The sequence below is a fragment of the Planctomycetota bacterium genome (assembly GCA_016235865.1).
In the GTDB taxonomy this organism is placed as follows: domain Bacteria; phylum Planctomycetota; class MHYJ01; order JACQXL01; family JACQXL01; genus JACRIK01.
On record JACRIK010000026.1, the window covers coordinates 1 to 57,671 of the forward strand.

The window sequence follows — 57,671 nt, forward strand, 5'->3', positions numbered from 1 at the left end:
AAATAACCAGGAAAGTAGTCAGCGGAGAGAGAAAGCTGGCGATTACGACCAACTAAGTGGTTAGGCCGTAAAGTTTCTGTTAGTAAAATCACTGTTTACCGCTTAGTGCGGTTCTGTAAAAGTGTTTTTGGACATGCTCCAGACCACATATTTTGTAACCATTGATTTTGTTGGATTATAAGTCATCATGCTCTAAAATTCGGCATTGTCAAAAACAGATTTAACAAGGCCTCATTTCCTATAAGCCCTGCCCTACAAGTCAGCAAAATAGCCATAAAGAAAATATGTGGTCTGTCCCCGTCCCCTATGATTAGGGTTCAAATCAATGGTTTGTCCCGCTTACATCCGATAGGCCAAGGATATCTTTTACTTCTAGGGGTATTTGCAAATCGACATCCTTATCGTGGTCGTAAATTGTCATATTAATTTCCATAGTTCTAGACCACTTAGTTGGAGTTCCCTCTTTAGACGGAAATGTAGATTTATGCATGAGTATTCGTTGTATCTTATAAATTTGACAGTCATCTTTGCCGAGCCAGAATTTATATGTTGCCGCGATTAATTTAACTTCAATCTCTTTCCCGGGCGTTTCCGATACTGTTTCCCTTCCAACTATATCAAATACGTCATCCATATTTAAGACATCCTTAAAATTATCTTGGGAAACCACAGCTTTAACAACCCTGCATTCTACCCCGTTAACCGATTCGTTGTCTCTGAATTTGGCATTCTTCAAGAATTCTCCGAGGTCAGCCGTCCGATAAAATGGAGTAAATACATGCTCAATAATACTATTCTTTTCATCTTTATCATCAATTCCTTTTAATCCCTTATCCCATTGTTTTCCGCCGTCCTTTAACGCTATTTTATTGTTCTGACGGTATAGTTCAAATTCGTTGCCAGCTTCTTCAAACTGTGGTATCTCTTTACATTTAAAATAGCAGAAATCTGGGCCTTTCCAGACGCCATTGGCTTTACAATTAGTATACGCATGTGCGTTACCACCATAAAGATTAGAACCCAATCCAACATGAATCGGCATATCAAAGCGGTAGGTTTTGAGCTGTTCCAGTTTCTTGCACCCCAAAATAACCGCATCCTTGGCATTTATGTTATTAGGCACAGTTGCGTTCGGGTTTACGGTGCAACCATATAAAACAAGCACTGTAATTGTCACGGCAATATAATTTCTCATGAATTATCTCCTAAATCAGAGGACACAATGCTTAATGATTCTAGATTTCTTTGCTACGCTTTTGGTTTATTCTACCATTCTTCTATTTATCGGACAAGGATTTATCAGCGCATCTTTTTATTGACTTTTGGGATAGGTTTGACATAAAATAGTTAACACGAATAAGACGAATGGAACGAATCTCACGAACCCGAAGGGACCGTGCATAGCGAAGAATGCATTAATTTATTCGTGTCATTCGTATTTATTTGTGTGATTCGTGTTCGTATTTCTTATAGAAAGTGTAGTGATTTATGAAGTTTGAGACCAGGGCCATACATTCAGGCAACAAATCAGATAGCGCGACCGGCGCCATTACCACGCCCATCTACCAGACCTCGACCTTCCAGCAGGAGGCAGTGGGTAAGCACAAGGGGTTTGTCTATACGCGGACCGATAATCCGACCCGGCACGCCCTGGAGGATAATCTGGCCGCCTTGGAGAACGCCAAATACGGACTGTGTTTTGCCAGCGGGCTGGCCGCGGTCAATACCGTGATGAACCTGCTTAAGAGCGGCGACCACGTGGTCTCAGCCAATGATATTTACGGCGGGACCTACCGCATCTTTACCAAACTATTTACTAAATACGGAATGACCTTTGATTTGGTTGATGCTACTAATCTGGATAATGTCAGGCGGGTAATCAGGCCTAATACCAAGGTGCTCTGGCTGGAGACGCCCTCCAATCCCTTGCTCAAGATTACGGACCTGAAAGCCGCGATTGCACTGGCTCACAAGCACAGGATTCTGACCGTGGTGGATAACACCTTTGCCACGCCGTATCTCCAGCAGCCCTTTGATTTCGGCGCTGATATCGTGCTCCACAGCACCACCAAGTATCTGGGCGGACATTCGGACATCCTGGGCGGCGCGCTTATTACCAATAATAAAGATTTATACGAACGGCTGAAATTCTTCCAGAATGCGGTCGGCGCGGTGCCCGGACCATTTGACTGCTTCCTGACCCTGAGAGGCACTAAGACCCTGGCCTTGCGGATGGAGCGGCATTGCTCCAATGCCATGGCCATTGCCAGATTCCTGAGCCGGCATCCCAAGGTCAAGAAGGTGTTTTATCCGGGATTGCCGAATCATCCGGGCCATAAGATTGCCAAAAAGCAGATGACCCTGTCTGCGCCAAGCGGAGCGCGGCAGGCAGGCGGTTTCGGCGGGATGGTCTCGTTTGAGGTCAAGGGTAAGACCAACAGATTCGCTGCGCTCACTGCAAGGAAGATAGCCGCCTCGGCCAAACTATTCGCATTGGCCGAGAGTCTGGGCTGCGTGCGTTCCCTGATAAACCATCCGCCTTCCATGACCCACGCCTCGGTCGAGCCCGAGGTTAGGAAGAAGATAGGTATCAATGATAATCTGATTCGCCTGTCCGTGGGTATAGAAAATGTCCAGGATTTGATAGAGGATTTGAAGAGGGCACTTAGGAAATGACGAATGTCTAATGGCGAATGACGAATTTAGTATTTGGGATTTAAGCATTTTTTCGTCATTAGGATTTCGGCATTAGTCATTAAGAGGTAATTATGAGCAAACAGATTAACATCGGCTTACTCGGTTGCGGACAGGTCGGGACCGGACTGGTTAAACTCCTTAACCAACAGTCGGACTTTATCCGCAGACGCACCGGTCTGGACCTGGTCATTAGTCACACTTTAGTGCGCAACACCGGCCGTAAGCGTGCGGTCAAGGCGCCGAATCTGACCACGGACATCAACCGGATTCTGCAGGATGATAGCATTGATATTGTGGTGGAACTATTAGGCGGCCTGGAGCCGTCCCGGACTTACATCCTCAAGGCGTTGCGGGCCGGTAAGAACGTGGTCACGGCCAACAAGGCTGTTCTGGCGCATCATGGCCGGGAAATATTCGAGACGGCCCGGATGGTGAACTGTGAGGTTTATTACGAGGCCGCGGTCTGCGCCGGAATCCCCGTGATTCGTTCCATTAAAGAAGGTCTGCTGGCAAATCACATCAATCTCCTGATGGGGATTCTTAACGGCACGACTAATTATATGCTGACCCGGATGAGAGAGGATAAACTCTCGCTGGTTGATGCATTGAAACAGGCCCAGGCGCTCGGATTTGCCGAGCCGGACCCGACCATGGATGTCCAGGGACTTGATACCGCCCATAAACTGGCGATTCTGGCCGCGCTCTCATTCGGAATCAAGGTCAAGCCCAAGGATATCTATACCGAAGGTATTATGGGTATTGACCTTGAGGATATCAAGAACGCCGAGGAATTCGGCTATGTCATAAAGTTGCTGGCTATAGCCCGTGAGGTTGAGGGGAATCGGGTGGAGTTAAAGGTCCATCCGGCCATGCTGCCCAAGGTCCATCCGCTGGCCTCGGTGCGCAACGAGTTTAATGCGCTCTATCTGAATGGTAGCGCGGTAGGGGATATGATGTTCTACGGCAAGGGCGCCGGGCCTCTGCCGACCGCCAGCGCTATACTGGCTGATATTATTGAACTGGGCAACCAGCCCCAGACACCGTCTGAAGCGCCGGATATCAGCACCTATAATTGGGGCAATAAGAAGATTGTGCCGATTGACCAGACGGTCTCGGAGCACTACATCAGATTCCCGATTGCCGACAAGTCCGGCGTGATTGGCAAGATTGCCACTGTCCTGGGCCGGAATGATATCAGCATCTACGGCGCCACGGCCTCGCTCATGCCGGTAAAGAAGGCGTTGGGTAATGTCCGGGTAGTGACCAAGAAGGTCAGGGAATCTCAAATCCAGAAAGCGCTGGCCGAGGTGAACAAACTCTCCATTATGCGCGGCAAGGCAGTGGTGGTCAGGATAGTGACGTAAGAGGCCCATTTTGTCATCCCCCGCCCCGTTTGTCATTCCGTGCTTGACACGGAATCCAGTGGCCTCCAAGATGTCTGGATTCCCGCCTGCGCGGGAATGACAGGATGGAGGATAGTTCTATTTCACTCCCGGCAAATCATTGAAACCCTCCCGGCGTCTGATGAGTCGGGCTTTGTTCCCTTTGACCATTACTTCAGCCGGTTTCGGCCGCATATTATACTGCATAGCCATTGAATAGCCATATGCGCCGGCATTCTTTATTGCCGCGATATCGCCTTCCTGGAATTTGGTGATTTCACGGCCGTGCGTGAACATATCGCCGCTCTCGCAGAGATTGCCGCAGACCGCCACGAATTGTTTGGGGCCTTTCAATCGGCTGGCGTTGACTATTTCGTGGTAGGCATTATAGAATGCATGGCGGATGAGATGGTTGAATCCGGAATCCGTTCCGACAAAGGTATGCTCCGGCGTCTCCTTGATATCGGTTACCGTGGTCAGGAGCGTGCCGGCCTCACAGACCGGATAGCGGCCGGGTTCAAGCATCAGTTGCAGTGGCTGGCCGTAATGGCGGCAGAAGGCGTTGAACCGCTCCGAGACCATCCGGCCGAATTTCCTGATGTCCAGGTTCTTCTGCCCGGGGCTGTAGGCCACGCCCAGGCCGCCGCCCAGATTGATGAATTCCAGTCCCTTAAAGTTGATGGCAATCTTAAGCATTATTTCCATGGCCGTGATAAAGGTCTCGGTCTCCAGGATGCCCGAGCCGATATGGTGGTGCAGTCCGATGATTTTCATCCGGTATTTGGCGGCAATCCTGAGCGCCTGGTCCAACTGGTAAACCCAGATGCCGAATTTGGAATCCGGTCCGCCGGTAATCACGTGCTCATGGTGGCCCTCGCCCACGTCCGGGTTGATGCGCAGGGACACGTCCAGCCCGGACCTGATTTTTCCGACCTTTTCCAGCTGGGAAAGCGAGTCAGCGCTGATATGCACGCCCTGTTTGACCACATAGGCCAGTTCGTCGGTCCGGCAGTTATTGCCGGTGAAGGATATCTCGTGCGGCCTGAAGCCGTTGCGCAGGGCGCAGTATATCTCGCCGGGCGAGACCGCGTCTATGCCGAATCCCTCCTGGCGCAGGATTTTCATAATGGCCGGATTGGTATTGGACTTGCAGGAATAGAGGAGTTTGGTGTTGGGATAAGTAATGGCCTGGCGCAGGGACCCGGCCCGTTGGCGGATGATATTCTCGTCATAGACGAATAGGGGGGTGCCGAAGCGCCTGGCTAAGTTGACGGCCGATAGTTTCCCGATGAGTAGTTGGTTGTTTGGCATAAATTTATTCTTTCTTCAATGTTGTATATCCCGGCAAATACTGCCGGGATAAGAAACTGTAATTCACTTCGTTCATAACAGTTTCTAATACGCCCGAGTGGATTCGAACCACTGGCCTGCGGTTTAGGAAACCGCCGCTCTATCCAACTGAGCTACGGGCGCGTTGGCTTAACCTTAATACATCCTTCAGTAATAATTTGCTCGATAATCTTACGGCTTTTAAGCGGTTTTAACTTATATTCTATTTGTTTGGCTTCCTTAATAGTTTCATATTTCTGATAGAACGCTATAGTTAAAGGCCTGATATTACGCGTTGCCTTTACAAAGCCGTTATTGTGTCTTTCTAACCTCTTTTCTAAATCCTGGGTGCTTCCGATATAATAAGTTCCGTTACGGTTGCTTTTTAGTATATAAACATAACCGTAACATTGTTTTGCCATTAAGTTCATTCAGTATAAACTTGCGGCCTCCCCGATGTAACATCGGGGCGCTCTATCCAACTGAGCTACGGGCGCGTTGCTCGCTGTTAGCTCCCCGATTACCATCAGGGGCGTTACTGCGAGTTATCCCGGCAGTATTTGTCGGGATAAGTAATTTATACTTTCCTAATTGACCGTTAAGCAGGTCGGGGCGCTCTATCCAACCCCCGACGTTACGTCGGGATAAGAAACTGTAACGTGGCGCCTTTGTCGCCACTAACAGTTTCTAATGAGCTACGGGCGCAGGGAAAATTATAAACAACTGGATTAACAACCCCCTTTTATTCCCCCTTTGTTAAGGGGGACTGAGGGGGGTGTTACTCCGCTAAATCAGTTTAATCCTGTTGTCTATTTTCCTTGACGTGCCATCTTATATAAATTACCTTATTAGTTCAACAATTTACTATGCAGATTAGATATATGAAGTTTCCGTTGATTCTGGTAACTCTCATATGGGCCGCCGTATTTATCGTTCCGCTTCGGGCCGAGGTCCAGGGCAGTATTTCATCCTATGTCTGGTCCAATGAGGGCGAATTCAATATGGGCGGCAGCCATCCCTCGGTTCAGAACCAATGGGATATCAAGCATCCGACCGATTCCATGATGCTGGGGGGCAATGCCTATCTTTTTGAACTGAAATACGACCAGATACTTTCGTTTGACCTGAACTATAACACCGGCGCCATCAACGACCAGCGACGGTCGTTCATCGTGCATGATAGTAACGGGTATCTGACCGATCTGAGTTATGCGGATGTGGCCGGCCGGAGCCGGCTGACCAGTACCGGATTATTCTACCGCCTGATGGGGCAGGATGAATTGGCCATCTCTCGGCTGGATGTCGGCGCCGGCTATGTCGGCTACATTAATTCTGTTGGCTATAATAATGCCAGCGTTGTCCTGGACAGCGCCAATCCGGCCAATAATAACCAGACCTTTAATGAACGCTGGGAGGAATACGATATCTATTATCATGGAGTCGATGCCAGAATCAAGGGGGAGCTTTATCTGACCCCGGATATATCCGTCAATGCCACGGTCGGCTATGCGCCCAAGTTATCAGCCCGGTATAAATACACCAAATTCACGGACCGTATCGCTTCGCAACAGCAGAAACAGACCATCAAGGCGGAAGGCTACGGCTGGCATTATGAAGCGGCCCTTAATTATCATTTGACCGAGCATTTCACCGTCATGGCCGGGTATAAATACGTATTGCTTAATGCAGAGGGTAAGAGTGACGACAATTTTTATCCGTTCTGGAGCGGCGCCGAGCATAACCTCAAGAACGAGATGGGCGGGTACATCTTTGGTGTTACCTACCATTTTTAGAGTCAGTAGGAACCAAGTGACGTACTGTCTCTTATCCCGCACATAGAGTATGTATGGGGTTAATCTTACAGCACCGGAAGATACTTTTCCAATTCATAAGAGGTTACCTGGACCCGGTAACGTTCCCATTCAATCTTCTTATTCTGGATAAAGTGTTCAAAGACGTGCTGGCCCAGGGTCTTTTTGACCAGCGCGCTCTTTTCGGTCAACTGGAGCGCCTCAAGTAAACTGCCGGGCAGCGACTTGATGCCGCGCCGGGCGCGTTCCGGTTCGCTCATTTCATAAACATTGTCTTCCACCGGTTCTGGGGCGATAAGTTTTTCCTCAATTCCGGCCAGGCCGGCGGCCAGCAGGACGGAAAATGCCAGATAGGGATTAGCGGCCGGATCCGGTGAACGGAATTCAACCCGGGTGGCCTTTTCCTTGCCCGGCTTGTACATTGGCACTCGAATCAGGTCAGAGCGGTTGCGCTGGGCCCAGGACAGATAGACCGGCGCTTCATAGCCCGGCACCAGGCGCTTGTAGGAATTTATCCACTGGTTGGTGACGGCCGTAAATTCCGGCGCGTATTTCAAGAGTCCGGCGATAAAACTCTTGGCCATCTGGGAGAGATGGTATTTGTCCTTGGGTTCAAAGAAACTGTTTCGGTCGTTCTTGAAGAGCGACATATGGACGTGCATGCCGGAGCCGTTCTGACCGAAGATGGGTTTGGGCATAAAGGATGCGTAGACCCCGTTTTTCTGGGCCACTTCCTTGACAATCAGCCGGTAGGTCATAACCGTATCGGCCATGGTCATGGCATCGGTATAGCGCAGGTCGATTTCGTGCTGGGACGGCGCCACCTCGTGGTGGGCGTATTCCACCGGTATGCCCATTGATTGCAGGGCCAGGATGGTCTCGCGGCGCAGGTCAATGGCCTCGTCGCGCGGCATCAGGTCAAAATAACCGCCTTCGTCCAGCCGTTCGGTGGTCTTGTCTGATTTGAAATAGAAGAATTCAAGTTCCGGGCCGACATTAAAGACCAGGCCGAGTTTAGCGGCGCGGGCTAGATTGGTCTTGAGGATATGGCGCGGGTCGCCTTCAAAGGCCGTGCCGTTCGGGTTGATTATGTCCGCAAACATCCGGGCCGTGCCGTCGTGGCCGTTGCGCCAGCTGACAATCCTGAATGTTTTCGGGTCAGGTACGGCCACCATATCGCTTTCGTCTATCCGGCAGAATCCTTCGATGGATGAACCGTCAAAACCCATGCCTTCGCTAAACGCGTTTTCAAGCTCGTCACGGGTTATGGTGAATGATTTGAGATAACCCAGAATGTCCGAGAACCAGAGATTGATGAATTTGATATTATGCTTGTCAACCTGGGCGATGACTGATTTGACTAATCCGGCGCGTTCCTTGTCCGGGGCGGTCGGTTTCTGGCCGGTGGCGCGTGGCTTGGCAGGCAGGGACAGTGTTTTCATACAGTTTTTCCTTTTCTTGAGAGTTGAATAAGTTAATGGAGTCGTTATTTACCAGATATAGCTCATCCTGTCAATATTTTGTCAGATAATTTAACAGGATGGGAAATATAAAATTAGCTGCGAAGACTCCCGGGGGAATCCGCATAATGCGAATAGACCGAATCCCGCATTAGGGCGGTAACTTCTCGGTCCGCTGACGCTGAATAACCGGCGGATTATCAAGCGTGAATACGTTCTTTATCCGGTTCAGCAGGTCAAAGGTATCTTCTTCTGTGGTGTCAGCGTATATGATGAAGTGGTGGAACGGTTTGGCGCCGGCTACGCCGAATGAGATGGATATACTGGAATCCTCCGGCGTGGTCTTGAGATAATGAGTCACGCCTTTTTCAGGAGTGATAGCGGCGATGGTCAGTCCCTTGACTATTCTTTGGGCCAGCCAGTGGGAATCATTGCTCTGGAGGTTGCCTATCGGATTGTCGGCCGGAATATTTCCACGAGTATAGTTTGAGGATAGGTATTCTGCGCCGGAGAAAACGGACATTTTATCTTTTAAGGCGGCTACAAGGTAGGATTGCGGAACCTGATACGAATTATGGAATTCCCGAATACGGCTGTCCGTAAACACCTCGCAGATAGGCAGATTTTCATAGAAGTTAAAGACGCACCCGTCGCCTTCTTCTGAAATGGCGCAAAAACTGGTTAGGAGCGGGCCATCGGTTTGTTTTTGTAATGACAATTTGTTCCCCGGACCGGTTTGAAGGATTACTCCAAATCCAGATTTGTTACTTGTCACTAAATTAAGGTTTGAGAATAATCCTGTAGAAAAGTCTCTGATTACCCACGAATTAATAAGAGACGGTAAGGGTGTATTATTTCTGGAGTAGGGCGAATTGATGCCGATCTTGAGCCGGGTATTCTTCAGCCAGTAACCTTTCTGGTCTGTGCCTGATGTTGACAGTCCTCCATAAGGATATTTTATGTTGTATTCAGGCGCCTGGCTTTTGATCGTATCAAAATACACGTAGAAGTATTTAACGGATTTGGTTTCAATGGGCTTGCGGATTATCCAGACCAGATTGGCCTCGGCATTGAACCTTTCGTCAAAATGCCTAGTTTTACCTATCTGATAGGGAACCTCGTCAATCGGTGTGCCTTCCTTAGAGTATTCTATGACCCGGACAGATTGAAGGTCAATTTCCGTATGGACTATGTCAGATGAAGAGACGCCTGATTCCTTTAATAATTCAGTGAAGTTGAGTTTTATCTCTACCGGGTAGGCAAAGGCTTCAGAGCCGGTGGCCGGCCGGGCAACCGTGTTTTTCATAGTAACCAGGACGCGGTAATGTAAACGTCGGTCCCACCAGGTGAATGTCTTGTTCATCTCTGGGCCGGGCGGATTGGGCGCAGGAGTGATCAGGCGTTGGGGCAGTTTGGCAAGAGAGATGCCGAGTTTATCAGGTGCGGTGAACTTGGCGTTCATAATAGATTCGGACAATTTATCCTTTTTATCCTGCCAGGTGGCCTTGGCTGTTTCAAAACGTTCCATTGCCTTTATCTCAGTGGTATCATATCTCTGAGAAATAAGTTTCTGGTATTCTTCTTTCAGTGTATCAAATCCTTTAGATGTCTTATCAAAGAGTTCTTCGTAATCTTTTTTGATTGCCTGATAATCAGTTTTAATAGGGCCATATTCAAGTATATATCTTTTGTCATAAAGATTCTGATATTTGTTACTGATTTCCCTGGAAGTCAGGAAGCGTTCGGCAAATGCCAGCCACTTTTCGGCAGCATAGTGCCAGATGTCTAATGTCTCTTTAGACCGCTGTGCCTTTTTCTGTAGGGACGCTATTTTCTTTTGCGCTTCTTCCGAGATGGTTTTTATTTTCTTTAGAGAACCGTAGAAATTAGGCACATCTAAATAAATTTCGTTCTTGAAAGGATCTGGGAATAGATGTTCAGATGTGACATTGCCTCTGATTAATTTGTTACAGGATGATAAAAGATTGGTGATCTCTGCGGCCTCGCTACCATTAATGCCGAATAGGGAATGGGTCAGACTATAGCTAAACTTGTCTGCGTCTGCGCGGTCCGGGATCCATCCGCATTCAGCGGTAAAGATAGTGGGTTCAACAATGTTTTCCGGAAAGGTGATGATTTCGCCTGGGGCGCTACAGAGCATCAGACCCATTATGCGGTGGTTATTCTCCAGGTGCCTCAAGCCGGCCTGGCCGGCCGTATAGATGTTTTTATGGATGGCCTGTATGTCGGGCAGGATATTACCAGGAACAGTTAACTGCGGACAAAGTACCTGGTCTAATCCCTCATTTCGGAACAACTCGATCTGCTGAAAATAATCACTGAAAGTACGATTATTATCCTGCTCAAACGTATTCATGACAATAGTAGTTTTAGGCATCTTGGAGATGAAGAGTTGTTTCTTGAGAATTGAATCAATCCAGCCTAGCGGCTTTCTATCCAGATGCCCGCACCAGTCCTTGAGGCATATATGATGCGCATTGTTTAGCTTTATTGTTGAGATATTACCTATCAGGTTTATCTGGTATGCCGAGGCCTCTTTGGTTAATTCGGTAATCTGGTCGCCTGTCAATGAGGCGGTTTGGAGTGCCAGGATATTTATCTTGTAGTATGACAACAAATGGATGAGATTCTTGATATAGCCGGTTTTGTTGTTGCCAGGAAGGTTTATTTGCACGCCGCGGTAGTCGAATATGGGCCAGTCGTCAATCACAACCGGCGGCAGGATTATCTGGTCGGCCTTGTCCCTGGTTATCAGCTGTCTGAATGTTTGGGCGGCATAAAATAGTCCCTGGGAGGTATCGGCCAAAAGGAGTATCTTACCCGATCTTGGCCAGCCAGGCGTAATGGAAATCTTATAGCCCTGCGGATGTAAATCCCGATTAAGCGCAACTGCTTTTTTAGTGGCGATAGCATCAATCACTTTATCACGCTTGGGGACGCCCAGAATAATGGATTTTTCAGCGGCCGCCAGCGCCTTGTCATTAACCAGGGATGCTACCTTCAGCCCCCATATTTCACTGAGGTCTTTAGCGATGAGTTCGGCGGCCATGCGGGTGGTTTCGTCAGCCGTGCTTTCCACGAATATAGTCCATTCGTTATTCAGGACGCAGTGGGGAGATTTGGTATGAACAACCTGCCTGGGTTGTGGGATGACATTTATCCCAAAGGCGCCAGGCTGGTTATTATCCGCCCATTGGTAGCTAATGTAAAGGCAACACAAAATTGATATGGTTATTATGGCTGCTGTTCTAACGGTGTATCTCATCTGTGTTTATCTGAGTGTATTTGGGGTTTCGCTTTTACTGCGCCATCACGCTTATTTGGAAAATAGGCAGAAGCATGCTCAAGACGATAAAGCCCACGACCAGGCCCATAACGAGTATCAGAATCGGTTCCAGCAGAGAGAGCCCGATTTTTATGGTCTCGCCGATTTCCCGTTCGTAGAATGATGAGACCTCGAGGAGCACCTCATCCAGCCGGCCGCCTTCCTCGCCGACCCGGATCATATTAGTCATAAAAGGGAAAAAATGCGGACTGTTCTGGAGTCCCTTGGACATTGAACCGCCCAGTTTAAGGTCATTGACCACTTTAGACAGGTCATCCTTTATGATATCATTTGACAGCGTGGGGATGACGATTTCCAGCGAGGCCAGAATCGGGATACCGTTGGTGAGCAAGAGTGACAGAGAGCTGGCTAATTTGGCTGATTCGGTCTTCTTGATGAATTTACCGATGAAGGGCAGGGTGAGTTTCAGGCGGTCCAGTGCCTTACGCTCTATAAGCGTTACACCCTTAGTCAATATCATCAACAGCAAGATGCCGCCCAGATACAAATACCAATAATTAGTGATACTGCTGCTGATGGCCAGTAAAATCTTGGTCGGCAGGGGCAGGTCTACTTTTAAGGTGACGAAAACCTTCTGGATTTGCGGGATTACTGCGGTCATCAGAAAGACGATAGAGCCCAGTCCAACCAGGGTTACGATGATAGGGTAAGCTAAGGCTGAGCGGATGTGCGATTTTATCTGTTCCACTTTTTCGCGGTGTTCGGCCACCCGGCGCAGAATGGTATCCAAGGCGCCGCTGTCCTCACCGGCCTTTATCATCGCCGTGTAGAGTTGGTTAAATATTTTGGGATATTTGCTCATGGCTGACGAAAGCATATCGCCGTGCTTGACGCTTTGGGCAATGTCGGCAATGATATTCTTAAAATACTTGTTTTCGGTCTGCTCGGTGATGATAAACAATGCCGAAAGCAGGGGTAGGCCGGATTTAATCAGGGACGACAATTGATAGGTGAAAATATTAAGGTCCCGGACCGTTATTTTGCTGAACCAGGAACTTACCGTGATGGATTTATCCTTGACCTCGCCGATGAGTTCTATATTGATTGGGAAAAGGCCTTGGTTGGTCAACTTACTGGCGATTTCCTGCGGGCTCTCGCCTTCCATCACGCCGTCCGTGAAATCGCTGGGTCCCTTTTTGGCTTTATATTTGAATAAGGGCATATTGATTTTCCCGCCTAGCATCGCGTCCCGAATGCTTTCGGGATCGACATCCGGCAGACCCTGACCCCGAAAACATTCGGGGCAGGGCGACAAAATAGAGTATGTTACTTAAACAGTCCGGTAGAGAAATAGCGTTCCATCCGGTCCGGGATAATAGCCACCACGTTCTTATGGGCCGGCATTTTCTTGGCGACCTGGACCGCCGCATAGTAATTGGCGCCGGACGAAATGCCCACCGGCATTCCCAATTCCCGTATCAATCTTTTGGCCATTTTGATGGCATCGGAACTCTTGACCTTGACCACCTGGTCAATGATTTTGGTATCCACGATTTCCGGGATAAAGCCGTCGCCTATGCCCTGAATCGGGTGGCTGCACATCTCGGTTTCGCCTGAAAGTATGGCGGCTTCGGATGGTTCGACCGTTACGATCTTTGCCTTAATTCTGGCTTGTTTCAGCGCCGCGGCCACGCCCATCAGGGTTCCGCCCGTGCCGATACCGGCAACAAAAGCGTCGATTTTGCCGCCGGTTTGTCTGATAATTTCCTGTCCCGTAGTCAGACGGTGCACTTCAATATTGTCGATATTAGAAAACTGGCAGGGTAGGAAGACCCGCTGGTCTTTGGCGGCCATGGTTTGGGTCACTTTAACCGGTTCAAGGAATCCGCCTTTCTCAGGCGTGAGAATTACCTTAGCGCCGAATGAACGCATTATTTTTATGCGTTCCTGGCTCATATGTTCGGGCATGACAACGATGACTTTATATCCCTTGGCCGCGCCAACCATGGAGAAGGCAATGCCGGTATTACCGCTGGTGGCCTCGACGATGATGGAATCTTTCTTTAGGATGCCGCGCTTCTCGGCCATTTCAATGATATATTTGGCAATCCGGTCCTTGACGCTGCCGGACGGATTAAAGAATTCCAGTTTGCCGTAGATGGTTGGCTTAGCCTTGATACCGGACAGCCGGATGGGGATAATTGGAGTGTTGCCTATGGTATCAAGCATGTCATCCAAGATACATAAACAACGATGTTTTTTAATCATAGATAAATTCATGGTATCATAAAGCAATGGAGATGCAAAGAAATTAATCAGTTTTTTGCCTGGCGACAGGCCTAATATATTTCAGCGCTTAGTGCAGTTATCTTGTTGTGTAGGCTGGCGAGGAGGGTCTGAATCTCCTCAGGGTTTGCTGCTGAGGTCACTGCGGTGTTCCTGATTTTATCTTCTGGGGTATTAAGTTTATTGAGGAGTAATGAAAGTGTGTCAATCAGATCAGTCAAATCCTGACTTTCTTTGAGGAAATGTTTATTAGGTGCCCTATAAAAAAGTCCCATCCGGTAATAATATTCCATTTCATTCTTCAGGGTAGTGCATAATCTGATGGATTCATTCCTGATTTTCGGCCATTGGGATTTATCCGGTGCGCTGCTTATGCAATTGCCATCCACATATTCCATCAGGGAAAGGGTGTCTTGGAACATCTTGGAGACGATCTCTTTTTCCATCATGGTCAGGATGTTATTTTTGTTATCAGTCGGGTTCAGTAATCCGGATCCGGTTTGGTTATATGCAATTTTTCTAGGCGAGCCCAATAACTGAAAGCGGTATTGGGCGTATTTTTCATACAGGCAGCCGGATAGATATGAGAGTTGCTCCTGGATTGAAATAAAATTGGCCAGCGAAGGACGTGCCTGCAGAGAATCGGAAATGATTTCCAGTTTCCGGGTATAGTCTGGTTCCCATTCCCGCCATTTTTTTATCGCCAGTGCCATTGCTTCTTCAGGGTTGCTATATAAGCCGATAGCTTCCTGGATTTTTCGTTCCCAGCCGGTTTTGCCCTGTTTGATGTCTTCAATGTTGTTAATGAAGTCAGTTAGTTCTTTGTCCAGACTCCAGATGTCGGTGATGGTTTGGTGGAGGGAATGAATCTCCTGCTGGCGTTGCTTACAGGCAACCGGCGAAACTATGCTGACAAAATAACATGATGTGTTTTTAGCCTCGGCGCCAAATTCCAGCTTATAGGCTTCGGCCAGAAATGGCATATCCTGAGAGGGTCTTATTGCATACTGCCATCGGCCGTTCTGATCGATGACCGTGCGTCCGGTATTGAGTATCTCAAACCTGCCGCCGGCGAATGAACTTATCTTGGCCGACAGAATGATTTTGAGAGTCGTTCCGGCCGGCAGATGGCTTCGGACTGAGATGGTAATGGGCGAGTCTATCGTGGCGTCATTTATAAATACGGCTGAGGAAGAGTCCATGAAATTTGATTCGTTCCTTTCTGCCCGGATGGATAAGGCGATGGCCAGTAACAGGCAGGCGAACAGGAAACTGCGGTTATTTACTATTGGCATATTAATTCTCGATTACAAATTGCTCCATTATTTCAGGTTCATTCGTAAAGATAATCATAGTGATATCATCCAGGAACGGCGATTCCAGCAGCGGCTTGTTATGGCCATTTACCTGGGTGTCAAAAACAACCTTATACTTGAAAGTCAGGTCCTGGTTTTTGCCTTTCGATAACTCAATAGCCGGGCCCTGTCTGTCATAGATAGCTGAAATCGGCTCATCCGAATTATTGAGCAACTGAATCAAAATATTTCTTGAGTCCTCGTCCCAGTCAGAGGGATAATAGGCGGTCCAGAAAGGGATGATTCTGGTTTTATAGTCAGGTCCAGTTTTAGTTACGGCGTGGCCCCGACCGGTTTTTATGATTATTGGTCCGGATGTGAAGATTCCCTGGTTTTTATAATATCGGCCGTTGGCGAATTCATCCTTGAATTGTTCCTCGGCAGATTTGACGCTGTCGGGTAGTCTGATCGTAACTTCGTCGATGGTGAAATCACCGGAGAAATTCCAGAAGGAACTGTCTATGCTCTCACCCAGGCGGATTGAATTGGCTGACGCGAAGTCGATCTGCTGGATAATTTCTGGTGGGAATAATTCCGGCTGCCGGCCGATATATTTTGATGGCGCGTCATCGCCGTTGATGCAAAAGGTGTAAACATCAGATGGATAGACTTTCACTTCCGAGGTTTCTCCGGTGCCGGCGCAGTGCCGGCAGTAGCCCTTGAGAAGCCAGGCTGGTTCCTGGCTGTTATTTGCCTCTCCGGTTTTCGGTATACAAGCCGGGCAGTGTTTGGCGATTCTGGTTGTTTTAGGATGCGTGTCCCAGGCAATGCCGATGTGAATCCAGCGATGGTGGCTGTCATTAGCCGGATCGCTGTTGGCAAAGATATATGACTGGGGTTGGTTTCCCAAACTCTCGTCAAAATCCCAGAACCAGAGAAACTTGCCGGCTGGCGTGGTCCGGAGCGAATATGACAGGGTATCGGTATCGGATTTGTAAGGATATGCCCTGGGGAATGCTAATATTGAGAATATATGCTGTGTTGGCTGGTAATTGTATTTTGGATGCGGCGGGTTATTGGTGGCTTTATTCAAGGAAAAGATAGTGCGCGGCTTGACTGAGGTCTGGTAGTAATTGGGTTTTAGCCAGAATGACACCGCGCCCCGAAACTGTTTTTTGCCGGAAACCCGTTCGTTGGCAATACCGTCGACGAAATTGTCCTCGGATTCATAAGCCGGACAGCCGCCGGAATCTGAATAAACGCCGTCCGGATATAAAGCACCGCCATTAAAGAGCGACTCGGTAGTCAGGCTATTTCCTTCCATCTCCATGGGCTGGGATTTACCGTTTGATGGACTAGCCTTAAGGGTTTTATTAAAGTGAAGTGCAAAGATTGGCTTGTTGTCTGGGGCGCGATTTTCCACATTGGCCAGGGCAATCTGACCGTCTTCATAACAGCCGTTCGGGAGATTGTTAATATCCGGTTGTGGATAGGTCTGCAGGGTTTCGCCGGCTTCTTTCGGCTGTTTGGAGATACGTCCCTTGCTGAAATCAGATTGGTTGGTCTCGTTATAAATTTCATAGATTTTGGCCACGCCTCTGGTGAGATAACCAGCTTCCAGGAACATTTCACCGGAAATAGACGGACGTAGAACCATGCCTTCTGATTCCACTTCAAAATAGCCGCGCGGCGTGAAACAGAATTCAGTGGTATAGGTCACCAGGTCTGATTTATCCAACCAGCGGTTGATGATGCGGTCCGGATTGAATTTATTCAGGAGCGTATTGGGATTGACATTGGCTTTTATCAGGTCCGCTTTGGCTTGGGCGAGTTCATAACCTTCGGGAGTGGAGATATCTCCGAAAAATTCCTCATGAATCAGAATATCGCAGAATTTGTTGAATGCTTGCCATTCCAGAAATGGGGATATGGTTCTTTCTTCAATAATTCTTTCGGCGATGTTTTCTATCAGGCGGGTGTTTTCAGGAATCCTCAGGTTAACGGCTTTAAGTTTACCGATACTTACACCAGGCGGTTCAACCTTGCCGTGTGGTTTTTCAAGCGTATTGCTGAAAACATTCTTGATATCATCGGCTGAAGCTATTTCATCATCGTTGAGCCCCTGATGGAGATAAATGCCTTCCAGGTTTGCCAGGGCGGCCATCAGGACTGGTTTGGCAGCGGTGTTTATGTTGATGGGGTGGCGTTCCTCGCATACCAGGTCATCAGGAGTTATCTGCTTCCAGGAAAATATCTCGGTTCCTTCTTTCATCTGCCGGCGGGGCGGTTTGATTACTTTATTATCTGCCTGCCCATACAGGGTGACATAAGGCCTTATTTTTTCATAGACCGGTTTGGGCAGAATACCGGCCAGTTCTTCCTTGACCGTAAACCGGCCGGATGGCTTCATGTTTCTTTTCTTAAATATATAGTTGCCTAATGCTTCGTCAGGAATATCGGATGAAATACGAAGAATCACGCCGAGATTATTCAAGAGCTGTTTTGTGCCGTCATCATCTCCGTTGACATAAATCTGGCTGTGGCAGTCCGTGATTTTCAGAGTATAAATATCATTGCCGTCGACGTAGGTTTTGGTCAGTTCGCCTGAATAGCCCATCCGCGCGCCGTTGGCGAAACGGATAAACATCGGTGTGCCATTCCGGTCCGTCAGCGTAAAAGACGGTTTTAAGGCGTCTTTTAAGGGACAGGTTTCCACGTCAAGGGTACGGTTGTTGTTCTGGTCTTCGCCCCGGCTTAACAAGCCGTTATTGTCAAGGTCTTCGCCGTAATAATACCAGCTGCTGTTGTGCCTTGGTTTATTCGTTATTTGGTCAAAATTAAGCGTCTTTAACTCGTCAAAGGCGTTTGTCAGTCCCTGGTGGGCCAGCATCTTGGCGCGAATTTTGTCAAGATGGCAATGCGTTAATTCCAGTTGTATCTGGTTATAGGCGTTCAGGGCAATGCCCAGCAATACAATAATGGCGCAGATGACCAAGAGCGTTGCCAGCGTTACATTGCCGTGATTATTCATATAGTTAATCTGTCGGTATTGATTGCAGGGTTCCGGACAGTCGGCTGTATAACCCGCCCCTTTTGGCCAATTCTTCGTGTTTTCCCTGCTCCACGATTCGGCCGTCTTCCAGGACGATAATCCGGTCCGCATGCTGGACCGTAGACAGCCGATGGGCGATGATAAAGGTGGTCCGGTTCTTCATCAGGTTATTGATGGCGGCCTGGACTATCTTCTCGCTGGTCGAATCAAGCGCCGAGGTGGCTTCATCCAGAAGCAGGATTTTAGGATTCTTTAGCAGGGCCCGGGCAATAGCCAGCCGTTGTCGCTCGCCGCCCGAGAGTTTCACGCCCCGTTCGCCGGTGACGGTGTCGTATCCCTGGGGCAATCCTTCGATAAAATCCGCAATATAGGCAGCCCGCGACGCCTCTTTTATTTCCTCCAGGGTGGCTTCGGGCTTGCCGTAACTGATATTATTGCGGATGGTGTCGTTGAACAGGAAGGTTTCCTGGCTGACAATGGCAATCTGTTTTAATAGCGAACTCCGCCTGATTTTCTTCAGGTCAAATCCGTCTATCTCGATGCTGCCTTCAGTCGGGTCGTAAAAACGGCAGAGCAAATCCAGCAGGGTGGATTTACCAGATCCGGTCGGCCCGACAATGGCAATAGTTTCACCGGCCTGGACCGCCAGGTTGATGTTACTCAAGGCCGGCTTGCGGATGGTGTCGGACGAATCCTCATTATAGGTAAATGACATATTCTTAAAACTGATTTCCCGTTTGAAGTCGGATAACGTAATGGAGTCAGGCGCGTCTATGATATCAGGTTTTTGGTGCATCAGCTCAAACACCCGTTCCGCGCCTCCTAATGATTCCTGGAAAGCATTGTAGCCGCTGGTGAGCACCCTGATTGGTTTAAGGAAAGTCATCAGGTAAATACAGAAAGTAATCGCCAACGGGATGTCTAATTGACCGTGTTTTATGAGATAGACCGCGCCTAAAACAACGAACAAAACTATTACGGTTCCAATAATTTCTATCAAACTCAGACCCAGTGCCTTGGCCCGGACGATGCCCATTGATTTCATGAGGAATGATTTGTTTTCTTTCTCCAGTTCCCTGATTTCCGCGTGTTCCATCTGGAATGATTTGACAATCCGGACGCCCGAGAACATCTGGTGGATCGATTCGGTCACGTCGCCTAATTTGACCAGGCTGGTCTTGCGCGCCTTTCTGATGCGTTTGCCCAATAATAATATCGGTATCGCCAGGATCGGCATTAAAACAATTACCATTAGCGTCAGCTGCCAATCCAGCATAAACATAAAGGCAAAGCCCATCAGTACCATTAAGGGTTGCCTGATGATGTCGCCAAACAGGAAACTGATAGAGTTTTGGATGATACCGATATCATTGGTCAGACGCGATAGCAGGTCGCCGGTCTTTTTCTCATTGAAGAAGCGCAGAGACATGGTCAGCAGATGGGCGCACAGCCGGTTGCGGATATCAACGATTATTTTCAGCGAGACCAGTCCTTGCAAATAATCGGTTATATAGTTTAACAGTGCCGTGATAAAACTCAAAACCAGGATAATCCACCCGATATTAATCAGTGATTGTCTGATAGTGTCGCCTTCAACCCATCTTTCTATCGGGACCATTATTTTTCGGCCTAATTCTCCGCCGACACTGGGAATCTGGTTGAGAGGGGTGCTTAAGTTATGAGCGCCGGTTAATGTTTCGCAGTATTTTGTTAATGGCTGTACGAAGACTATTCTGCTCTGAAAAACAAAGGTATAAACAGAGTTTAATGCGATAATTAGCACGATTAAGCCCAGATAGCGTCGGGCATATTGGAATAACTGTGATGCCAGATGCACAAATGAGGACGATTTCATAATAGGGCTTAATTTACCAGTTAGATTGATAAAGTCAAGCAAATCTTTACACGCATTGAAGATATGTTAAAATCCATAATTAAGTGAGCCGGCAGGCTACTTTATTCGTTTATATATACATGAAATACATCGTTATTCCTACGGAACTTTCATTGATAAGAATCCCGGTAGTGGTTGCTACGCTTTTTCTGGTGCTGGCCTTGTGGGGACTAACTTTAAACAGCGAGCCCGCAAAGCCGGTTGACCTGCCGGATAAGCCGGCAAATGCCAAAGGCAGTGAAACGCCAACGCCGGCCATACCCGAATCGCAGGTAATCACTATGTCCCAGGGAGAAAAGGTTTATTACAAGTCTGGCCTGGTGGAGAAGATAGAGATTGAGGGCGCCATCGCCAATCCGACCATGCCCCTGGAATTCGTGGCCTGCGCAGACGGTGGCAAGGCCTACGAATCGCTGGTGGTGCTTAAATGCAAGCCCTGGAATGTCCAACTGGCCTTGATTTTGGCCGGCCTTAAGGAAGGCGGCGGCCCGAAATCTTTCGGCGATGCCGCAAAACCCACCGGCGACTTGGTGCTGGTCTTTATTGCCTGGGAAAAGGATGGCAAGGCCGTCTCTTACCGTGTGGAGGACCTGCTGATTGACAGCGGCACCAAAAAGACCCTGGATTTGGTGGGCTGGTCATTCAGCGGTTCTATGTTTGTGGACGAGATGGATTACGATACCGGCAAACCCACCGGCAAGAAGATATACCTGGCTGATATCGAGAAGAATATCATCGCGGCCTGGCACGACCCGGCGGCAATCCTTAATATCCCCACCCAGGGTAATCTCTACCTGCCTTACAAGGAACTCCTGCCGTCGGCCGGCACAAAGATTGTGATGACCATCCGGCCGCCGAATCCCAAGGAGCTGGAGGAACTCAAGAAGGTCAATGCCCAGGTGACGGAGAGAGAGAAGAAACTCAAAGAAGAACAGGACAAGAAGGAAAAGCAGGAAGACCGTAAATAAATTAACTCGAATGTGTCATTCCTGCGAAAGCAGGAATCCAGAGCCGTTGGAAATTACTGGATTCCGTGTCAAGCACGGAATGACAGATTGCGTGTTTCGTAATGTTCAGTAAGTTATATGAATAGCCAGTCATTTAATTTCCTTAAAAGAATCAGCCGGCATCTCTGGCGCCTGGTTATTATTGATAATTCATTCAAGGCCGGTTCTTATCTGTTGGTTGTTTCGGCGGTTCTCCTCCTGGCGGCCCGGGTCTTTGGCATTTCATTCCTGTCCGAATCATATCTGTTATTCCTGAGCCCGGTGATTGGTCTGCTTATCGGCGCGGCCATCGGGTTGTTTAACAAGCCCTCAATGGCTGATGTGGCCTTAGTGGTTGACCGCAAATCCGGCTCCGATAATTTTTTCTCCACGGCCTATGAGTGTTCAATCAAATCATCCCCTAATCCGGTGGAGGACGCGCTGGCAAAGGATATAACCGGGCCGGCCGGCAAAGCGGCCCGGGATTTCGCATTCAGGTATAACCGGCGCTATTTTTACCTGTTCCTGATATTATCAGGGATGATGCTGATTATCTGGTTCACGCCTGTAACGCAGCGAAATCCCGATGTCCATCGGGGCGTAGCCGCTTCGGTGTTTGAATCAGATATCATCACCATTTCACAGGGTCTGTCCGGGATCAAGCAGAACCAGGCAAATCCGCAGGAGATAACGGAAATCATCCGGCAAGTTGAGGCATTGATACAGAAAATCAGAGACAACCGGCCGGATAAGACCTTGGTTCTGGAAACCATAGACGGTTTTATCCGGAAATTATCAGATGCGCCAGCGTCGCCTGCAGAATCAGCTAAGTTGCAATCCCTGCTGTCCCAGTTAAAGTCGCTTGTTGGGGGCAGTGTAGCTGTTTCGCCTGGCGCTCAGCAGGATGGCACCGGCAGGGAAGACGGATTTTCCGTGTATCAGCCGCAGCCGCGCTCGGCCACGCCTCAAACAGGCCCGGCGCCGGAAAAATATCTTGATAAAAAAGTGGAAATCAGCGTTGGTATTGTGGTAAAATCCAGAGAGGAAGCCATAAATAATCCTTATCTGCCCGGGGAGTATAAGGAGATTGTTAAGAAGTATTTTGAACAACGGGATTGAACGGATTTAATTTAAACTGTACCTCTAAATGCGTCATACCTGCGAAAGCAGGTATCCAGGATTCTGGATTCCCGCCTGCGCGGGAATGACAGAGAGGGTGAACAATTTAGCAAGGAGTGATAATATGAGAAACAATATCTTGTTGGTCGGCCTATTGATTGTAGTTGCCGGGGTGATTGTGGCGCTTTCGTTCATTATGACGCCTATGCCCAAGGACGCCAATGTCCAAAAGCCGGCTGAAGGCCAGGCCCAGGTTACGCCGCCAACTAGTGGCGCCGAAGCGCCATGGCGCCCTGATGGCGCTCACCAGCCCATACCGCCTCCGGTATCGCCGACGGCCGTAGTGGCGCCTCCGTTACCGACGGAAAGTGTTAGTGTAGTCAAATCGGAATTGGAGCAGGCATTTGACCGGGGACTGAGTTGGCTGATGTCCAAACAACTGCCTTCGGGCGCGTTCCCGGATTTAGCTAATAAAGATGACGTGGCGTTTACCTCGATGGCGTTGATTATCCTCGGCGACGCGCCTGAGCCAACCCGGCTGAAATATAAGGACGCCATTGATAAGGCGCTGGCTTACCTGTTAAAGAACGCCCAGGCCACTGGCGCTATTATGGATACCGGCAAGGTCCCGTCCTTTGATATCTACAAAACCTCGCTGGCCATCGTGGCCTTCAAGGCCATCCTGCCGGCCCGGTCACAGGACGAACAAAAGAAGATAGAAGCGGTTATTACCATTGCCATGGCCTATCTCCAGAAATCGCAATACGGCCCGGAATCGTCCGACAAGGACATGGGCGGCTGGGGCTATCAGGAAAAGGGCACGGAAAAGACGCCTAATCCAAATCTCTCGACCACTTCCTACGTGGTTGACGCGCTCTACAAGGCCGGTCTGGCCAAGGACAGCGAGACCTATAAGCGGGCCGTGGATTTCCTGATGAAACTCCAGGACAGCACCGAGCATAACACCGGACGCATTACCGGCAACAGCGGCGGATTCGTCTATTCACCGACCGAAAGCAAGGCCGGTGAAACCACCACCGCGGATGGCCAGAAGATGTTGAAACCCTACGGCAGTATGACCTATGCCGGTCTGTTGAGTTTTATCTATGCCTATGTGGACAAGAACGACCCGCGGGTCCAGTCCGCCTACAACTGGATTCGGGCGAATTATACGCTGGAAGAAAACCCTGGCTTGAGAACCGATGCCGCGCCCAATCTGGGCAAGCAGGGCTTGTTCTATTATTATCACACCTTTGCCAAGGCCCTGAGCGCCTACGGCGAAAAGAGTATCACTACTACTGATAATACGCAACACCTCTGGGCCAATGAACTGGTGGCCAAACTGGCGGCCATCCAGAAACCGGACGGCTCCTGGTCCAACGAGGTCTCCAGATGGTGGGAGGACCTGCCCATTTTGGCAACATCGTATTCCCTGATGTCGCTCAACCTCTGCCGTAAATCGGTTTACCCTGAGTAGAACACGAAGGGTGGAGTAAGGGCGGGTCGGGCGGCTTGCCCAGCACATTCCTTTTGTGTTGGGGGGCGGGGGTATATAAGATGATAAAATATTTAGTATTAATTGTTGTTTTCTGTATTTTGCTAATCGGTTGTTCGTATTATAAGCCGATTACTGCCGGAATGACAACTAACAGTATTATTAAGGAACGGGGTCAACCTGATTATAAAAAGATAGTATTGGATTATGAGATTTGGTTGTATAAAATTCGTGAGCCTGATTTAAAGCATGATGGTCTGAATGATGCTTGTTTGATTAAATCTGATAAAGTAGTCATTAGCAGAAGCCTTAGCTATGGCTTGCAAGGACTTAAGGATCTACTTGATGGGTGGGTATTGCATACTTCTGAAGCGGACCTGCGCAAAGATTTAGATTGCATACATGCTGGAAAAATCCGTAGGGGGATGAATTCTACAGCGGTTTTACTTAGTTTAGGACAACCGAAAGAGATTGGCAATTGGCATTCTGTAGGATTCTCCTTTTTATACGTAGACAAGAACGTAGATTTTGACGAGGCCGGTAAAGTAGATAATGTTAGTGATAGCAGTATTTTAATACATTAAATTCTGGTGACTTATACTAATTTTTTCGGGCCGGGCGGGTGGACGGCCGGTGGCTGGGGGAAGGTTTTTGGAGTGTCCACGGATGTTCCGGGGACATATCCAGAAGATTCGGAGTTCGGGGGACATCTTACTGAATTATGGAGTTCGGGGGACATCTTACTGAATTATGGCGCTTATGGGCAGGCCCGCCTGCGGTAGGCCGGGGGCGGGGAACGGTTCACTCATGCTATTTTTGTGAAAGGGGCTTCATTACCGGCATCTTAGGCCGTCATCATTACCGGAGATAAATGTCAGGACTATTACTGACGAATGTCATCACCTGCATTGATGGATGTCGTCACCTGCATTGATGGATGTCATTACCTGTATTGATGAATGTCGTCACTTGCATTGACGAATGTCATTGCCTGCATTGACGAATGTCATCGCCTGCATTGATGAATGTCATCGCCTGCATTAATGAATATTAGGACTGCTACTGATGAAGCATAATACCGGCGCTATCGGATGCCCAGACCAGCCGAGAGGAATGACTATTCTGGCAGGGCGGGTGGTATACTCCACCATTAGATAGGGTATCCCTACCCCCTAACCTGTATTTTTGGGGCAGAAATCGCCTTTTTTGGACAGGCCAATCGGGAATTTCGCATGGTTTTTTGCCGTATAAGGTTGACTTTTAGGCGGAAAGTGGAAAAATAAGTTGACAATTACGATTTCTAATCGACTGAATGAAAGGGCATCAATGCCTAAAAAACACCTTTTTATAACCCTAAGCCCATCAGAATTAATCGCACTGGAAGATTTTATGCGGCTGATGGCTTTCCAGCATAAATACCGGGCGCGGCTGCGCGGCAATGCGATTTGGATGTCTTCCCAACAGCATAAAACCGTGGAGCAGATTGCCAAATCACTCAACAAATCCAAGCGGACTATTTATTCGTGGTTTAAACAATACATGGAAAAACGGATTGACGGGTTAAAGGACGACGATTCCAAATTGACCCCGGAACAAATCAGCCGGATGATGGAAATCAGTTACCGGTCAAAACCGCTCAAACACGGTCGGGAGCGTAAGATAAGATGGAGTTATCGTAAGATTGCCAAATGGGTCAAGGAACAATGGGGCATCACTATTTCGCACGAACGGCTTAGGCAGATTATCAGGAAGAGATTATTGAATATATAATTTAACTCACATCTTCTATAGTATGCGGTAACTCGCCAAGTGGACACTGCTCACACAGCGGCTTGGTCTTTTTGCAATAGGTCTTGCCTAATCGCACTATCAGGGCATGATATTCATTAAATAGTTTGGCGTCCCGGGGCAGGGCGTCCTCAAACAGGGCTTTCAATTCGTCATATCCGGTCTCTTCCGATATCATCCGGTGCCTTAAGCATATCCGGTAGGTATAGGCATCGCAGACAAAGGTGGGCTGGCCCGCGGCATATAACACGATAGAATCAGCCGTTTCCGGGCCGATGCCCTTGACGCTGAGCAGGGCTTCCCTTAAGGTGGATGTTTCTTTGTCAAAGAGTATGTTCAGGTCGCCTTCGTAGTTTTCAAACAGCCAGTTGATGAAACTCTTCAGGCGCTTGGCCTTGATATTAAAATAGCCGGAGGGTTTTATCAATTCGGCCAGGCGGGGCAGGGGGCATTTGTGCAAACCCTCAGCAGAAAGCAGTCCGGCTGATTTCAGGTTATTAATGGCCTTTTCCACGTTGGACCAGTTGGTGTTTTGGGTGAGAATCGCGCCGATAACCACCTCAAATGGCGTCTCACCTGGCCACCAGTGCTGTTTGCCGAAGTGAGCCAGTAATTTGTCGTAGATTTCTTTCAGTGTCTTGGCAGTTGGCATTGTTTGGTAAGTTGATAAGATGATAAGTAAATAAGTTGATAAGAAGATGCCGAAACGAGTTCGGCATGACCGGGTGCACTTATCAACCTATCATCTTATTTACTTATCAGCTGTTTTCTACTCGTGTCCCTTGACCTTTTGTATCAGGAAATTGATATTACCTCTGACCTTGTCTGCCTCGGGGCTGTCCGGGTAAAAGTGGATGATTTCGTTGGCCTTCTGGAGCGCCATCAGCCAACTCTCCAGTTTGATGAAGTTCTTGACGTCTTCCATCAGGGCTTTTAGGTCCGGTTTTTCCCTGGTTGGATAGGTTATTGAACCATGTTCCCTGGGTTTCTGGGCCGGTGGCTCTTGGTAGCGCCCCGAAGTCATCGGGACTCCGCTCACGCTGCGCGGGGCAGTCACCACCATTCCCTGAGATGCCATTGGCTGGGGTATCTTGCGTTGGGCCGGGGTTTTGAAGGGAGATGGTTTGGGTTTCTGGGCCGGTTCTTCCGCCTTATTGGCCTTGTTTGCAAACAGCAGGTTGATTCCGGCCATGCCGCAGAAGATAAATAACGCCACCAGTAAAATCCACTCGCGGCGGGCGATATTGGTGGTCTCTACGACATTGATATAAACGAATGGCAGGACAATGCCGGCTATCAGATAGAGTGTGGCGAGGAAGTATTTCATAGTTAATAATGATATCCTGTTTGTGAGATTGCTGCGCTATCGCTCGCAATGACACGCGAGGGACCACGCTCGCAATGACACTTTTGGGACATCCCGTTACGCGTACTATTATCTCCGGCCGAAGGGTGACCCTAAATTGTCTCCCTTAGAGCTCAAGGGTGAGAAATAGCCGAAATCACCTGCGCCCGAGGATAATTCGTCCTGAAAAAGCGCTACGGGTGTATTTTCGTCAACCTCAAATGGCACCAGGGTTTTGAATGACGCCGGATAACGTTTATAAGAACGATCCGGGATATTGAACTTATATTCTATGTGTCCGGAGCCGGCCACGACCACGACCTGGGCGGCCGGGTCGTTAACGGATTTGAGGTAATTGGCGATGGCCTCGGCAAAGGTTTCGTCCCACATGCATTGCTTCAAATACATCTTTTCTATCATGCCCTTCATCATATCTTTTGTCCGCGGGTCGTTCAGCATTCCGCTGAATTGCTTCATCACGAATTCCTTGTGTTTCGCGTTGGATGTGTCCACATCCCTGGCAATGAGTTTCTGCTCTTCGGGCGAGAGTTTATCCCAGCCCATTTCAGCCATTTTGCTCTTGATGGTTTTCTCTACGTTCAGGCCGATGAGTTTGATTTTATTGGCATGGGCATAGCGAATCATTGCCAAATAATAGTGGTACCATTCGCTGAAACCGAAGGTGTTGGTTTTGTCAAATTCCTCTTCGGTAATCTTGCCGGCAATATAATTGTCAATTGAATCCTGCTTTGAACGGTAGAGGAATTCCATGGCCAGTGCGGTCTTGGGGTTTTTCTGCGACAGCGACTTCAGGATATCCCCCTGTAACTTATGATGCGCCTCGTTGGTATGGGATTCAGCCACATAGACCACCTGGATATTTTTGAGCCGGCTTATCATGGTGTCATAGTCCATGATTTCCATGGTGGCCAGGTCAACGTATTTATTGTAGAGGTCGGGTAGTTTCAATGACATCAATGTCGCGGTGGCCTTGGAGATGGCCGCCTGGCGTTCGGCGCTGGCTTTTTCCTGGGGCATAATCACCGGCGGTATATCCGGATGCGGTTTATCCGGCGATGTCGCGTTGGGGTTTTGCTTGGGCGTATTAGAATTGTTGGTTTTTGGTGTGCCCGAGGCGCAGGACAGATATAATCCTCCGAATAAAATGGCTCCTGATATCAATATTGTCTTGTACATACGTTGCTGACTCCTTTCAGGCTAAACTATTACGAGTTTTATTTATTTTTAGTATATCTTTCGGAAAATTTACGCCCCTCATCAAGCGCCGCGGTATTGATGGAGGCGAGTTCGGCGCTTAGTTTGGAGAAAACCGCGGATAATGAATCTCTGACACTGCCGATTTGCACCACTTTCATTCGCCCGATGTATGCCCCGATGATGACCATATTGGCATACCGCGCTGCCCCGAGTTTTTCCGCTATTTCATTTGCCGGAACCGGAATAACTTCCACGTCGGTCCGGGACGGCGGATTGGGAATGAGCGAAGAGTTATAAATTAGCAGCCCGCCGCTCCGAAGGCGCGGCTCAAATTTAGTCAGCGAAGGCGCGTTCATTACGATAATCGTATCCGGCTGGTTGATTATCGGCGAGGCGATTTCCTCTTGCGATATAATCACCGAGCAATTGGTGGTTCCGCCCCTCATTTCAGCGCCATAAGACGGGAAGTGCGTGCAGTACTTATTTTCCAGCATGGCCGCGTTTGCCAGCAGGACACCGGCCTTGACCACTCCCTGGCCGCCGAACCCGGCGATAATCAGCGCTTGTCTCATTTTTACTAAAGTCCTATATTTTTATTCTCTACCGGTTCTTCATCTGGGATTTCTTTAGGAGCCGAAACCTCTGTCTTTGGCTGTGATATGTCTTTATACACGCCCAGCGGATAATACGGGATCATTGTTTTCTCCATGTATTCGCACGCCTTTAAAGGAGTCAGTCCCCATCCGGTGGGGCAGGGGGATACTACTTCAACCAATGAAAAACCCAGGCCGTCATTCTGGATTTTAAACGCCTTTTTAATGGCCCGTTTTGCCTTAAGGACATTGGCCACGTTGTGCACCGAAACCCTTTCGATATAGGCCGGGCCGTCCATGGTGGCCAGCATCTCGCAAACCTTTATCGGGTAACCGGCTAATTTAGGGTCCCGGCCGGTCGGGTTGGTGGTCGTTTTCTGACCCGGCATGGTAGTCGGCGCCTGTTGCCCGCCGGTCATGCCGTAGATGGCGTTATTAATGAATATAACGGTGAAGTTTTCGCCCCGGGCGGCCGCATGAACGGTTTCGGCCGTTCCGATGGCCGCTAAATCGCCGTCTCCCTGGTAGGTAAATACGGTTGTCCCGGGGCAACTCCGTTTCAGTCCCGTAGCCACGGCCGGGGCCCGGCCATGGGCGGCCTGGAGCGCATCGCAGTCAAAATATTCGTCCAGGAAAACAGCGCAGCCCACCGGCACCACCGCCACTGTTTTTTCCCTTAACCCCATTTCGTCGATTACCTCGGCCACCAATCTGTGAACAATACCGTGCCCGCACCCCGGGCAATAACGCATGGGGATTTTTGTCAAACTGGTCGGTTTCTTAAATATCATTTAAACAGCACACCTCTCCTATTGTGGCTTTATTTTTTAGCGCCGTTTTGATGGCCGCCAGAACTCCATCCCCGGTCGGCACTGTTCCGCCGGGACTGCCGTAAAAATAAATCTCAGCCTGGCCGTTGGAAAACATCAGGACATCTTCAACCATCTGCCCGGTATTCATTTCTACAGCCAGAAGCTTGCCGGTCTTTTTGGCATATTTGGATACTATTTCTTTTGGGAACGGCCACAATGTTATCGGCCGGATCAGGCCGATTTTCAGTCCCTCCTGCCGGCCTTTCATAATGGCGTCAACGGCCACCCGGGCCGAAGTGCCGTAGGCAACTATAATAATTTCAGCGTCTTCGGTATATCTTTCTTCAAATCTGACCTCATTGGCCTCTATTTCCTTGTATTTCTTATAAAGATGCCAATTGAGGCGCTCAAGAACATTTACATCCAGATGAAGCGTGTTAATTACCCTCCGGTCCCTGCCTTTGCATCCGGTCAGGACATAATCTTTGGGTGGAAGCTTATTTATATTAACCGTCTCAAACTCAAACTTCATGGGTTCCATCATCTGGCCTAACAACCCGTCAGCCAGTATCATACTGGGGTTCCGGTATTTTTCAGCCAGTTCATAGGCCAGTTTCGGGAAGTTGCCCATTTCATTAACGCAGTTCGGGGCCAGCACGATCACCCGGTAATCCCCGTGTCCGCCGCCGCGCGTCGCCTGCCAATAGTCGCATTGGCTGGGGGAAATATTGCCCAGCCCGGGTCCGCCCCGGACCACATTGGCATAAAAAATCGGGAGTTCGGCTGCCGCGCTGTATGATATGCCTTCCTGTTTCAGGCTTATTCCGCAACTGGAGGAGGATGTCATGGCCCTGGTCCCGCAGGCCGCCGCCCCGTAAATCATATTAATGGCGCTGACCTCGGATTCGGCTTGGATAAAAGTGCCGCCGACTTCAAACAGGCGCCACGATAAATATTCCGGAATCTCGTTTTGCGGGGTAATCGGGTAGCCGGAAAAAAACCGGCATCCGGCCCGAACGGCGCCTTCAGCCAGCGCTTCGTTTCCCTTCATTAATATCTTCTGGCCGATTTTATATTTTTCTGTGCTCATCGTTCACGAATTACCTCAATGGCTATTTCCGGGCAGATTTGGTAGCAGAGCGCGCAGCCGGTGCATTCTTCCTTCTTGATGCAATGGACCGGATGGAAACCGCTCTCGTTAAGATCGGCGGCTAGTTCCAGTATCTTTTTGGGACAAGCCCCGATGCAATAGCCGCAGGATTTGCAGAGTGATTTGTTAACGGATACTTCTATTTTCCGAGCCTCTTTTTTAGCGCGTAAGTTAGTCATGGCATCTAATACATTGTTGAATATCTGACGCAGTTTAAAGTAAGGGACCCATAAAGTCAAGAAAAACTTGTGAAATATTAGCAGGGAATTAAGATATAGCATTGACTATGCATAAGATTAATATTTACGACAGCCAGCCGGCGGTTCCGGTCCGGATAAACCCGGCGCGTTTAAAGAATATCCTTAAATATATCCTCAAGAAAGAATGCCAGCCGCCGGGGATATTCAACTTCATCTTCGTGGACAACCGGCAGATTCGCAGGTTGAACCGGGCATACCTGGGTATGCGCAATGTTACGGATGTCATTGCATTCCCGTTAGCGGATAACCGCGATAGCGTCAGGGGCGAGGTGGTGGTTTCGGTCGAGGAGGCAGCGCGCCAGAGCCGCAAGTTGGGCATCCCGCTAAACCGAGAAATCGCGCTCTATTGTATCCACGGATTACTGCATCTGATTGGTTATGATGATTTGAGCAAGTCCAGACGCATTAAGATGGAGCGGAAGCAGGCGGAATACCTGAAGATGGCCAATCCCTGAACACGGCGGCCGGATTATTTCTTATTCAGGTCGGCCCGGAGCGAATAGAGGAGTTCCCCGATATTCTTCTGGAGTTCTGTCAGTTTCTTGTCCAGCGCTTCGGTCTTGTCGCCGTTGATTTTCTTGCCGTAGATGCCCTTGATTTCCAAGGCCACCTTGCGCGAGTCGCCCACCTTGCCGATATGTTTCTTCCAGATATCGGCCAGGGTCGGTTTGAATCCGGCGATAAAGATATCTGATTTGCCGCAATAATCATCGCAGACGGACTCCTGGGACTGCCAGTCCTTGGCCGCGTCCGGTGAATCCTTGGCGGCATTGTAGGCTTCAACCGTGTCCTCAACCAGGGCATAGTAGAACCAATCCAGGTCCAGGAGCGTCTCCTTGGTCAGAAATACCCTGATATCTGATATCAGACGGGGTACCTGGCTGTTTATCGTAAATGTGAAATTGGCGTCTTTTTTCTTGTTTGCATCTATCACCGCGTCGCTGAACTGTTTCAATTGGGGCTGTAGGAGTCCGGTAAGTTTGTGGAGCGTCGAAAACGAATCGGTATAAAATGTGATATAACCCTGTTTGCGCATCAGAACGGCGATTTCCCGGTCAATTTCCGCGACTTTGACGGCGGCTTTCTTCTGCCATTGCTGGAAATCAACGTCGTCCGCCGGCGGTTTCTTTTCTTCCTTGCTCTTGTCGATAATCTTCTTTGCCTCTTTATAGATAGTATCCAGTTCGTCCACGTATTTTGAGGCGGTCTGGCATTCCTGTTTCATGAATTCCAGCCGTTCGGCCACCGTGCCGATCATCACGAATTTACTGGCGCTCAGGCGGTATTTGTCCTCGTTGGAGAAGGCCAGGGTTTTGTTCTTTTGGATGATCGAGGGCGTTACGGAAAGAAAATACCGTCCGGGCGGAAGGGTCAGATTGGGCGAAATCTTATCGCTGAATTTCTTGTCCTTTATCTCGGCGGACTCCTTGGCTACCTGGAGGTTCTTTTGGCCGGAAAGGTCTTCGACGATTGCGGCCAGCAGGAAATCCAGGACCGTGGCCGGCTTGAATCCGGACTTGGCGCTGAACGAGATGGAACTGGTAACCTTGCGCTCTCCGGTACCGTCGCGCGCCACCTTGACCTGGGTGATTTCCGGCGGTTCCATCGCGGCTTCCTTGGCCGGCGTCTGGCCGTAGATAAACAGGGACGAGAATACAATCGGGGCTATGTAGAGTAATCGCATTCAATATCTCCTTTACAGTTATGTTATAGCGCGATATTTCATTCTCTAATGTCATTCCCGCGTAGGCGGGAATCCAGACAGCCGTTTCCTGGATTCCTGCTTTCGCAGGAATGACAAGAAAGACGATGGCTTAGCATTTATTGCTCATACCTCCAACTGACTATCTTGGGCGTAGAGTAATAATAGAAAGTAATATCGTCAAATATTATCGTATCAATTGCCGCCTGGGTTCCTGTAATATTGGGTCTAAACTGCAGCGTGTAGCTCATCTGGTTGTTGCTGGGTTTCAGCGGTTCGCCGGTTGTGGTCGGAGAAACCGCGGCTCCATTGGTGTTCATGGTTAAGGTATTGCCGCTTAAATCAACGTTTACCTGTCCATTCGGCATAGTACCGTCAGGCGTGGGTGTGCCGTATACGGTCCAGTGGACCATAAAGACGTTGACCTGTTCCGGCGTTTCAGAGCCGGTGGTCCCGATGCCCTGTATTTTGTTAATGTCAATCACGCTTGAGGTGAAATTGGCATCATTACCGGTGTAATACCTGCCAACGTTAGTATAGATATTCTGGATGTTTGGAGGTACAGCTGCCGGTGGTCCAGACGGTGCCTCTCCGTTTCCACTTCCACCGGATCCTGAACCAGAGCCAGAGCCGGTTCCTGAGCCTGAACCAGAGCCGTTGCCCGGCGGTATTCCTCCTGGAGGTGTCTCCCCTCCCGGTGGTATTCCTCCTGGCGGTGTCCCCCCTCCCGGCGGTGGCGGCGTAGATGGGGGAGTCGGCGTGGATGGCGTAGGCGGCGTGGATGGCGTAGTCGGCGGTACTGGCGTAGTCGGCGGTGGCGGCGGAGTCGGTGTAGTAGGCGGAGCCGGGGGTGTCGGCGGTGTCGATGGCGGTGGCGGCATCGGCGGCGGTATCGGACCAGGAGGCGGCGGTGTAGACGGCGGCGCCGGCATACGATGCGGGCAGGCCGCCCAGATTATTTTCTCCTTGTTTATATAGGTTACCTTGGTATCCTTCAAACTGGCCAGTTTTACGCCTTCATCAAAGATAAATGCCGATTCACGGTTCGGCGATGAGGGAGCAGAACCGCTTCCGGGTCCGCTCCCTGAGCCACCGCCACCTGGAGCAGATGGGGTGATTTCCGGATTACCTGGAGGCCCACCAGGAGGGCCACCAGGCGTTTGTGTCAACTCAAAAATCATGACCTCATCAAAGGTGGCATCAGGCGAGCAATTTAATCTCGGTGCATCCGACGCCTCGCCTAATCTCAGGTTAGAAGTATAGTTGCCTATCAGGCCATTAGTCTGGTCCTGGAACGGTCCGCCTACCCAGGCATCTCCATTAATATACAGCTGGTCATAAGTTCCTTGCCAGGCTGGTGTAGTTCCGGTGTTGCTTGCGGGTCCAGAACCGGTTCCCGGAGTAGCCGGAGGCGGTGCAGCCGGTGGCGCCGGAGGCGGTGCAGCTGGTGGCGCCGGTGGAGCCGGTGGCGCCGGAGGAGGAGCTGGTGGCGCAGGAGGCGGGGCACCCGGTGGCGGGGCAACCGGTGGCGCAGGAGGCGGGGCAACCGGTGGCGCCGGAGGCGGTGCAGCCGGTGGCGCAGGAGGAGCCGGTGGCGCAGGAGGAGGAGCCGGTGGCGCCGGAGGAGGAGCCGGTGGCGCAGGGGGTGGGGCCGGTGGCGCAGCCGGTGGTGCCGGTGGCGGAACCGGAGGAGCCGGAGGCGGTGTCTGCGGCGGCATCGGTTGGCCCCGGCCCGGGCAGGCCGCCAGGTCAAATACCTCGCGCTGATAACTGCTCCCGTCCGGGAATACATATAACTTATTGTTCACCAGGGCATATTTGACATTGGTATCATATATGGAAGCTTCGCCACTTCCGGAACCACCAGTACCACCTGAAGCCGGGTCATTGACCCTTCTTACCCACATAACATGCATCCATTTTCCGGCCCGGAATTTGCTGGTGTTCCAGGGCGCCCCGGAGGATAACCCGTTGCAACTGTGGCCTGTTTCGACATGGTTGAGGCAGGGCGTGCCGGCTCCGGTAAACGGGATTGGGTTGTTGGTGCCGTAGCCGCCGGCCAGGAAACTGTTGCGGGACCACACGCCAGGTATTATTGCCCCTGGGGTTCGGGCAATGCTGTAGATGCCAAACGGAGCGCCATTGCCGCTGTTGGCAGCCGGGTTCATCCAGGAAAAATAGCATCTTATCTTCCCGGTTTCCTCGGGATAGAATTGCGGCTTAATCCACATTGATACCAGTATTCGCTGGTTGCTGTTAGGAAGTGGCCGCGGTGTAAAATCATATGCCGGAACCGACTTGCTGTCCGAATATACGCCGTCAACATAGAGGCGGCCGTCCAGGTCTGATAATTTTGCTTTCCCTTTTTCAGGCATTATTACGCCGGCCTTAGGCGGGTCACGCAATATTCCGAATCCTTTTACTTCCTCGCCGGTATTGGCGTTGATGCCGGTATCAAAACCGGCCCTGAATCTGAGGGGATTATTATCGATATCCTGTCGGGAGAATTCGGTGGTGGCCAGGGTGATATAGCCGTCATAATCGGCGTTAATGCCATAGTTATCTGTAGCGTTACGGGCGAGATTGATTCTTTCCGGCAGGATTTGGAGCGATAAATCATTGTTGGTGTCAGTGGCGCTGCTGATGATATTCGACCGGCTGGAAAGATCAGCCAGGAATTGCTCCTCGGTGGTCTCGCGGTAGATGTCAAAGAGTTTGACTACGGTCTTGATTTCCGACTGGGCCATAATCTTGTTGTTCTTGCTGAGCACCCGGCCCAGGGAGGTGATTTCATAATGGCCGGTCGGGTAGAAGGTGAATTCCGTGGTAAAATAGGTCAGGTCGGTCTTGTCCACCCGGAGCAGGCGGTTGTAATCCGGGTTAAAGTCGTTGAGATTGGTATTGGGATTGAAATTGGCCTTGAGCACATCGGCCTGCTCTTTGGTGAATGTCCCTGATTGTCCATATACTGTTGCGCCGATCAGGCCATCGCAGAAACTGTTAAATTGTTCCCAGCTCCTAAATGGGCCCTGGTTGGGGTCATTTACCCGGCGTATTATTCCGTCGGCGACCATTCCGGCTGCCTCCTTGCTTAACGCCGCTGTTTCCCTTAACCTGAAGGTGGTCAGCGGTGAGAATTGTGTGAATTGCTGTAATGCGGAATTTGCCGGCCAATCGTTATCACGCATGTAATTCTCATTCTGGTTTTTTTGGTCAATCGACTCAAGATAATATCCTTTAAGTCCCCGGATCAGGGCGACCATGACCGGCCTCAGGGCGGTATTGATATTGACCGGCGCCCGGCCATTCTTATTTCCCGTGGGGAAGGTAATGGCCTCGGTGATGCGCATCTCGCTCCATGATTCTATCTCGCCGCCTAAGACTGGCGCTACTCCGTTCCGTCCCAGCCGCTGTGATAACGGGGTCGGGCTGACCACGGTCTCATCGAGCCAAGAATAAAAGGAAATATAGGGTTCCAGTGTCTTGGTCTGGTCATCGGTTAGTTTAACCCGGGATTTAAGGTCGTCCATGGAGCTGTAGGCCCCTTTGCCGGCCTTTTCATCGTATATGTTGGTGCCGATATTCCGGCTCAAGCCGGGTATTTCCTCGGTCAGGTTCTCCAGGATAGTCTTGAGGTTTGGGTGGTCTTCCATATTGACAAAGAGCCGGCTGGACAGGTCGTCTATCTTGAGGGCGAAATAGTCGTCCTCCTTATTGTATTGGGAGGGTACCCGGCCGGACACGCCGACCTGGTAATTCTTACCCTTTTTAATCTCGATCATGTCTTTGGCGTCAAATAGAGGTTTGCCATCTTTATCCTTATCATCAATCCGGTTCTTCATCAAAGAGGGGCGCGGGGCGCGGTCCAGGGGGCAGTCAAAGGTCTGCAAGGTGCCGTCGCCGTTGGCGTCCTCTCCGTCATCTAATATGCCGTTTCCATTCAGGTCCTCGCCGTAATACCTGAGTTCGTCTATCTTATCAGGCGTCAGGTATGCCCGGGCCGTGGAGAGGGCGGCCTGGATGCCGCTCTGGGCCACCAGCTTGGCCTGGACATTATCCACGTAACTCTTTGAGGCGGACCGCTCAAAGGTGGTAATCATGGAAAAGAGCGTGCCCAATATGACCAGTAAGGTCAGGACGCCCAGGATGACAATCAGGATGATGCCTTTTTCATTATTGCGGGACAGGTTCTTTTTCATATAGTCCTCCTTATATACGGGGTTTTCAGGAATAACAACAGGGTTAAACAACCCCCTTTTATTCCCCCTTTGTTAAGGGGGACGGAGGGGGTTGTTACTCCGTTAAATACTGTTATTTATCAATTCTTACACACCAGCGGGGCTGAGGAATCCTCGGCGTAGAGCGTCTCGCCGTCCTTGCCCAGGGCATCGCCCATGGTGGTGGTCAACCGGACTTCTCCTTTGGCTACATATATTAATACCGAGGTCTTTATCTTAAGCGGCTCGACCTCTTCTTCCTTGACGCTGACCGAGAACTCGGTCCCGTGGACCAGGATGGTGCCGGCCGAGGTAATCAGCTGGAACGGCTGGCCGTGGTCTTTGGATACGGTGACGTGTAGCTTGCCGCTTTCCTTGAGGATGACCTGGCGGCCGGATTCATTGATGATCAGGTCGGAATCCGGCGAGGCGATGATGCTGGTTCCGTCCGCGGCGTATAAGCTTTGGGCGTCGCCGGCCGGCCCGGTCAACAGATAAAAGATTGATGCGGCCGCCAGCAGGACCGCCGCAACGCCGGACAGGGCCAGCACCAGCCGGTTTAATCTGGCCGGCTTGCGGCCGGCTGATAATTTCTCCAGCTGCGGCGTTGGGATCGGCAGCGCCTTGAACTCGTCGGAAATCATCCGGGCGAACGCCTGCTCCGATTCGTAATACGCGTGGCAGTCCGCGCAGCCCATGATGTGCTCACTCACCTCCACGGGCAGGGTGGATTTCCCGATGATGCTTTGTTCGATTTCGTTTCTAATCTCTGAACAGTTCATTTTAGTTTCTCCCTTAGAGCCCGGTAGGCCCGGGTCAGCCGGCTCGTCACCGAGCCCTCCGGTTCTTTTAAATGCCTGGCGATTTCCGCGCAGGTCATATCCTTATAAAATCTCAGTATCAGGACCAGCCGAAAATCCTCGGGCAGCGAATTCAGGACGTCCCGGAGCATTAACTTATCCGCCGATTGGGCGGATTTGTCGTCCGCCAGCTCGATGGTAATCGTTTGTTCCTTGACAATCTTGCGGCCCCGGTGCCGCTCTTTTATCAGCTGGCTGACCAGGCCGTAAAACCATACCGGGAACTTGTCTTTATCCTCCAGTTTTTCCAGGTACTTCTGAACCTTGACAAACGCCTCCTGGGTGATATCCTCTGATTCCGCGTGGTTCTTGGTCCACTGGTAACAAAGCTGGTAGGCCATCGGCCAGTACTTGGTCACCAGTTGGTTGAAAGAACCCGCGTCACCCTCCAGCGTTTTATCTATCAGGATAACATCGTCCGGATTTTTCACTGTTATTCTCTATATATATGAATGTTTGAGACACCCAAAAAACTGCATGGGGTTGAAAAATATTTTAACAACCCCCTTAATCCCCCTTTTTTAAGGGGGACTTAAATTTTCTTGTTACTTCCCGTTTCCTACTCCCCCTTAGTAGGGGGGCTTATTCCCCCTTAGCAAAGTGGGATACTTTATACTCCCCTTTAGTAGGGGGGATTATTCCCCTTTAGCAAAGTGGGATACTTTATACTCCCCTTTAGTAAAGGGGGCAGGGGGTTGTTACCCTTTTTCTTTAAAGGTTGTCAAGGGGTTGTTCTCAATCCATCCCCCAATCGCCCTCAAGACATTTTTTATATCCTTCTTTATTTCCAAATCATTAAATCTCAGTATTGTTAAACTGAGCGATTCCAGAAATCGTTGTCTCTTCATGTCGATATGGAACTTCCCTTCATGGCTTATTCCGTCAATCTCGATTATCAGATTAAGACTGCTGCAATAGAAATCCACAATATAATTACCTATTGGTTTTTGTCTTGAAAATTGATAACCATACATTCTGCGCGATTTTAGTTCGTTCCAGAGCAATACTTCGGCAAGCGTGCTGCTACTTCTTAGTTTTCTTGAGAGCGCTTTTAACTTAGGGTTGTAACAAATCTTCATAACAACCACCATTGTTAGGGGAGATTATAACCCCCTTTTTCCCCTTTTAATAAAGGGGACTACAACCCCCTTCGTCCCCCTTTGTTAAGGGGGAATTACGACTCTCTTACTCCCCCTTAGTAAAGGGGGCAGGGGGGTTGTTACTCATACCTCCCCATTCTCCCTATTATCCCGTGCCCGGCGCCGGTTATAATAGAAAAGAACTTCTTAAGCACGTCTTTTTCGTATAAAATAATCTTGAGCATCTGTCTGGCCAGATTGGCCATATCCCGGCTGACCCAGCCCGGCCGGGACAGGCAATGCCGTTTCCAGAGGACAATCCGGTTCCGGGTGCCGTAATATACCCGCAACGGGCTGTGATGGGTGATTAATATGTCCTGCCACAAAAACCGGTGCTGGGTTGATTGGCCGGCGGCGTGGTGCAGGATGGCCGATTGGGCTTCAATTATCCTGAATCCGCGGGATAAACAGCGCAGGCAGAATTCCACATCCACGAAGTCAATGAAGAAATCCTCGCTGAACAGCCCGACCTTTGGGAAGATGCGGGCCGGGAGCAGGTTCCCGGAGGTCATGGTCGCCTCGATTTCCACAAACGGTTGGGCCGGGTCGGTCCGGCAATTCCCGAAAGACAGGTGCTTGCCGGTGACCGGATTGCAATAGACCGGTGAAATGACGGCCACCGCATCCTTGTAATCGCATGATTGGTAAGCGGCCAGCATGGTGTTGATGAATCCGGGTGTGACCCGGCTGTCCTGGTCAAAGGTGGCAATCCAGTCGCAGCCGGCCTCCAGGGCGTATCTGATTCCGATATTCAGGGCCGCGGCGATTCCCAGATTGGCGCGGTTATAAATCACCTGCACGTCTTCTGTTTTACCGGCCGCGTCCAGCAGGTTGCGCGATGCGCCGGACGAGCCGTTGTCCACGATGATTACCCGGCCCACCTGCTCCTTCAGGGCCGTTATGTTGGCGGGCAGGTAATCGCCCGGATTATACGCCACAATTATTGCGCAGACGCTTTTCATAAGATGGAATCGTAATATATTAGCCGAAGGAAGTCCCCCTTATTAAAGGGGGTCGGGGGGTTGTTATCACTACTGGATCCTATTATAAAATCCCGTAAGGGACAACCCCCTTCATCCCCCTTTCGTAAGGGGGACTTCAGGCGGCCAAATAACTAACTTCATAAAAGTGCCGGCGCATCAGGCCGGCCTTTCCTTCCTGAGTTTCCTGAGCCGGAGCATGGCCCGGACGGTTTTGACCAGCACGCCCTTGAATTGGGTCGCGCCGACGTAAATCATCCGCCACGGATGCCGGAGATTGTCCTTGATAAAATAATACAGGTTTATCGGCAGGATGACCTTGAACCGGGCGATGAGATAGAGTTCTTCGAACTTAGATTTGGGCATATCGGCGTAATTTATCTGTGGCGTTTCCGGGTCGCCGATGCTGTCCCAGTCCAGAATCTGTTTGCCCTCGGCCTTGAGTTGGTTGTAGACGGCCGAGCCGGGCAGGGGCATAAAGAGATTGAACCCGATATTATGGGGCTTGGTCTTCTTAAGGAAATCTATGGTCTGGCGGAAATCGTCCTCTCTCTCTCCGGGATAACCGGCGATGATATTGCCCTGGAAACGCAGTCCGACCTCCTTGGTCAGCTTGACGGCCGCCAGATTCTTGGCCACCGTGGTCTTTTTGTTCATCAAATCCAGTATCCGCTGCGAGCCGGATTCAAATCCGTATTCCACGTGGACGCATCCGGCTTCCTTCATCAGTTCCAGATATTCCTTATCAACGATACTGGTGCTCAACTGGGCCATCCACTTGATTTTCTTATTGATGCCCCTGGCGATGAACAGGGACAGCACCTCCTTGGCCCGTTTCTTATTGGCCAGGAACATATCCTCGGCAAAATAGAGCGCCTCGATGGAATACTCGGAAATCAGGTGCTCGATTTCGCTGGCCACCCTTTGGGGCGAATGGTATCTGACCTTGCCGCTGAAGCTGATCGGACCGGCGCAGTAGTGGCAGCGGAACGGGCATCCGCGCGCGGTAAAGATGTGGGTGGTGCGCAGGCTCAGGTTTCGGCTGGTGAACCGGCTCGGCCGTAAGTATGATGACATCTTGAGCAGGTGCCGGGCCGGCAAAGGCAGGTCATCCAGGTTTTCGATTAACTCCCGGTCCGGGTTTGAGACGATTTCCCGGTTCGCATCCCGGTAGTTGATGCCGGCGACCTCAGGCAGTGCGCGTCCGTTGGCCAGTTCCAGCATGGTATTCTCGCCCTCGCCGCGCGCCAGGATATCTATGGACGGGCATTTCTCCAGGGTCAGGATGGGCTCGCCGATGCAGTGCGGCCCGCCGATGGCCGTGGTCGTGCCCGGGAATTCCTTCTTGACCATGGTGGCCATGTAACTGGCGTCGCTGACATTGGGCGTGGTCACGCTGAAACCCACGATGCCCGGCTTGAACGAGGCGATTAAATCCAGGGTGTCCTTATCGGTCTTTTGGAAGTCCAGGTGGTTCTCTTTCAGGAGCAGGTCCCGGTCGATAATCAGGGCCTTGTGCCCGTGCTTTTCCAGGACCGCGGCAATATAGGCCAGCCCGAGCGGCGGCCAGAACTGCTTGTTCTCATCGACCTTGCTTCTCTTGGCGGACACCAGCGGATATATCAGGCAGACATTCATTGTTCCGATTCCTTCAACTATTTAGTTGGTAAGCCCCGGGTTATTTTTACAGTATAGGAAATTATACCCTACGGGCACAAGTAAAAATGCAACCACGAATTAACACAAATATACACGAAAAATACCAGATATAAAATCCCAATTATTAGTGTTCGCTATCTCTACGGGACTCTTATTAATGAGAACACCGTTAGGGGTCGCGTTCATTTCGTGGTCATTCGTGTCCATTCGTGGTTGCGAAGTTTTTCTGATATTTTCCCAATGGTTCAAGTTTTAATCCTGCGCCATAACGACTGCAGTCCGGATTTCTGCCAGAGGTATCTTATCCCGATTGAGGTCAGCGCGGCCTTGATTGACCGGTTAATCCGCTGCAGCAATAAAGGGGCCGAGGCGCTCCAGGTGCCGGTAGTGGAATAAATCCGCCTGACATCCCGGTGTTTATCAAGCACCTTGGCCAGGGTCCGGAAATAAGACGCGGACAGCACGCCGATGGATTTATGCCAGATGAACATCGGGATGACATAGGCGTCGAATCCCGATTTCCGGGCGGACAGGCAATAATCCACGGCATACAGGTGCCAGTCGTCGCAGATGGTTTCGTCGAACCGGAGTTTGTTGAATACCGGCCTCGGGACGATAATCAGGCATTCATCGAGCGTCTGGACCTTCTGTGGGGCGGTGATATCGGTGAATCCGATACCGCGGCTGGGCGGGATGCCGTGCTTGATATTGGTCCAGACAAACCCTTTCCCGTCGGCTACCCCGGCCAGGCCGGCGATTGCGGTCTCCGGCAGTGAGCGGGCTATCTTTTCCGCCTCGGCCAGCCAGGTGTTTGACGACAGGTCCACATCCTGGTGGACGAACATCAGGTATTCACCGGTTGCCTGGCTTGCCCCGTGATTCAGGGCCGCGGCCGCGGACCTGAACCGGTTGCCTGTATTGTCAATGGCGATTAGCTCGTATTGGGCGGTCTGGTTCCGCAGATTCTTCATCAGTCCGTCGTCCAGGATTTGCTTATTGTTGTAAACGCAGATAATGGAAATCATAATATTATCAGGCAGTAAAGCATATTTCCGGCGCAGTTCAATAATATTCGGTCATATATGTCAAGGCTTATATCCTGAACCGGGACCAATACTCGTATTCCCCGGCTGGCAGTTCGCCGTAGTCCAGCTGGCTGATGGAAACAGCCGGATGCCCGTCCTTGGTCACCACCTTGCGGAAATGCACGTCATAAAAGGCAATCCGGCCCAGCGGGGCAGTGTGCCGGACGCCCTTGCCAAGCAAGGTCAGCAGTCCCTGCATATAGTTGTAGTCCTCCTTGGAGCCGACCCAGCCCTGGTACGCCTCTTCCTGGATGTAATACTTGGTTTTATCCTTGCGGTATTTATCCAGCACCTCAGGCCGGAAGGAGATGCTCTCTTCGGTTGCGATTGTGCCGTAGCGGTTCAGGCGCGAGGTGAAATATTTCTGGAGGTCTTCGGGCCTGAAACGCCACTGGCCGCCGATTTTCGAGGCCGATAACGACCCGGCGGCAATCAGCCGGTAAATCGTCCGGCGGCTCAGGCCCAGGTAACCAATCACCTCTTTTAGAGACATCAGATAGACCAGGTCTTTGTTCTGTTGGCCGGAGATTTTGTCCAGCAGGAGCCGGCACCATAACGGCTCCTTATTTATTTTCTTGTGGAGATGTTGGGCTGTGTTGCGGTGGAGATTTAGTTTATGCGCCGCTTCTGTCGCGGTCAGGTGCAGCTCCAGGAAATAATATATGGCTGCAAGCCACTGGCTTAGAGACAGGCGGCTGTCCTGGAGAACCGTGCCGGTAAAATCGCTCCACCAGATGTTGCACTTGTCGCAGTGATAGCGAAAGTTTTTACTGCTGGTATAAATCTTGTTCTGTACCCGGTGACATTTGATGCATCGGATGCCATTGGGCCAGCGAAAGGCGTGGAAGATTCTCTGGCAATCCTTGTCGCTCAATCCTGATATGACCAATCCAAAATCTGACATATTTTAGCACAGATGACGGCAGTGAAAATATACCCGTCCTGCTGACATCTGTGCGCATTTTACCAAAAACGCAAGATTAGTCAAGTAGTTTTTGCCATTATCTGTGCATTTTGTAATTTTATAACTAAATAGTTTACTTGATGTTGTATCTGTCGAACTGTTATCTGTGCATAAATATGACAGGATATGTCAAAATATGGTGATAGGGGGGTATGCCACCTCCCCCCGGGGTTACCTACACCTCCACTACCCTTGTATCACAGATCCGGTACCCTTGTATCACAGGCCCGGTATCCTTGTGTCACAGGCCTGGTACCTTTGTGTCATAGACCCGGTACCCTTGTGTCACAGACCCGGTACCCTTGTATCACAGACCCGGTACCCTTGTGTCACAGACCCGGTACCCTTGTATCACAGGCCCGGTACCCTTGTGTCGCAGGCCCGGTACCCTTGTGTCGCAGGCCCGGTACCCTTGTGTCGCAGGCCCGGTACCCTTGTGTCACAGGCCCGGTACCCTTGTGTCACAGGCCCGGTACCCTTGTGCCACAGGCCCGGTACCCTTGTGCCACAGACCCGGTACCCTTGTATCACAGGCCCGGTATCCTTGTGTCACAGATCAGGTACCCTTGTATCACAGACCCGGTATCCTTGTGTCATAGGCCTGCTGTCTATGATATATACCTCCATTGGATAGAATAGATGAAATGTGCGACGTCGTACATTAGAGCCAGTTATCCCGCAGGGAGTTACTGGCTCTTATCCCGACAGTTTTTGTCGGGGTTAAGATTCTGTTAGGAATGTTGGACGTCAAACAACCTATTTATAATAATTCAGTATGTTGTTACTGAAACTATCGCCCAGAGGCAGCATAATCCGCTTGAATATCCCCGGCACTGCGGACGTAGTTGTGGACTTTAGCATCGTATATGAATCCTCTGAATGGCAAGTCGTTACGGTAGCCAATACGAAATGGCTTACTGTTTAAAATAGTAGCATTCAGGTTATTTTGCTGGATGTTAAAAGACCGCAGGGTGCCGTCAATGTATATTTTGACACCGGTTGCGTTGCCAGACCCATCATAAGTGGCAACTACATGATGCCAGGCGTTGTCTATTAAATTGGCATCGGCGTATCCTTCAATCCCATTTATGCCGCTGCCGGTATTTAAAATCTGAAAGTTTAGTTTACCGTCGTTTCTGACAAACATAGAATAGCCGCGGTAATTATTTGAAGTGTCCTGTTTTGAAAATACGTTCTGCCAGGCGGCATAATCAGTCTTGATCCATGCTCCCAGGGAGAACGATTCCGTTCTTTCAAAGCCCAAAACATTGCCAAAATCCACATAGTCATTCACCCCATCAAAGTATAGCGCGCTGTCGGACCAGGTGGCGCCATAGACCGTGCCGTTATTAGTGCCGGAAGAATCAGTGGCGGTAATTCCTGACGTCTCATCAAATTTCCACCAGCTATTAGTGTTATCCGGGGCGCTGCTGCCTGAATCATTTGGTTTGGCGCATCCGTTTTGGGCTGAGATGCTGAATGATAACATCGCTAATAATAAGAGGACCGCTACTATTAAGTAATGTCTTTTACTCATACTGATTGCTCCTTTCGGAATTATTATCACAAGATGCTCATCTTACAGGCAGTTTTAAACTGTAATAAATATAACCATTAGTCCTGGTTTGTCAAGTTAAATCTGATAAAAACCTGGTGTTTTACCTATGGGCGAGAATATCCTGATAAAGCCTTATAATCTCATCCGTGTGGGCTTTTATGGTCTTCCAGGGCTGGATGTTCTTCTGCATCTCGGCAATCAGAGCCGGGTTCTGGATAAACAGGTCCATCTTTGCGGCCAGTTGCTGGGCATCTCCGGGCTGGGCCAGGAATCCGTTTTCTCCATCCTTTAGCCAGTCCGGAATCCCGCCGATTCTGCTGCCGATGACCGGGAGCCGGGCGGTCAGGAATTCCACGCCGACCAGGCCGAACATCTCTTCCCAGATGGATGGCATCAGCCCGACGTCTATCTCGTGGAGCATCTGATTCAACGGCGTCGGGCCGTAGGACCTTCTCAGTTCTATATTGAGTTTGTCGCTTAACCGGCCCGGTTGGCCCGGGTGGTAGATAATCAGTTTGGCCTTGGACTGGTCAAGTTTTGAGAACGCCTCTATTAATACGTTGTATCCCTTATGTGCCCACTTGCCGCCCAGGTATCCGAAGACCACCGGGTAATTACTGTGGCGCAACGGCTTGGGCGTGATGGTCTCGATGCTCTTGGCCGAGTGCGAAATGACCCGGGTCTTGGCCTTTGAGACGCCGTAATTGTTGAAAATCTCGGCTGAACGGCGGGTGGAACAGTGGACCACATCCAGTTTATTCAATTGCTCAACAAAGAACCTTCGGCGGTTGAGAAACTGTTGGGCGTTATACGGGTTGGTATGCGGCTGGGGTAGGGCATTTCCCTGGGTGTCTTTGCCGGCAACTGCCTTTTTCATCAGGCGGTAGGCGTTAATTATGGGCTTGGGAATAATCGGAGCCAGCGCCCATTTTAACCTGTTTTTGTATGATGAGTCAGACAGGGGCCGGTTGGCCAGGCATTCCACGCAGTCAGCGCCGTTATGGAAATCAGTGCAGATGTCTTTTTCCCTGAACATCAGGTCCCGTTGGGGGCAGAGGTCGTAATAGTTGTGCATCGATTTGATAACCGGTATCCGGCTTTTGGCGATTAGGTCGATAACAGACGCCGGGTGCAGTTGGAGTTCGTGGATATGGATGATATCGGGCCTTTCCTGGGCCAATACTTGGGCGGTGAGTTCTTCAATCGCGGGCTCGGAGCATTGGATATCCGGATTAACCAGGTATCCGGCCGGGGCCAGGGGCGGATTATAAATCTCTATGATTTTGGTGGCGCTTTTGCGCCAGGTTTTCAGGGATGGTTTTTGGCTCAGGGAATATCGCGGTATGACAAAGAAGGCCGTGGTATCCCAGCCCTGGGCGCTGACTGCCTCCATTATGGATTCCTGGTAATTGATGGCGCCGCCTTTGCTGAAGGGCGAAAGCCCGAAACCGATGTATAAAACCTTGGGCATATTATTATGTTATCCTTTGATGTTTACTCCGCCCGTGTCATTGCGAGGGAGTCCCCGCCGTTGGCGGGGATAAATTCCACTGGGGCTCTTTATACTCCCCCTTATTAAAGGGGGGCGGGGGGTTATTATTCTTTCACCGTATTCTACAATAATATCCCGTATGGGACAACCCCCTTTATCCCCCTTTTTTAAGGGGGACTTCACTCCGCTAAATAATTACTCGTTTTCTGATACCGGATTTACCGTTACCATATAATTTCAACTCGAAGACCGAGGTGTTGGGCACATCAATCTTCTTGTAATCATTAAGATGCCTGTGGGTAAAGTATAGGATGAGGCACCTGATTATGGCCACATGGGTGAGCGCGATGATTTTTCCGCCCGGATGCGCCCGGGCCAGTTTTCTGATTAGTTTAACAGCCCGGTTCTGGACCCGGCTGATGGTCTCCCGGCCTGGCATCCGCAGTTCGGCCGGCCGGGTGTTCCAGAGCGCGAATTCCTTGGGGAACTGCCGGGCGATGGCCAGCTCTGACATGCCTTGCCAGATGCCCAGTCCCATTTCCCGTAAATCCTTTTCTATGATTATCTTGGTGTGGAGTCGGGCACTTATCAGCCGGGCGGTCTGTTTTGCCCGGGCTATCGGGCTGGTATAGATGGTTGAGATGCATTTACTTGCCAGTTTCATCCCCAGCGCTTTTGCCTGCCTTACGCCGTCCGCATCCAGGCCCTCTTTACTGGCGCCCATATAGATTTTGGCCTTGTTGGATTTGGTCACCCCGTGGCGGACTAAATAAATAGTCGGGTAATCCATCATAGTTTATTCCTGAAATATACGGCGATGGCATGGGCCAGGATTAAATGAACGTCCTCGGTTTGTTCGTAATTCTTGTTGGCCACCACGATGTATTCCTTGGATATATTCCGGGCCTTGCCGCCGTCGAATCCGAGCAGGGAAACGGTGGTGGCGCCCCGGGAATTGGCGTATTCGATGGCCCGGAGGATGTTCGGGGAATTACCCGATGCGCTGATGCAGATGACGATGTCGTCTTTCTGGACCAGGTTCATCAGCTGCTCGGCGAATATTTTGTCGTAGCCCAGGTCGTTGGCCAGGGCGGTTATCAGGGGCGTATTGTCGTTCAGGCTGATTATCCGGAACCTGGGTTTGCCGGCCTTGACCGAGCCCTTGCCCAGGTCGCAGACGAAATGGGAAGCGGTGGCGGCGCTGCCGCCGTTGCCCATGACGAATATCTGCTTGTTGTTGAGATAGGCCTGGTAAATCAGCTCGGAGATGGCGGTGATTTTGTCCGCCGGGATTTCATCCAGGCTTTTCCTCAGGCCGGCCAGGTAGTTGGCGAAGAAGTTGTCGTTTTTATTGCTCATGGTTTTCTCCTCCTATTACGGTGGTTACGCCTTTAGTATCGAATTTGAAATCGAGTATGCGCAGTCCGCCATGTTTCATGGCGTTCTGGAATTCCTTTTCCCGGCCCTGGGCGCAATAGAACAGGAAATAGCCGCTGCCGCCGGCGCCGGTCAGCTTGCCGCCCAGCGCGCCGTGCTCCAGGGCCAGTGCGTATATTTTCTCCAAATGCTCGTTGGAGATGTTGGCGTTCATCTTCTTCTTGTCCGACCAGCCCTTGTTCAGGAGCAGGCCGAATTGGTCCAAGTCGCCTTTGACCAATAGTTCTTTCATTTTATAGGCGTTGGCTTTTATGGCGGTCATCGATTCTATGACCTTGGGGTTTTCGGCCTTGGCCTGGGCGTCCTGCTGGCTGAGGATGACGGCCGCGGCCCGGGTCTGGCCGGTAAAGACCAGGAACAAGCCCTTTTCCAGCCGGTCTTTTATGGCCGGCTTGATGGACAGCGGTTCGACCTTGACGCCGTCTTTACTGAACTCGAACAGATTGAATCCGCCGAAACTGGAGGCGTATTCGTCCTGCTTGCCGATGGGCATCTTGAGGATTTCCTTCTGGACGTAATAGGCCTGCTCGGCGATTTGCTGCTTGTCAATCTTTTTATTCAGGAAGGCGGCGCATAATTGGGTCATATTGACGGCCACGGCGCCGGACGAGCCCAGGCCGCTGCCGGGCGGGACCTCCGAGGCCATAAACAGGTCGAACCCGGCCTGGATGTCAAAATGCTTCATGACCGCATTGGGGATGTCAAATCCCTCCCCGAATTTAAGGTTGTAGAAATCATCGACCGTCAGGGTGGACTGCAGGTCCGAGGAAATCATCTGGATTTTGCCGTCCTCCCTGAGGTTAAATACGCTGTAGAAGTATTTGTTGATGGTGGTGCTGACCACGGCGCCGCCGTGCTTAAGATAGAAGGCGTCCATGTCCGTGCCGCCGCCGGCAAAACTGATTCGAACCGGTGCTTTGGTGATAATCATGTCTTTTCTCCGTTGTAAATAAGGTTTTTATATAGTGCCTGGTTTTGGGCCAGGAACCGCCTGAAGTTCCTGATTCCGGTAAAGGTCCCGATGTCGTAGAACCGGTTTTTGCAGATGTAGCCCTTGAGCTGCCGTTGTTTTATCAGCCGGGGGAAGATATCGATTTCCAGCGAGACTTTTTCCCTTTTCGGGAACAGGCCCAATATCTTTTTCTTCAGCACCAGCACGCCGGATTCGACGTACTGCAAATCCCGGCCGGGCGATATCTTGTCGTATCTGGTTATGGCGCGACCGGCATCGAGGGCGATGTTGTTTTTGACTTTGGTATTATCTTTGTTGTCATAAACGGCAATCAGGCCGGATTTTCCGTATGCCCGGAATTTCGCCTGCAGGCCGGAATAGTTTACGGGTAGGAAGGAATCGCCGTAAAGCAGGATGAAACTGTTCTGCAGGAGGCGGCGGGCCTTTTTCAGTCCGCCTCCGGTGCCCAGCGGCTTGTTCTCCGAGGAATACCTGATATTCAGTCCGTATTTCCGGCCGGTGCCGAAATATTCCTTTATCTGATGGCCCAGATGCCCGATGCAGAGCAGGATATCCGTAATTTTGTACTTCTTGAGGTACATGAGCTGGTAATACAAGTAGGGTTTACCGGCTATTTCCACCATCGGCTTGGGGATGGTCAGGGTCAACGGCCTCAATCGCGTTCCCAATCCGCCGGCTAATATGACTGCTTGCATATCTTTGTTTTTCCTTTGACTTTAGGCGCCTCCATTATCAGCGGGGCGCTTAAGTAATTTCTGCTTCCTTCTTTTGGATCTCAAGCCCAGGACCATCTTTATAAAAGGCGGGAACCAGTTCTCGAAACTCCATCCGGTGGCCCAGGCATTGGAGCAGCCGCGGCAGTTGTCGACCACGGCCCGGGCTTTCTTGGCCTGTTGACCGGTCCAGAATTTATCGGGCGTCAGGGACCTGATATTCCCGGCGCAGACATGGCTGTAACCCAGGCAGGGAGCGATATCGCCGTTGCATTTCAGCAGGAAGAATTTGCGCATCCCGGCGCACTGGTATTTTAATTTGTGCGTCAGCGCCGTCAGGAGCATTTCATTATGGAAGGAGGGCGGCAATTCCTTGATTTCGCTGATTAAGCCGCGGTTGTCCGATTGCTGGTAGTTTTCAATCTTATCGCCTTTTTCCGCGTCAATATTGTGATAGAAGGTGAATTGTTCATAGAGCTGGGTCAGGCAGTTCACCTTTACCCCCCGGGCGTATTCCAGGACTCCTTTGAGCGTCCCGGCGGTCAGGCTGGACAGGGTATGGCCGGCCACGACGATGCCCATTTTCTCTTTGTATTGCTCTTTTAATTTGAGGCATTCCTTAATCAGGTAATCGGCTTTCTGGAAATTGCCTTTTACGCCCCGGATGGCGTCGTGCTGCTCGCCCACCGCGTCGAGCGATATCCCGACCGACAGGCAGATGCCGTTATTGATGGCGTCCTTGATGGTTTCCAGCGCCTTGTCCGGCAGCAGGGCATTGGTGCTGAGCGTGATTTTGGCCTGCGGCAGGGCCTTATGGATGGCCCGGATGACTTCTTTTATGTCGTGGCGCGTCATGGCCTCGCCGCCGGTGACCAGGACGATTTTTACGTTCCGGAAAAACGGGGTGGAGAATATCCGCTCGATTTCCTCGGGCTGGAGCATGTCTTTGGTCGGCTTATTCTGCCAGATGTTGCAATGATGGCACCGGGAATTGCAGGCGTCAGTGACTTCATAAACGATGTAATCCGGCCGGGGGATTTTGCCGATGGCCCTGGAAAGCAGGTTGCCAGCCGAGCTCCTGAGTATCCGGGCCGCGTAGGAAAAATACCGCATCATATTAACCGCCTTTCAGTTGTCTTATTTTTTCTCTTAGTTTCCAGAGCAGGGCCCTGGTGGGTGAATAATTTTCGGCCAGGCGGTCCGGCAGTTTATCGGCCGGTGCCGTGGTTTTCCGCAGGATGAAGACCAGATCCGCATCGCCCTGGCGGTAATAGTGGTCAACCAGCGTAAATGTGGCGCCTAATTTATGCCCGGCGTAATTGAGCAGTGCCAATATGCTTTCCGCCACCCAGACATGGAAGTGGATGGTGTATTTTTTCTCGACCAGTTCGGCCAGCTCGATGCGGGCCGGGGCCGGACGTTTCAGCTCGACCAGCCTGAACCATTCCTCATAATGCGAGATATCATCTGTTTCTTTGGCGCCTTTTCGGAAGTCTTCTATCACGTGCGCCAGGGGCGTGACCGGCCGCTCAACGTCAAAGGTGAACCGCTTGTCCGGTATGCCCAGATAGAGTATGCCGCCGGGTTTCAATACCCGGTGGAATTCCTTCAGCGCCTTGAGCGGATTGGGCAGGTGCTCGAGCACGTGGCTGAAGATGACGAAATCGACACTGTTATCTGCCAGCATATGCAGGTCCTGGGCGTTGCCGACGATGTCCGGCTGTCTGATTTTGCGGCCGGAAACGGCCTTATTGTATGATTTGAGGGTTTCTTCATCCTGATAGTCCACATACCGGACGCGGCATTGTTGGCGGTTGACCTCCAGCGGCTTATCCAGGGCGCCGATTTCTATGCCTTGGCCGGCTAAGTGCTTTGTCAGGTCGTGCTTATTGAAAAGAGTCAGGCCGGAATCCTGTTTCTTTAAGTCCTTAACGCAGAATAACTGAAAGGCGATATAAGGCAGATGGCGGATAATTGGGAGCGTTATTCTTAACATGAATTCGCCCACTGAATTTTTGTATCTGTGATGCGGGTGGAAAACCTTGCATCCGCCCAGGCCATAAACCGCAAATCCCAGGTTTTTCAGCTCGTTAACCCCCCAGCCTGAGATGTGCTTTTCGTCCGGATTGTCTTCCGGGCCCGGCGGCAGCAGGAGTAGCCCGTTGGGCGTGGTGAGAACTATTTTATCTTTGGATACGCGCTCCATCTCCCCGATCATCATTAGCCCGTCCTGCTTGTTTAAGTGCTCGAGCACTTCCACGGATACGACGCTGTCGAATGACTTGGCGCGGAAGGGCATCCGGCGGATGTCGCCCTGGACATAGGCGTTATGAATGGATTTGGCCCGGCTTTTTAATATGTAGGGCTTGTAAAACTCTATGCCGACCAGGCAAAGGTCGGTGTCCTTATTGATGCCGCGGATGGACGAAAGGCGTCCGGACCCGGCATCGAGAATGATACGGCTGCCGCGCACCTGCTCCTTTATTAACGAGAGCAATGGCTTGGCCAATAGTTTTCTGAAGTAATCCAGATTGACTTTTAACATATTGTTATCTGCTGAACTTTATTGCTAATCGCTGAATGACGGGAAGTCTATCTTTCAAGTAATAAATTTGGTGCTCGGTTAAGGATATTTGCTACCTCGCAAAATTTTTCGATTTTCTCTATCGGCTCCAGCGATTGTTTCTTTTCGTCGATAAATTGTATTTTAAACCCGTATTTTCTTAGTTTATGTAATAACTTTACAGGGTCCGTTCCCAGATTTTTAAGCGCGTATGGCCAAAATTCTATAAGAATTTTCGGATTGCTGTTTGTTAATATCTTGTTAGCCCCATCTAATGCAAGTTCTTCCGCTCCTTCAATATTTATTTTTAGAATGTCTATCCTTGTGTTTTTTATCACGTTCATATAATATTCGTCTAGAGTTACCGCTTCTACTTCAACGGAATTAATCTGATCATCCAAGTTTTTCAAGGAATTTAAGCGAGTGTTCATGGAAAATGAATGTCCTGCCATTTCGGCATCGCTAACATAGAGTTTAAGTTTTTCCTGCTTATTAGAAAGTGCTTTCTGAAGAGGAACCACATTTAGATAGCCGCTTGCCCTGATATTTTTGCAGAGGAGTTTATAATTGTTTGGGGCAGGCTCAAATGCGTATACAATACCGTTCTTACCCACTAGCCTAGCAGCGATTAAGGTATAATATCCGATGTTTGCCCCGATATCGGCTATAACCATACCCTTTTTGACTATCTGCGTGAAAACCTTTATTTTATATTGTTCCACTTGCAAGGTACCATAGCGTAGCAACATTGGAATAAAACCTATGTCAGCAGTATTTACATACATCTTGTTTTTAAAACCATTAATATTAATTAAAAGAATACATCTAGGGTTAAGCTTGGAATATACGCAGTTATAGAATCTGCCGGCTCCAGGAATTTTTCCCAGTCCGGTTACGCTAATGAGCCGCCAACTTTTTATGAAAAGCAGGAATAGTAATTTACGCATCGTCTATTTCCTTGTCAGGTTTTGTGATTAGATTTTTTTCATTACTTGCTTCTTCCGTTGATTTGTTGCGCAATGTTTTCACTACGGAATTTCAGTATTAAAGGTTTTAAAAACGATAATTTATCTTTGAGTAATGTCATGTCAATGTTATCTAAAGGTTTCAGATAGGATAGCACCGTTAAATAAACAGCGAAAAACATCAACGCGTTGATAACTAAAATAATTAAGCTTGCAATTCGCGTATGTTCAAATAAAACACCTTGAAATATGCTCGTTAACCTCCAAAGGGGTAGCCCAATGCAGATACATATAATGGTAGTTTTCAGAATGGTTATCTTTATGAAATGCCAAACAGGTAAATGAAGTAGCTGCTGGAATTTTATAAAAATATATATGGCCGCTATAAACAAGCTGAGAGATGTGCCTATTGCAACACCCATAAAGCCGAATTGAACAATAAAGATGATACTTAACGGGATATTCAGGATTGCTACAAGTAATCCTGCTTTCATTTCAAATTCTGGTTTCGCAATTGCTTGCACGATCACCGCCCTCATTCCGGATAAAACCGCGAATAACCAACCCACGCAAAGGACTTGAATAATCCCGGTAGATTTTTCATAACCTGGTCCCATCCAGGCCATCATTATGTGGTGGGCAGAGATAATGATAAAGGTAAATAAAGGGATTGCTATCAGCCCTAGGTATTTTGTCCCTCGGGTGTAACCTTCAATTAGTTTTTCTCTTTCGCCTCTGGCATCTATTTCTGAAAAGGCTGGTATTAAAGCAGTAAGAAATAAAAGAACAAGCGACTTGGCTTTCTCCACTATGGTGCTTCCTAGTTGGAAGTAAGCCACTAGTCCGATTGATAGAAAATAAGTAATTAACAGTTTATCAATTTGAACGGATGTTATTGAAGAAATCTTCGCGATTTGTAATTTATACCCAAACCCGAATAGTTTCTTGAACATTTCTTTAGTGAGTAAGAAAGGGTTGAGTCGTAATTCTGGCAGTATTTTGAAGGCAATGACGATATTGACAATACTGCTTATTATTAGGATGAGTGCATTATTGACCATTAGTCCGGGTAATCCATACCCTAATTTCAGAAAAATGATTGTTCCGATAACCTGAGGGACAGAGATAGCAATCGCCACTTTATTGGAGATATCCATTCGTTGTAACCCGCCTTGAATTGCCCCGAATGAACTGAAGGCGTTAAAAATACAAAAGATGATAATACCCAGCGAAAACGCAAATCGTGCCTCGCCATATAATTCTACAGGGATACTAAGTAAACGTAAAATAGGGTTAATGAGCACGAAGCCAATGCTGATAATAATAACCGCAAAGATACAATAAAAGGTAACCCCGGTGTTTATAATCTGATTTATTTTCACATAATCTTTTTTTGTATAGAATTCGGAGATATATTTGACGAAGGATGTGCTAATCCCGAAATCTAATAAGCCGAAATAACCCGTTAGTATACCGACTACTGCCCAGATACCAAATCTGTCCACTCCGATATGCTTGATGATATATGGGGTCAGGAATATTGCAATTAATATTCCCCATCCATTTCCGATAATATTAAAGATAGTATTGCGAACTATTTTATGCGACAGGGTTTTTTCTTCCATAAGTTGATATCTAAACCGTAATCGTCAGATTGTCTGACGCTTCAATTACATTAGAGAATGTTTCTTTGGCCTGGCGCCGGGCGGTCCGGCGGTCCTTTAACGCCGGATATATGGCCGCGTCAAAATGGGTCAGGATGAGTTTCCTGGCCTTGGCTTCTTTGGCTAATTTTGCGGCCCGGTCCGGATTCAGGTGCGGCCATTGGGGTAATTCCTGCCCCCGCTTGAACGCGCATTCGGTAATGAGCAGGTCGGCACTCCTGGCCAATTTGACGGCATTGGCGCAATAGCCGGTATCGGTGCAGTAGGTGATTGTTTTACCGCCGATATTAAGTCGGTATCCTAAAGTGGGGACCGGATGATTTAATGGTTGACATTCAAATGGAATAGGCGATTTATAACCGCCTTTCTTGGCCTCAAATACCCTGGTCGGGTAGGGGAGTTTGGTAAACGGGAAGGTGTATGGTTTTTGGACAATGGTATGGAGCATCTTTTTCAGGCCCCTGGGGCCGGTAATATGTAATCCTTCCCTGAAGTTGAATTTGTTCAGGGTGTGTAATCCGATAATATGGTCTAAATGATAATGTGACAGGAATAAATAAACCGGCTGGTTAAAGGTGAGGTGCCGGCCGATCTTGGCGAATCCGTTGCCGGCATCAAGGATAATGTCATAGCGCGGATGCTGTATCAGGACCGAAACCGTATTGCCGGTTTTCGTGTCATACCAGCCGTTGGTGCCGAGGAAGGTTATTTTTATCATAAGACAATAAATACTTTTAACAGGGACTTTAACGAGACATTTATGAGACGAATTCACCGTTTTCTGGTCTCTTAACGGTCTTTTAAGAGTCCCTGTTGAGAATTCGCAATTTGACAGGGACTTATACGAGACATTTATGAGACAAATCCCCTGTTTTTGGGTCTCTTACCGGTCTCTTAAGAGTCCCTGTTAATGAGTATTTTAAGGGGCTTTTAGTCCAATTTTAGTCCTTGTTTCTCCAATTCATAAAAGTTATCAAACCTCCTGAAGTCCAATTCTTTCTTGGCAAAATTAACTAAAAACCCGATTAATATTCCACTAACCCTTAATTGTGATATAATTTGTGCCTTATGATTTTCATCTAATTCATTTACGGCTTTGATTTCTATGATTATTTTGCCTTCCACTAAAATATCCGGTATATACTTACCCACTTCTTGGTTTTCGTACAGAATCGGGAAAGATTTCTCACTTTCTACATTAGTAAAATGTTTTTTTAACTCTATCAAAAGTGCTTTATGGTATGCCTCTTCTAAAAATCCCGGTCCAAGTGTATCATGAACCTTATAGAAAGATTTAATAATTTTATCGGTTATTTCTCTATATTCTGAATCATTCCATTTCATATTCATTCTCCTCTATTAATATCTCGTATAGGTCTCTTAAGAGTCCCTGTTAATAATTTATATTTTTTCAGGCAGCATGGTTATTAACATCGTAACTGTTTGATATATCTTCTTGAGGTTATTCAGCCGTTGCTGGTAAAATTCCTTTTTGCCTGCGTCTTCAACATTTCCGATTCGCGTCTCTATCTCTCCCAGATTGGCTGATGCTTTATTCATCCGGCTATTTATGCCGCTTTTGACTTTCTTCAAGGCGATTTCCATGATGTTGGGGTTAACTTCGTAATAGTCCCGGCGCGAGCCCTTGACAAAGATATTCTTGACCGCATCCCAGCTCTCCAGAATCCGGATATTCTGGCTGACCGTGCTTTTGCTTAGGTGCAGTTTGGCCGAGATTTCATCCAGCGATAGGGCAGAGGGTGATATATATAGAAGGGCATATATCTGGGCCGATACAGAACTGATGCCGAAGCTACTCGCAAATTCACTGGCTGTCTTAACTACATTGTCTATAAAGGCATCTGACATATAATATACCTTTCGGAACATTCAGAACGTTCTAAACGTAATATATACTATATCGGATATTATGTCAAGTAAAATAATAATATTTATGAAAAATACTTCACCACAAAGACTATTAAGGTGGTAATACAACCCCCTTAGTCCCCCTTAACAAAGGGGGAATAAAAGGGGGTTGTCTGCTTCTGACAGAAGTTATGAAGTTTTCTTGACTTTAACATTAATATTATATTGTATACGCAAAATGAATTTCCGCAAGACCGAGGCAATTACCATCGGGCAGAGGGACTACAGCGATACCAGCCAGATTCTCACTTTTTACACTAACGACTACGGTAAGCTAACGGCTTTGGCGCGCGGCATCAAAAGGCCCAAGCACCGGCTCCTGAATCCGCCCGACATTTTCAGTTACAGCGAAATAATATTTATCAGTAAGTCGCCTCAGGGCTTGAACCTTCTGACCGAGATAACCGTCCGGGATAACTTTCCTTTACTCAGAATAAATCTGGCCCGCCTGCGCATGGCTTTTTATGTGGCGCGATTCCTGGACGAGTTGAC

Annotated in this window: 49 protein-coding genes and 1 tRNA gene (1 of these 50 running past the window's edge); 10 read left to right on the plus strand and 40 right to left on the minus strand. The window is 49.5% G+C overall.

Translation table 11 applies throughout. The features are described from left to right. Positions 1-322: 322 nt before the first annotated feature. Positions 323-1,195 carry a hypothetical protein gene (locus HZA49_07285; GenBank protein MBI5779242.1) on the minus strand — a complete coding sequence of 291 codons (873 nt, stop codon included), beginning with the start codon at positions 1,193-1,195 and terminating at the stop codon, positions 323-325. Between the two features lie 293 nt (positions 1,196-1,488). Between HZA49_07285 and HZA49_07290 the strand changes: the two genes are divergently transcribed. Beyond that, entirely contained in the window at positions 1,489-2,676 is a 1,188-nt protein-coding gene (locus HZA49_07290) for a cystathionine gamma-synthase (GenBank protein MBI5779243.1), read from the plus strand. A 92-nt stretch (positions 2,677-2,768) separates the two neighbouring features. Then, complete coding sequence (locus tag HZA49_07295) at positions 2,769-4,061, plus strand: homoserine dehydrogenase (GenBank protein MBI5779244.1); 1,293 nt, start codon at positions 2,769-2,771, stop codon at positions 4,059-4,061. 117 nt (positions 4,062-4,178) lie between these two features. On the opposite strand, the gene lysA is transcribed toward HZA49_07295, so the two are convergent. From lysA to HZA49_07310, 3 genes are all read right to left on the minus strand, one after another. Beyond that, on the minus strand, positions 4,179-5,390 hold the full coding sequence (gene lysA / locus HZA49_07300; GenBank protein MBI5779245.1) for a diaminopimelate decarboxylase: 1,212 nt from the start codon (positions 5,388-5,390) through the stop codon (positions 4,179-4,181). An 88-nt stretch (positions 5,391-5,478) separates the two neighbouring features. Then, positions 5,479-5,552 (minus strand) — tRNA-Arg (locus HZA49_07305). Beyond that, a complete protein-coding gene (locus HZA49_07310; protein ID MBI5779246.1) occupies positions 5,543-5,839 on the minus strand; it encodes a GIY-YIG nuclease family protein in 297 nt (98 codons plus the stop codon). Before HZA49_07310 ends, HZA49_07305 begins: the two co-directional genes overlap by 10 nt. Before the next feature lie 450 nt (positions 5,840-6,289). Between HZA49_07310 and HZA49_07315 the strand changes: the two genes are divergently transcribed. After that, complete coding sequence (locus HZA49_07315) at positions 6,290-7,201, plus strand: hypothetical protein (GenBank protein MBI5779247.1); 912 nt, start codon at positions 6,290-6,292, stop codon at positions 7,199-7,201. A gap of 65 nt (positions 7,202-7,266) precedes the next feature. Here the strand turns inward: HZA49_07315 and HZA49_07320 are convergent, their stop codons facing one another. The 7 genes from HZA49_07320 to HZA49_07350 all read right to left on the minus strand — a co-directional run bounded on the left by HZA49_07320 (position 7,267) and on the right by HZA49_07350 (position 20,474). After that, positions 7,267-8,661 carry a glutamine synthetase gene (locus HZA49_07320; GenBank protein ID MBI5779248.1) on the minus strand — a complete coding sequence of 465 codons (1,395 nt, stop codon included), beginning with the start codon at positions 8,659-8,661 and terminating at the stop codon, positions 7,267-7,269. A 169-nt stretch (positions 8,662-8,830) separates the two neighbouring features. Beyond that, positions 8,831-11,920: a hypothetical protein gene (locus tag HZA49_07325; protein ID MBI5779249.1), complete on the minus strand. Its 3,090-nt coding sequence runs from the start codon at positions 11,918-11,920 to the stop codon at positions 8,831-8,833. A gap of 79 nt (positions 11,921-11,999) precedes the next feature. Beyond that, the gene (locus HZA49_07330) at positions 12,000-13,208 is read right to left on the minus strand and encodes a type II secretion system F family protein (protein MBI5779250.1); all 1,209 of its coding nucleotides are present in this window, start codon (positions 13,206-13,208) and stop codon (positions 12,000-12,002) included. Between the two features lie 104 nt (positions 13,209-13,312). Beyond that, positions 13,313-14,254 (minus strand): cysteine synthase A, encoded by a 942-nt coding sequence (gene cysK / locus HZA49_07335; GenBank protein ID MBI5779251.1) that lies wholly within the window; start codon positions 14,252-14,254, stop codon positions 13,313-13,315. A 71-nt stretch (positions 14,255-14,325) separates the two neighbouring features. After that, positions 14,326-15,567 carry a hypothetical protein gene (locus tag HZA49_07340; GenBank protein MBI5779252.1) on the minus strand — a complete coding sequence of 414 codons (1,242 nt, stop codon included), beginning with the start codon at positions 15,565-15,567 and terminating at the stop codon, positions 14,326-14,328. Between the two features lies 1 nt (position 15,568). Further along, the gene (locus HZA49_07345) at positions 15,569-18,598 is read right to left on the minus strand and encodes a hypothetical protein (protein MBI5779253.1); all 3,030 of its coding nucleotides are present in this window, start codon (positions 18,596-18,598) and stop codon (positions 15,569-15,571) included. Positions 18,599-18,602: 4 nt separating this feature from the next. After that, a complete protein-coding gene (locus tag HZA49_07350; protein ID MBI5779254.1) occupies positions 18,603-20,474 on the minus strand; it encodes an ABC transporter ATP-binding protein in 1,872 nt (623 codons plus the stop codon). Positions 20,475-20,593: 119 nt separating this feature from the next. Here HZA49_07350 and HZA49_07355 point away from each other — a divergent pair, with 119 nt between their 5' ends. The 5 genes from HZA49_07355 (at position 20,594) to HZA49_07375 (ending at position 25,883) form a co-directional block, all read left to right on the plus strand. Then, a complete protein-coding gene (locus HZA49_07355) occupies positions 20,594-21,481 on the plus strand; it encodes a hypothetical protein (protein ID MBI5779255.1) in 888 nt (295 codons plus the stop codon). 117 nt (positions 21,482-21,598) lie between these two features. Next, entirely contained in the window at positions 21,599-22,618 is a 1,020-nt protein-coding gene (locus tag HZA49_07360; protein ID MBI5779256.1) for a hypothetical protein, read from the plus strand. A 124-nt stretch (positions 22,619-22,742) separates the two neighbouring features. After that, the gene (locus HZA49_07365) at positions 22,743-24,095 is read left to right on the plus strand and encodes a hypothetical protein (GenBank protein MBI5779257.1); all 1,353 of its coding nucleotides are present in this window, start codon (positions 22,743-22,745) and stop codon (positions 24,093-24,095) included. A gap of 80 nt (positions 24,096-24,175) precedes the next feature. Then, the gene (locus HZA49_07370; GenBank protein ID MBI5779258.1) at positions 24,176-24,697 is read left to right on the plus strand and encodes a hypothetical protein; all 522 of its coding nucleotides are present in this window, start codon (positions 24,176-24,178) and stop codon (positions 24,695-24,697) included. A 742-nt stretch (positions 24,698-25,439) separates the two neighbouring features. Continuing rightward, complete coding sequence (locus HZA49_07375) at positions 25,440-25,883, plus strand: helix-turn-helix domain-containing protein (protein ID MBI5779259.1); 444 nt, start codon at positions 25,440-25,442, stop codon at positions 25,881-25,883. 1 nt (position 25,884) lies between these two features. On the opposite strand, the gene HZA49_07380 is transcribed toward HZA49_07375, so the two are convergent. From HZA49_07380 to HZA49_07410, 7 genes are all read right to left on the minus strand, one after another. Then, positions 25,885-26,553 carry an endonuclease III domain-containing protein gene (locus HZA49_07380; protein MBI5779260.1) on the minus strand — a complete coding sequence of 223 codons (669 nt, stop codon included), beginning with the start codon at positions 26,551-26,553 and terminating at the stop codon, positions 25,885-25,887. A gap of 117 nt (positions 26,554-26,670) precedes the next feature. Then, positions 26,671-27,228 carry a hypothetical protein gene (locus HZA49_07385; GenBank protein MBI5779261.1) on the minus strand — a complete coding sequence of 186 codons (558 nt, stop codon included), beginning with the start codon at positions 27,226-27,228 and terminating at the stop codon, positions 26,671-26,673. A gap of 108 nt (positions 27,229-27,336) precedes the next feature. After that, positions 27,337-28,443 (minus strand): ChaN family lipoprotein, encoded by a 1,107-nt coding sequence (locus HZA49_07390; GenBank protein MBI5779262.1) that lies wholly within the window; start codon positions 28,441-28,443, stop codon positions 27,337-27,339. 38 nt (positions 28,444-28,481) lie between these two features. After that, positions 28,482-29,036 carry a 2-oxoacid:acceptor oxidoreductase family protein gene (locus tag HZA49_07395; protein MBI5779263.1) on the minus strand — a complete coding sequence of 185 codons (555 nt, stop codon included), beginning with the start codon at positions 29,034-29,036 and terminating at the stop codon, positions 28,482-28,484. A 5-nt stretch (positions 29,037-29,041) separates the two neighbouring features. Continuing rightward, positions 29,042-29,848 (minus strand): 2-oxoglutarate oxidoreductase, encoded by an 807-nt coding sequence (locus tag HZA49_07400; GenBank protein MBI5779264.1) that lies wholly within the window; start codon positions 29,846-29,848, stop codon positions 29,042-29,044. Continuing rightward, positions 29,838-30,938: a 3-methyl-2-oxobutanoate dehydrogenase subunit VorB gene (locus tag HZA49_07405; protein MBI5779265.1), complete on the minus strand. Its 1,101-nt coding sequence runs from the start codon at positions 30,936-30,938 to the stop codon at positions 29,838-29,840. Before HZA49_07405 ends, HZA49_07400 begins: the two co-directional genes overlap by 11 nt. Positions 30,939-30,955: 17 nt before the next feature. Beyond that, positions 30,956-31,198 (minus strand): 4Fe-4S dicluster domain-containing protein, encoded by a 243-nt coding sequence (locus HZA49_07410; GenBank protein ID MBI5779266.1) that lies wholly within the window; start codon positions 31,196-31,198, stop codon positions 30,956-30,958. 107 nt (positions 31,199-31,305) lie between these two features. Here HZA49_07410 and ybeY point away from each other — a divergent pair, with 107 nt between their 5' ends. Further along, positions 31,306-31,734 (plus strand): rRNA maturation RNase YbeY, encoded by a 429-nt coding sequence (gene ybeY / locus HZA49_07415; protein MBI5779267.1) that lies wholly within the window; start codon positions 31,306-31,308, stop codon positions 31,732-31,734. A gap of 14 nt (positions 31,735-31,748) precedes the next feature. Here ybeY and HZA49_07420 read toward each other — a convergent pair whose 3' ends face one another. The 22 genes from HZA49_07420 to HZA49_07525 all read right to left on the minus strand — a co-directional run bounded on the left by HZA49_07420 (position 31,749) and on the right by HZA49_07525 (position 57,119). Further along, complete coding sequence (locus HZA49_07420; protein ID MBI5779268.1) at positions 31,749-32,963, minus strand: hypothetical protein; 1,215 nt, start codon at positions 32,961-32,963, stop codon at positions 31,749-31,751. A 137-nt stretch (positions 32,964-33,100) separates the two neighbouring features. Continuing rightward, positions 33,101-37,180: a hypothetical protein gene (locus HZA49_07425; GenBank protein MBI5779269.1), complete on the minus strand. Its 4,080-nt coding sequence runs from the start codon at positions 37,178-37,180 to the stop codon at positions 33,101-33,103. Between the two features lie 119 nt (positions 37,181-37,299). Next, positions 37,300-37,980 carry a FecR domain-containing protein gene (locus HZA49_07430; protein ID MBI5779270.1) on the minus strand — a complete coding sequence of 227 codons (681 nt, stop codon included), beginning with the start codon at positions 37,978-37,980 and terminating at the stop codon, positions 37,300-37,302. Then, positions 37,977-38,489, minus strand: coding sequence for a sigma-70 family RNA polymerase sigma factor (locus HZA49_07435; GenBank protein ID MBI5779271.1), 513 nt, complete (start codon positions 38,487-38,489; stop codon positions 37,977-37,979). The genes HZA49_07430 and HZA49_07435 overlap by 4 nt, the downstream gene beginning before the upstream one ends. 267 nt (positions 38,490-38,756) lie before the next feature. After that, positions 38,757-39,137, minus strand: coding sequence for an endonuclease domain-containing protein (locus HZA49_07440; protein MBI5779272.1), 381 nt, complete (start codon positions 39,135-39,137; stop codon positions 38,757-38,759). Between the two features lie 140 nt (positions 39,138-39,277). After that, positions 39,278-40,159 (minus strand): glycosyltransferase family 2 protein, encoded by an 882-nt coding sequence (locus HZA49_07445; protein ID MBI5779273.1) that lies wholly within the window; start codon positions 40,157-40,159, stop codon positions 39,278-39,280. Between the two features lie 177 nt (positions 40,160-40,336). Beyond that, positions 40,337-41,815, minus strand: coding sequence for a radical SAM protein (locus HZA49_07450; GenBank protein MBI5779274.1), 1,479 nt, complete (start codon positions 41,813-41,815; stop codon positions 40,337-40,339). A gap of 266 nt (positions 41,816-42,081) precedes the next feature. Then, positions 42,082-42,861, minus strand: coding sequence for a glycosyltransferase (locus tag HZA49_07455; protein MBI5779275.1), 780 nt, complete (start codon positions 42,859-42,861; stop codon positions 42,082-42,084). Between the two features lie 67 nt (positions 42,862-42,928). After that, positions 42,929-43,825, minus strand: coding sequence for a helix-turn-helix domain-containing protein (locus HZA49_07460; protein MBI5779276.1), 897 nt, complete (start codon positions 43,823-43,825; stop codon positions 42,929-42,931). An 850-nt stretch (positions 43,826-44,675) separates the two neighbouring features. Further along, positions 44,676-45,422, minus strand: coding sequence for a LamG domain-containing protein (locus HZA49_07465; GenBank protein ID MBI5779277.1), 747 nt, complete (start codon positions 45,420-45,422; stop codon positions 44,676-44,678). 121 nt (positions 45,423-45,543) lie between these two features. Further along, a complete protein-coding gene (locus HZA49_07470) occupies positions 45,544-46,914 on the minus strand; it encodes a glycosyltransferase (protein ID MBI5779278.1) in 1,371 nt (456 codons plus the stop codon). A 208-nt stretch (positions 46,915-47,122) separates the two neighbouring features. Then, positions 47,123-47,728 carry a histidine phosphatase family protein gene (locus HZA49_07475; protein ID MBI5779279.1) on the minus strand — a complete coding sequence of 202 codons (606 nt, stop codon included), beginning with the start codon at positions 47,726-47,728 and terminating at the stop codon, positions 47,123-47,125. After that, positions 47,725-48,294, minus strand: a complete 570-nt coding sequence (locus HZA49_07480) for an SIS domain-containing protein (GenBank protein ID MBI5779280.1) — start codon at positions 48,292-48,294, stop codon at positions 47,725-47,727. Before HZA49_07480 ends, HZA49_07475 begins: the two co-directional genes overlap by 4 nt. Then, entirely contained in the window at positions 48,284-49,303 is a 1,020-nt protein-coding gene (locus HZA49_07485; GenBank protein MBI5779281.1) for a GHMP kinase, read from the minus strand. The genes HZA49_07480 and HZA49_07485 overlap by 11 nt, the downstream gene beginning before the upstream one ends. Beyond that, complete coding sequence (locus HZA49_07490) at positions 49,300-50,040, minus strand: nucleotidyltransferase family protein (GenBank protein ID MBI5779282.1); 741 nt, start codon at positions 50,038-50,040, stop codon at positions 49,300-49,302. The genes HZA49_07485 and HZA49_07490 overlap by 4 nt, the downstream gene beginning before the upstream one ends. Positions 50,041-50,061: 21 nt before the next feature. Then, positions 50,062-51,174, minus strand: a complete 1,113-nt coding sequence (locus tag HZA49_07495; GenBank protein ID MBI5779283.1) for a radical SAM protein — start codon at positions 51,172-51,174, stop codon at positions 50,062-50,064. A 1-nt stretch (position 51,175) separates the two neighbouring features. After that, a complete protein-coding gene (locus HZA49_07500; GenBank protein MBI5779284.1) occupies positions 51,176-52,603 on the minus strand; it encodes a methyltransferase domain-containing protein in 1,428 nt (475 codons plus the stop codon). Positions 52,604-52,650: 47 nt separating this feature from the next. Beyond that, on the minus strand, positions 52,651-53,568 hold the full coding sequence (locus HZA49_07505; GenBank protein ID MBI5779285.1) for an FkbM family methyltransferase: 918 nt from the start codon (positions 53,566-53,568) through the stop codon (positions 52,651-52,653). Between the two features lie 41 nt (positions 53,569-53,609). Further along, entirely contained in the window at positions 53,610-55,211 is a 1,602-nt protein-coding gene (locus HZA49_07510) for an oligosaccharide flippase family protein (GenBank protein ID MBI5779286.1), read from the minus strand. Between the two features lie 10 nt (positions 55,212-55,221). Then, complete coding sequence (locus tag HZA49_07515; protein MBI5779287.1) at positions 55,222-55,968, minus strand: ribonuclease Z; 747 nt, start codon at positions 55,966-55,968, stop codon at positions 55,222-55,224. 212 nt (positions 55,969-56,180) lie between these two features. Continuing rightward, positions 56,181-56,594, minus strand: coding sequence for a GxxExxY protein (locus HZA49_07520; protein MBI5779288.1), 414 nt, complete (start codon positions 56,592-56,594; stop codon positions 56,181-56,183). A gap of 57 nt (positions 56,595-56,651) precedes the next feature. After that, positions 56,652-57,119, minus strand: a complete 468-nt coding sequence (locus HZA49_07525; protein ID MBI5779289.1) for an HTH domain-containing protein — start codon at positions 57,117-57,119, stop codon at positions 56,652-56,654. Between the two features lie 238 nt (positions 57,120-57,357). Here HZA49_07525 and recO point away from each other — a divergent pair, with 238 nt between their 5' ends. Continuing rightward, positions 57,358-57,671: the start of a DNA repair protein RecO gene (gene recO, locus HZA49_07530; protein MBI5779290.1), read on the plus strand. The gene runs 469 nt beyond the window's last position; 314 of the gene's 783 nt are visible here — the first part of the coding sequence; the start codon lies at positions 57,358-57,360; its stop codon lies off the right edge, out of view.

Coding starts and splice junctions, on each gene's coding strand:
- HZA49_07520 (MBI5779288.1), bottom strand. CDS start 56,594: ATGAAATGGAATGATTCAGAATATAGAGAAATAACCGATAAAATTATT.
- cysK (MBI5779251.1), bottom strand. CDS start 14,254: ATGATTAAAAAACATCGTTGTTTATGTATCTTGGATGACATGCTTGAT.
- HZA49_07285 (MBI5779242.1), bottom strand. CDS start 1,195: ATGAGAAATTATATTGCCGTGACAATTACAGTGCTTGTTTTATATGGT.
- HZA49_07430 (MBI5779270.1), bottom strand. CDS start 37,980: ATGAACTGTTCAGAGATTAGAAACGAAATCGAACAAAGCATCATCGGG.
- HZA49_07470 (MBI5779278.1), bottom strand. CDS start 46,914: ATGCCCAAGGTTTTATACATCGGTTTCGGGCTTTCGCCCTTCAGCAAA.
- HZA49_07400 (MBI5779264.1), bottom strand. CDS start 29,848: ATGATATTTAAGAAACCGACCAGTTTGACAAAAATCCCCATGCGTTAT.
- HZA49_07410 (MBI5779266.1), bottom strand. CDS start 31,198: ATGACTAACTTACGCGCTAAAAAAGAGGCTCGGAAAATAGAAGTATCC.
- HZA49_07350 (MBI5779254.1), bottom strand. CDS start 20,474: ATGAAATCGTCCTCATTTGTGCATCTGGCATCACAGTTATTCCAATAT.
- HZA49_07495 (MBI5779283.1), bottom strand. CDS start 51,174: ATGATGCGGTATTTTTCCTACGCGGCCCGGATACTCAGGAGCTCGGCT.
- HZA49_07385 (MBI5779261.1), bottom strand. CDS start 27,228: ATGAAATACTTCCTCGCCACACTCTATCTGATAGCCGGCATTGTCCTG.
- HZA49_07490 (MBI5779282.1), bottom strand. CDS start 50,040: ATGCAAGCAGTCATATTAGCCGGCGGATTGGGAACGCGATTGAGGCCG.
- HZA49_07480 (MBI5779280.1), bottom strand. CDS start 48,294: ATGAGCAATAAAAACGACAACTTCTTCGCCAACTACCTGGCCGGCCTG.
- HZA49_07455 (MBI5779275.1), bottom strand. CDS start 42,861: ATGATTTCCATTATCTGCGTTTACAACAATAAGCAAATCCTGGACGAC.
- HZA49_07505 (MBI5779285.1), bottom strand. CDS start 53,568: ATGCGTAAATTACTATTCCTGCTTTTCATAAAAAGTTGGCGGCTCATT.
- HZA49_07395 (MBI5779263.1), bottom strand. CDS start 29,036: ATGAGACAAGCGCTGATTATCGCCGGGTTCGGCGGCCAGGGAGTGGTC.
- HZA49_07475 (MBI5779279.1), bottom strand. CDS start 47,728: ATGATGGATTACCCGACTATTTATTTAGTCCGCCACGGGGTGACCAAA.
- lysA (MBI5779245.1), bottom strand. CDS start 5,390: ATGCCAAACAACCAACTACTCATCGGGAAACTATCGGCCGTCAACTTA.
- HZA49_07510 (MBI5779286.1), bottom strand. CDS start 55,211: ATGGAAGAAAAAACCCTGTCGCATAAAATAGTTCGCAATACTATCTTT.
- HZA49_07515 (MBI5779287.1), bottom strand. CDS start 55,968: ATGATAAAAATAACCTTCCTCGGCACCAACGGCTGGTATGACACGAAA.
- HZA49_07315 (MBI5779247.1), top strand. CDS start 6,290: ATGAAGTTTCCGTTGATTCTGGTAACTCTCATATGGGCCGCCGTATTT.
- HZA49_07420 (MBI5779268.1), bottom strand. CDS start 32,963: ATGCGATTACTCTACATAGCCCCGATTGTATTCTCGTCCCTGTTTATC.
- HZA49_07500 (MBI5779284.1), bottom strand. CDS start 52,603: ATGTTAAAAGTCAATCTGGATTACTTCAGAAAACTATTGGCCAAGCCA.
- HZA49_07375 (MBI5779259.1), top strand. CDS start 25,440: ATGCCTAAAAAACACCTTTTTATAACCCTAAGCCCATCAGAATTAATC.
- HZA49_07295 (MBI5779244.1), top strand. CDS start 2,769: ATGAGCAAACAGATTAACATCGGCTTACTCGGTTGCGGACAGGTCGGG.
- HZA49_07310 (MBI5779246.1), bottom strand. CDS start 5,839: ATGAACTTAATGGCAAAACAATGTTACGGTTATGTTTATATACTAAAA.
- HZA49_07355 (MBI5779255.1), top strand. CDS start 20,594: ATGAAATACATCGTTATTCCTACGGAACTTTCATTGATAAGAATCCCG.
- HZA49_07365 (MBI5779257.1), top strand. CDS start 22,743: ATGAGAAACAATATCTTGTTGGTCGGCCTATTGATTGTAGTTGCCGGG.
- HZA49_07320 (MBI5779248.1), bottom strand. CDS start 8,661: ATGAAAACACTGTCCCTGCCTGCCAAGCCACGCGCCACCGGCCAGAAA.
- HZA49_07390 (MBI5779262.1), bottom strand. CDS start 28,443: ATGTACAAGACAATATTGATATCAGGAGCCATTTTATTCGGAGGATTA.
- HZA49_07465 (MBI5779277.1), bottom strand. CDS start 45,422: ATGAGTAAAAGACATTACTTAATAGTAGCGGTCCTCTTATTATTAGCG.
- ybeY (MBI5779267.1), top strand. CDS start 31,306: ATGCATAAGATTAATATTTACGACAGCCAGCCGGCGGTTCCGGTCCGG.
- HZA49_07445 (MBI5779273.1), bottom strand. CDS start 40,159: ATGAAAAGCGTCTGCGCAATAATTGTGGCGTATAATCCGGGCGATTAC.
- HZA49_07330 (MBI5779250.1), bottom strand. CDS start 13,208: ATGCCCTTATTCAAATATAAAGCCAAAAAGGGACCCAGCGATTTCACG.
- HZA49_07450 (MBI5779274.1), bottom strand. CDS start 41,815: ATGAATGTCTGCCTGATATATCCGCTGGTGTCCGCCAAGAGAAGCAAG.
- HZA49_07525 (MBI5779289.1), bottom strand. CDS start 57,119: ATGTCAGATGCCTTTATAGACAATGTAGTTAAGACAGCCAGTGAATTT.
- HZA49_07440 (MBI5779272.1), bottom strand. CDS start 39,137: ATGAAGATTTGTTACAACCCTAAGTTAAAAGCGCTCTCAAGAAAACTA.
- HZA49_07485 (MBI5779281.1), bottom strand. CDS start 49,303: ATGATTATCACCAAAGCACCGGTTCGAATCAGTTTTGCCGGCGGCGGC.
- HZA49_07460 (MBI5779276.1), bottom strand. CDS start 43,825: ATGTCAGATTTTGGATTGGTCATATCAGGATTGAGCGACAAGGATTGC.
- HZA49_07345 (MBI5779253.1), bottom strand. CDS start 18,598: ATGAATAATCACGGCAATGTAACGCTGGCAACGCTCTTGGTCATCTGC.
- HZA49_07340 (MBI5779252.1), bottom strand. CDS start 15,567: ATGCCAATAGTAAATAACCGCAGTTTCCTGTTCGCCTGCCTGTTACTG.
- HZA49_07380 (MBI5779260.1), bottom strand. CDS start 26,553: ATGCCAACTGCCAAGACACTGAAAGAAATCTACGACAAATTACTGGCT.
- HZA49_07370 (MBI5779258.1), top strand. CDS start 24,176: ATGATAAAATATTTAGTATTAATTGTTGTTTTCTGTATTTTGCTAATC.
- HZA49_07290 (MBI5779243.1), top strand. CDS start 1,489: ATGAAGTTTGAGACCAGGGCCATACATTCAGGCAACAAATCAGATAGC.
- HZA49_07425 (MBI5779269.1), bottom strand. CDS start 37,180: ATGAAAAAGAACCTGTCCCGCAATAATGAAAAAGGCATCATCCTGATT.
- HZA49_07360 (MBI5779256.1), top strand. CDS start 21,599: ATGAATAGCCAGTCATTTAATTTCCTTAAAAGAATCAGCCGGCATCTC.